Below are 55,917 nucleotides of genomic sequence, written 5' to 3'. Positions count from 1 at the left end.
GCGCACGCGACTGGGTCGCGCCACGCGCGCGGTGTCGGACAACCCGTCGCTGGCCGCTGCGAGCGGCATCGACGTCGACAACGTCGTGCGCATGGTCTGGATCCTGTCATCGGCGCTGGCCGGTCTCGCGGGCGTCCTGTGGGCCTACTTCCGCCCCGGCATCCGCTGGGACATGGGTTCCGGCATCCTGCTTCTCATGTTCGCCGCCGTCGTGCTCGGCGGACTCGGTACCGCGTTCGGAGCCCTCATCGGCTCGATCGTGGTCGGCCTCCTCGTCGAGGTGTCCACCCTGTGGATCCCCTCCGACATGAAGTATGTGGGCGCCCTCGTCGTGCTCATTGTCATCCTCCTCTTCCGGCCGCAGGGCATCCTCGGCCGCCGAGAGCGAATCGGGTAGGTAAACCATGGACTTCCTGCAGATCCTCTCCAACACGGCCTCGCAGATCCTCGCGCCGGCCACGTTCGGTTACGCCCTCGCCGCCATCGGCCTGTCGATGCACTTCGGCTTCGCCGGCCTCCTCAACATGGGCGTCGCCGGCTTCATGGCCATCGGCGCGTACGGCTTCGCGATCTCGATCCTGACGTTCGGTCTCGCGTGGCCGATCGCGGCCCTGATCGGTTTCGCCGCCGCCGTCGTGTTCGCGCTCATCATGGGCATCCCGACGCTGCGACTGCGAGGCGACTACCTCGCCATCGTCACGATCGCGGCCGCCGAGATCCTCCGTCTGGTGTTCCTGACCTCGACCTTCCGTGGCGTCACGGGCTCGGCCGACGGTCTGTTCAACTTCCAGTCCGGCTGGCGCGGCGAGAACAACCCGCTCCCCGCGGGCGACTACGGCTTCGGCCCGTGGACCTACAACGCCAACCGGTGGTACGTCATCATCCTCGGCCTGCTCGCCGTCGTGGTCGCCGTGCTCCTGGTCTGGATGCTCATGCGCAGCCCCTGGGGTCGTGTCATCCGCGGCATCCGAGAAGACGAGGACGCCGTGCGCGCGCTCGGCAAGAACGTCTTCGCCTTCAAGATGCAGGCGCTCGTCATCGGCGGCGTGATCATCGCGGCGGGCGGCATCATCACCGCGATGGACACGAACGTGAACCCGAACGTGTACGTCACGTCGCAGACGTTCTTCGTCTACACGGCGTTGCTCCTCGGTGGGGCCGCGACGATCTTCGGCCCGGTGCTCGGCGCGGTGCTGTTCTGGGTCGTGCGCGCGTTCCTGTCGAACCTGCTGCCGGCGCTGTCCTCGATCGGACTGCTGCCGTTCCTCACCGCCGACCAGTCCCAGATGCTCGTCTTCGTCATCGTCGGCGTCGCGCTCATGCTGCTCGTGATCTTCCGCCCCCAGGGAATCCTGGGCAGCAAGAAGGAGATGACCTTTGTCCGATGAGTCCACGCCGGTCGTGCCCAGCGCTCCCGCGCAACGGGTGAAGGCGACCGGACTGCACAAGGGCGAGATCGCCCCCGGCGTCGCCAAAGTCGATCCGATCATCGTCGCCGACAACGTCCGTCGCGACTTCGGCGGCAACACCGCCGTCGACGTGAAGCACCTCGAGATCCCGCGCAACGCCATCACGGCGCTGATCGGGCCCAACGGTGCGGGCAAGACGACGCTGTTCAACCTGCTCACCGGTTTCGACAAGCCCAACAGCGGCCAGTGGTCGTTCGACGGTCGCAACCTCGCCGGTATCCCCGCGTTCAAGGCGGCCCGGATGGGCCAGGTCCGTACGTTCCAGCTCACCAAGGCGCTGGGCCTTCTCACCGTGCTCGAGAACATGAAGCTGGGCGCCACGAAGCAGAAGGGCGAGAGCCTGCTCTCGAGCATCCTCCCCTTCGTCTGGCGCAAGCAGGAGACCGCCAACGACGAGAAGGCGCGCGATCTGCTGAAGCGGTTCAAGCTCGACTCCAAGGAGACGGACTTCGCCGCGTCGCTCTCGGGCGGTCAGCGCAAGCTCCTCGAGATGGCGCGAGCGCTCATGAGCGACCCGACGCTGGTCATGCTCGACGAGCCGATGGCCGGTGTCAACCCGGCGCTGACGCAGTCGCTGCTCGACCACATCCTCGACCTGAAGGATCTCGGGATGACCGTGCTCTTCGTCGAGCACGACATGCACATGGTCCGCCACATCGCCGACTGGGTCGTGGTGATGGCCGAGGGCAAGATCGTCGCCGAGGGACCGCCCGACACCGTCATGAAGGACCAGGCCGTGATCGACGCCTACCTCGGAGCCCATCAGGACGTCGACCTCGGCGTCGTCACGGGTCGCCACGAGGGGACGGTCGATTCGGCCGCCGCCGCCGAGCTGCTCGAGACCGCTCAGCAGGTCGACGCCGCGATCGACAACGAGTCGTCGCACGAGAAGGAGGACGGTCGATGACCGCCAACGTTGTCGAGCTCCGCGACGTTCACGCCGGCTACCTGCCGGGCGTGAACATCCTCAACGGCGCCAACCTCACCGCCGCTCCCGGCGAGCTGATCGGCATCATCGGCCCCAACGGCGCCGGCAAGTCCACGATGCTCAAGGCGATCTTCGGTCAGGTGAAGGTGCGCTCGGGCTCGGTCCTGCTGCAGGGCGAGGAGATCACGGGGCTGCGGGCGAACAAGCTCGTCGCGAAGGGCGTCGGGTTCGTCCCCCAGACGAACAACGTCTTCCCGAGCCTCACGATCGCCGAGAACCTGCAGATGGGTCTCTACCAGCGGCCGAAGGGGTTCAACGAGCGCGTCGACTTCGTCACGAGCATCTTCCCCGACCTCGCCAAGCGCCTGAAGCAGCGGGCGGGATCGCTGTCGGGCGGTGAGCGCCAGATGGTCGCCATGGGCCGCGCGCTCATGATGGACCCGAAGGTGCTGCTGCTCGACGAGCCGTCGGCCGGTCTCTCTCCCGTCCGTCAGGACGAGGCGTTCATCCGCGTCTCCGAGATCAACAAGGCCGGCGTGACCTGCATCATGGTGGAGCAGAACGCCCGCCGCTGCCTGCAGATCTGCGACCGCGGCTACGTGCTCGACCAGGGCCGTGACGCCTACACGGGCACGGGTCGCGAGCTCATGGACGACCCGGCCGTGATCGGTCTGTACCTGGGCACGCTCGGCACCTGAGCCGCGCTCCCGCCGGAAGGCCCGAGTCCCCCTGGGGCTCGGGCCTTCTTCGTTCGGTGAGGCTGCGCTCCCCCGCCCCTGCCGACGAGCAGCGCACCCGTGCACCCGATGCGGCCGCGGGCTCCGCCATCCGCTTCCGTCGACGAGCCGACTCGCGCATCCGCCCGTCGCGCGGTGAACCCGGCCACCCGCCCCGCCGAAGAGCGGCGCGCTCGTCCGTCCGTCGCGGCCTCGGGCTCCGGCATCCCTCCCCCGCCCGTCCGACTCGACACCGGCGTCGAGCCCGCGGAACCCGGATCGCGCCGTCCGCGTCCTACGACCCCCGTCGGTGACCGATCCGGGAAGCCCCGACGCCCTACCGATGGGCGCGTCCCTCGTCCGCGGGTCCTTTCCGGATGCCGCGACGTCCCGCCCCCGTTCCGCCCCTCGCCCGCGGGTCCGCTGCAGACCCCACCCACGCCCGGGAACGGCCCTCGGCGCCGCTGCGCGCACGACAAGAGGCCCCGGGACCGAAGTCCCGGGGCCTCTCAGAGGGAACCGATCAACCGGCGCGGAGCCAGCTGTAGTTGTTGTCGTCGCCGTACTCGAAGACACCGATGGTGGCCTGCGTCGGGTCGCCCACGTCGTTGAACGTGATCGGGCCCGAGACGCCGTCGTAGTCGGCTTCGCCGCCGCCGACGATGATGTCGGCGCACTGGGCGTAGCTGGTGCACTTCGTGCCGTTGCCCGAACCGCCCGAGACCGCCTGCATGTTCGCGGCCACGTCGGGACCGGCCGCCGAGCCCGCCTTCAGCGCCGCGAGGGCGAGGAGGACGACCGAGTCGTACGACTCGGGGGCGTAGGTGTAGTCCTCGAGCTTGGCGTTGCCCTTACCCGTCCAGAACGAATCCAGCGTGCTGCGGAAGGTCGCCGTCGAGTCGGGGTCGACGCTGGGGTACGTGCCCTTGGCACCGGTGAGGGTGCCGTTGGGGAACTGCGTGCCGAAGTTCTTCAGGTTGCCGTCGACGAAGAACAGCTTGTCCTTCGCGAAGCTGGCCGTCAGGTCGGGGATGATCGTCGAGACCTCGTCGAACGTGATCAGGGCGATCGCGTCGGGCTTCTGGGCCAGGACGTCCTCGATCTGCGCCGAGAAGTTCGTGTCACCGGTGTTGTAGAGGCTGGTGGCCACGACGGATCCGCCCGCGCCCTCGAACGCCTTCTTGGTGAAGCACGCGAGGCCGGTGCCGTACGAGTCGTTCAGCACGATCATGCCGAGGGTCTCGTTGCCCTCGGAGGCGATCAGGTTGCCGAGAACCTCGCCCTGGAGCACGTCCGAGGGAGCAGTCCGCCAGTACAGGCCCTTGTCGTTGTAGCCCGTGAAGGCCGCCGAGGTGTTGGCCGGCGAGATCTGAACGGCGTTGGCCGCGATGACCTGGTCGATGAACTGCAGCGAGGTGCCCGACGACGCCGCACCCACGATGGCCGTGGCACCGGCGCCGAGCAGGCGCGGGATCTCGGTCTCGTAGGCCTTGTTGTCGGTGTCACCCGAGTCGCCCTGGATGAGGTTGATGTTGACGCCCTTATTGGCGGCGTTGATGTCGGATGCCGCGAGCTCGGTGCCCGCGATCTCGGGCGGGCCGAGGAAGGCGAGGTTACCCGTGACGGGCAGGGCCGTACCGATGTTGTACGTGAGGTCCTTGGCGGGGCCGGTCGAGGTCGACGAGTACTCGGGCGTGTACGAGGCGGGTTCGGCGGCGTTGCAGTCGATCGGGAAGTCGCCCCCACCGGCGGCGTTGCCGGAGTCGGACGGAGTGCTGGTGCCGGTACAACCGGCGAGGACGAGCGCGGTGACGCCGACCACGGCGAAGCCGCCGATGATCTTCGCCGCACGCGAACGGGAGAGGACACTCATATGGGTGCTCCTTGGTGAGGTGGAACCGCGCGGATAACCCGCTCGGATTGTGACAAACCTAATGGCGCACTTGTAGCCGTGATGTTGCAATGTGTTAACGGTCGATTACGCGACCTAATCGTTACTTTCGCGCGGCAATTGCGGGCCGAGAAACGAAGGAAAAGGCGTCACACGGGCTCGACGACATCGACCGGAGCCCGCCGATGACGACGCGAAGCGACGACGGAGTCGACGCTGAGGATCGCGAGAGCCGCCCAGACGAGGGCGAAACCGACCCAGCGCTCCACCGTCATGGGCTCGTGCAGCACCCACACCCCGATCGCGAACTGGATGATCGGCGCGACGAACTGCAGCAGGCCGATGACGGTGAGAGGCACGCGTCGCGCACCCGAGGCGAACAGCAGCAGGGGGACGGCCGTGACGGCCCCCGCCGAGAGGAGGAGAACCGTGTGCAGCGTTCCCGCCGTGCCCAGGGTGATCCCCGTGAGGTTCGCGACGAACACCAATTGGATGGCGGCGACCGGCAGGAGCCAGAGCGATTCGAGGGTGAGCCCGCTGACGGCATCCACCGCCGGCCCGATCTGCTTCTTCACGAGACCGTAGAAGCCGAACGAGAAGGCGAGGGTCAGCGCGATCCAGGGGAACGCGCCGTAGCCGATGACGATCACCGCGACCGCGACGACGGCGAGGCCGATGGCGATCCACGGCACGAGGCGAAGCCGCTCGCGCAGCACGATGACTCCGAGCAGCACGGTCACGATCGGGTTGATGAAGTAGCCCAGGCTCGTCTCGATGACCCGATCGGTCAGCGCGCCGAACAGATAGGTCTGCCAGTTCACGTAGATGAGCACGCCAGCCACCGCGGTGAGCCCCATCAGACGCGGCTGGCGCACGATCGCGAGGAACGGCCGCCACATGCGCAGCACCGTCAACAGCAGCAGGCAGAAGACGAACGCGAGGATGATCCGCCAGGCCACGACCTCGAACGGGCCGGTGGGCTTGAGCTGCAGGAAGTAGATCGGCAGGACGCCCCACAATAGGTAGGCGCCGAGGGCGTACAGCGCACCGCGGGTGCTCCCACCGGTCGGAGCGGAGGGAGCGGAGGTCACCGATCCAGCCTAGGGCTCCGCTCGCGCGTCGGGCCGCCGACCATCGCGCCTTTCCTGCCAGAGGGAGCCGATGAGCGCCGGGGACGACGAAGGCCCCGGATGCCGTGGCATCCGGGGCCTTCGAACGATCTCACTCGATCAGCGGACGACGACCGCCAGGACGTCGCGAGCCGAGAGCACGAGGTACTCCTCGGCGCCGAACTTGACCTCGGTGCCGCCGTACTTGCTGTAGAGCACGCGGTCGCCGACGGCGACGTCGAGGGGGACACGGTTGCCGTTGTCGTCGATGCGGCCGGGGCCGACGGCGACGACTTCGCCCTCCTGCGGCTTCTCCTTGGCGGTGTCGGGGATGACGAGACCACTCGCAGTGGTCTGCTCAGCCTCGACCTGCTTGATGACGATGCGGTCCTCGAGCGGCTTGATGGAAACCGACACGGTCTACCTCTTCTTTCTCGTTACAGAAGACTTGTCAGCACTCACGCGGGGAGAGTGCTAATTCGAGTGTAGAGAAGCGCTGGCACTCACGCAACGCGAGTGCCAGCAACGACCCGCGCCTAGGCTGAATCGGTGGACACCACCGAGCTGACCGCCCTGCTCACACCCGAGGGCCTGCGCCTCCTCGACGAGGTGGGCGCCCTCGACTCGACCGACGAGGTCGCCCGAGCCGTGTCGCGCCTGCGAGCCGCCGGGCACTCCCCCGATCTCGTCTCGGCCGTCGTCGGGCAAGCGCGCCTCCGCGTCCGTGCGGCCGCGAAGTTCGGCCCCTTCGCCGAGCGGATGCTCTTCACGAAGGCCGGCCTCGAACAGGCCACGCGCCTGTCCATCGCCGCCCGACACGCGGGTCGCTTTCGCGCCGCGGGGATCGACCGCGTGACCGACCTCGGCTGCGGGATCGGCGGGGACGCCCTCGGGATGGCGGGTCTCGGCGTCCGGGTGCACGCCGTCGACGCCGACGAGGTGACCGCCGCGATCGCCGCCTACAACCTCGCCCCCTTCGGCGACGCGGCCACGGTGCAGCACGCGCGGGCCGAGGACGTCGACCTGAGCGGGACGGATGCCGTCTGGCTCGATCCCGCGCGCCGCACCGCGGGGCACGCCGAGACGCGACAGGTGTCGTCCGCCGAGTGGTCGCCGTCTCTCGAATGGGTCTTCGAGCTGCTGAAGACGAAGCCGGGTGGGGTGAAGCTCGGGCCGGGATTCGACCGCACGCAGATCCCCGACGACGTCGAGGCGCAGTGGATCAGCGCCGACGGCTCGACCATCGAACTCGTCCTCTGGGCCGGATCCCTCGCCCGCGCGGGCGTGCGACGCGCCGCACTCGTGGTGCGGGGCGCAGACGCCTGGGAGCTCACCGCCCCGGCCGACAGCGCCGACGTCGCGGACCGCGAACTCGGCGCGTTCGTCCACGAGCCCGACGGCGCCGTCATCCGCGCACGGCTCATCGGCGAGGTCGGACGAGCCCTGGATGCCGGCATGCTCGCGCCCGGCATCGCGTACCTGACCTCCGACGCGGCGTTGACGAGCCCGTTCGTGTCGTCGTTCCGCGTGCGCGAGCAGCTGCCGGCCGACCCGAAGAAACTCGCTCAGGCCCTCCGCACCCGGGGCATCGGCACGCTGGAGATCAAGAAGCGCGGTGTCGATGTGGATCCGGCGGTGCTCCGCAAGAAGCTCGCGCTTCGCGGGGACGCGTCCGCCACGCTCATCCTCACGCGCGTGGGGTCGAAGCGGCTCGCCCTCCTGGCCGACCGCGTCTGACGACCCGGGTCACCCGACCAAGAGCTGCGAGAAACCCCAGATCAACCATCCGACGCTGAACGCGATCGACACCACCGCGAGAGCGAGAGCCCAGACGGCGACCCGTCGGCTGTCGTGCGCCCGGCGGAGGGAGACGGTCGCGAGGATCGCCCCGACGACACCGATCGGCACCAGCCACCCGGTGAACAGCGCCGCCGCGAGGGCGATGATCGCCACCCCCAGGCCCCAGGGCGCGACGGACGGCGGCTTCGGCGGAACGGGCGGCGCGTACGGGATCAGATGATCGCCGAACGCGGCCATCTCGAGTTGAGCGGTCGGCAGGCGACCGTCGTCATCGTCACCCGCGTCGGGGGTCGTCATCTCGGAACCCGCCGCCCGGACGTCGGCGGGCAGAGGTGGCACGGGAGGCAGCTCGACCGCGGGGGCGACGTCCTCCTTGCGGGCCCGACGCGTGGGCGGTGGCACCTCGGTCACGGGGTGGCTCCCGCGCGCGGCGCCGGGGTCTCGGCATCCGGATCCTCCGCCACCTGGATCTCGGTGACGGGGAGCGTCGAATCGGCCCCGAAGGCGAGGGTCGAGGGGCGACGGCCCGACGAGATGAGCTCCGCCGCGAGCGCAGCGATCATCGCGCCGTTGTCGGTGCACAGCCGCAGCGGCGGGATGCGCACGGCGACCCCGGCGGCCGCCGCACGCTCGAGAGCGACATCGCGCAGGCGCTTGTTGGCGATCACGCCACCGCCGAGCAGCAGACGCGGCACGCCGTGCCGCGCGCACGCGTCGAGGGCCTTCGTCACGAGCACATCGACGACGGCCTCGCGGAACGACGCGGCGACATCGGCGACCGGAACGGGCTCCCCCGCGGCCTCGTGCTGCTCGACCCAGCGCGCCACGGCTGTCTTCAGCCCCGAGAACGAGAAGTCGTAGCGGTGGGATGCCATGTCGGAGGCGCGGGAGAGGCCGCGCGGGAAGCGGATCGCCGTCGGGTCGCCCTCGGCCGCGGCACGATCGATCTCGGGGCCACCGGGGTACGGGAGCTTGAGCAGGCGGGCGACTTTGTCGAACGCCTCGCCGGCCGCGTCGTCCATCGTCTCGCCGAGGAGCTCGACGTCGCTCGTCAGGTCGCGCACCAGCAGGAGCGAGGTGTGCCCGCCGCTGACGAGCAGGGCGACGGTCGGGTACTCCAGCTCCCCCGCGTCGGCGTCGAGGATGTCGGCGGCGATGTGCCCGACGAGGTGGTTGACGGCGTACAGCGGCTTGTCGAGGGCGACCGCGAGCCCCTTGGCGGCCCCCACGCCGACCATCAGGGCACCCGCCAGGCCCGGCCCGCTCGTCACCGCCACGGCGTCGAGATCCGCGAGGGTCACACCGGCCTCGGCGAGGGCCGCGTCGATCGAGGGCTGCAGAGCCTCGAGGTGGGCGCGCGCGGCGACCTCGGGCACGACCCCGCCGTAGCGGGCGTGCTCGTCCATGCTCGAGGCGATCGTGTTGCTGAGCAGCTGTCGACCGCGCACGATCCCGATACCGGTCTCGTCGCAACTGGTCTCGATGCCGAGCACGAGAGGCGCGTTCATCAGCACCAGCCCTTTCCGGTGGTGGTCGGGGAGGACGGCGCCTCCGCGCCGTCGACGGGCGGAGAGCTCTCGGTCGAGGCGGATGCGGGGGCCGTCGGCTCCGCCCGCCGGGCGACCCAGCCGCGCAGGTTCAGCTGCATGACGATCGCGTCGACGTCGTCGGGTTGGTAGTAGCGGGGGCGACGCCCCACCTCGGCGAACCCCTCCGAGAGGTACAGCTTCTGTGCGACGGAATTGTCGGCGCGCACCTCGAGGAACACGTCGTGGACCCCGCGGCGCGCGGCCTCGTCGAGCAGAGCGGTCAGCAGGGCTCGGCCCCGCCCCCGACCCCGCGCGGCCTCGGAGATCGTGATGGTCTGGATGTCGGCATCCCGAGCCCCGTGCACAGCGCGCAGACCCGCGTAGCCGAGGACCCGCCCTGCCTCTTCGGCGACGACGTACCAGCCGTGCGGCGACGCGAGCTCCTCGCGCATCATCGCCGGGCTCCACGCGTCGGTCGGGAACGAGGCGTGCTCGAGCGCCATGATCCCGTCGAGGTCGGCGACGGTGGCGGTCCGCGTCGCCATCAGCTCACCCGCTTCGGCGCGTGGGCGGCGACGACGTCGGGGCTGCGCAGGTACAGGGGCTCCGAGTCCGCGAGCGTGCGGCCGGCGTCGAGGGCTCGCGCCGCGGCGAGCGCGATCATCGCGGCCGACACGATCGTGGCATCGTACCGACGCGCACCGGCCGCATCGAGCCGGGCGTCGAGGTCGTCACGGGGGCTCAGCTGCGCACCGGAGACCCGAACGGGAAGACCGTCGTCGTCGATGCCCTCGTAGACGCTGTAGGCGAACTCCTTGCGGCGTGCATCGGTGACGACGGCGAACCGACCGGTATCGCCGCCCGTCAACGCGTCGGAGAGGAGGACACCGAGGGCGATACCGTCGTGGCTCGGCACGGGCACGACCGGCACCCCGCGCCCGAGGGCGTAGACGCGGGCCGTGGCGATGCCCACCCGCAGCCCGGTGAAGGGTCCGGGGCCCATGCCGATAGCGACGTGCGTGGGGGCGGGCGCTCCGGCGGTCGCGCGGACCAGCAGATCGCCGATCACCTCCGCGTGGCCGAGGGGATTTCCGCTCTGCTCGTCGGCGAGCACTTCCCCGTCGCGGGCGATCGCGGCGACGGCGGTGCCGAGCGAGGTGTCGATGCCGAGAATCACGGTTCCAGGGTATCCGCCCCCTCTCCACGGCATCCGACCGCGCCCTCCGCTCCGAAGAAAGGGCATGGATGCCGACGACCTCGCGCTGCGGCGCGTCGTGGTCCCCACCGGGGTGGGGCCGCTGGTGGTGCACGCCGGCCGCCGGTCGGGCAGCCCCGTGGCGACGATCCTGGTGCACGGCGCCGCGGGGTCGTGGCGCACCTGGGGTGCCCTGATGGCGGCATCCGACGGGCTCCGGCTCCCCCTGTCGGACATCGTCGCGATCGACCTGCCCGGCTGGGGCGAGACGCCCGGGCCCGTGCCGGAGCCGGCCGAGATCGCCGTGGCGGTCGCCGCGGCCGCTCGCGCGCTCGGCTACCCGCGTTGGCGCGTGGTCGGGCATTCCCTCGGCGGAGTGATCGCTCTCGACGTCGCCGCCCGCTTCCCGCGCGAGACCGTCGCGGTCGGGGTCGTGTCACCGAGCGGAGCGGGAGCGCGGGCCATCGCGCGGCACCCCGTCCGCAGCGCCGCCCGGCTGCCCTGGCTCGCGGGGATGGTGCTCGCGATGCGGGTGCTGCGCGGACTCGGCCCCCTCGCCCGCCCGTTGCTGCGCCTGCTGCGTCGTACCGGCGCGTTGCGTCGTCTTGCGCGACCGCTGTTCCGGCACCCCGAGCGTGTGAGTCGGTCGGTGACCGACGACCTCGCCGAAGAGATCCGCCCGTCGGCCTTCCTCGCCGCGGCGCACCTCTCGACCGGCCACGACGACGGCGTCTGGCGTCGGATCACCTGTCCGGTGCGATCGGTGCGGGGCGCGCACGACGTGTTCGTCGCCGAGCGCGACGCTCGGGAATGGGGGCGCCTCATGAACGATTACGACGATCGCGTCCTCGACGACAGCGGGCACTTCGCCCACGTCGAGCAGCCGGTCGAGACGCTCCGGGCCCTGCGCGAGGTGTGGGCGGCGGACCGCGCTCCGGCTCCCCGCGGAGGATCCGGGCGCCCCCGCTCATCCATCGCGCGGCGCTCGAACCTCAGGGGCGACGCGAGATCGTGACCCGGCGCGGGGCATCGGCGTCGAGTTCGACGGTGTGCACCGCGATCTCGCCGCACGCGTTGTCGACGCCTCGGCCCCCGACCTGACGATCGATCTCGATCTCCCACCACGAGTCGGCGAGGTATTCGGCGACACCGCGACCCCACTCGACGATCACCGCCGACCCCGCGACGTCGATGTCGAGGTCGTCGAGCTCAACGGCGGCTCCGAGCCGGTACGCGTCCACGTGCACCAGCGGCGTCCCGCCGACCAGGGACGGGTGAGTGCGGGCGATCACGAAGGTGGGGCTCTGAACGGGACCCCGGATGCCGAGACCCTCGCCGATACCTCGGGTCAGGGTCGTCTTTCCGGCGCCGAGGGGGCCGGTCATCACGATCACGTCACCCGGCTCGAGAGCGCGGCCGATGCTCCGTCCGAGCTCCTCCATGTCGCCCGGGCCCTCGACGATCCTCTCGCCCAGCACACTGTCGGGAACGCTCACGCGCGGACCTCCCGTCGGGGCACGCGCGCTCCCACGCGCGTGACGATCTCGTAATCGATGGTGCCGGCGGCATCCGCCCAGTCCCGTGCGGCGGGGACGCCCAGCGTCGGATCGCCGAAGAGCACCACCTCGTCGCCCACCGCGACCGGGTGATCACCCACGTCGACGACGAACTGGTCCATCGCGATCCGACCCGCCACCGTGAAACGGCGACCGTTGATCGACACCGGCCCGCGCCCCGAGGCCTGCCGGGGCACGCCGTCGGCGTAGCCGAGCGGCACCAGGGCGAGCGTCGTCTCGCGCTCCGTGCGGTGGTCGTAGCCGTACGAGACGCCCGTGCCCGCGGGCACGCGCCGCACCGCCGCGACCGCGCCGCGCAGCGTCATCGCGGGGCGCAGCCCCAGGTCGGCGGACGAGCGGTCGTCGAAGGGCGAGATGCCGTACAGGCCGATGCCGATGCGGACGCACCCCAGGCGGGTCTCGGGGAGGGCGATGGCGGCGTTCGTGGCCGCGAGGTGGCGCAGCGGGGGGTTCAGCCCCACCGAGGCGGCCAGCACGACGCCCTCTTCGAACCGCGCGAGGGCGGCACGATCGTCGTCGACACTCGTGTTCGACAGGTGCGAGAACAGACCGACGACCCGGAGCCGCCCGATGCGTTCGAGTCGCGCGGCCTCCGAGAACACCGTGCGCCAGTCCGCCGGGGCGATGCCGTTGCGCGACAGCCCCGTCTCGATCTTCAGGTGCACGGCGGCGGGGCGCTCACCGTGGGCCGCGTCGGCCGCGCGCAGAAGCTGGTCGATGTCGGAGATCCCCAGTTCGACCTCCTCGCGCACGGCCTCGACGAAAGAGGCCCCCGGCGCGTGCAGCCAGGCGAACAGGGGCGCCGTGATGCCCGCGCGACGCAGCGCCAACGCCTCGTCGATGTCGGACACGCCGATGCGCGTCGCTCCCCCGCGCAGAGCAGCGGCCGCGGCGCGGTATGCCCCGTGCCCGTAGCCGGCGGCCTTGACCACCGCGATGATCTCGGACCCCGTCAGCGCGCGCAGGTGACGCACGTTCTCGGTGATCGCGTCGACGTCGATGACGGCTTCGCGCAGCACTCCCGGTTGCATCGTCATGCGCGGTCCTCTCGGAGGGGCGGGATTCGGGATGCCGACGACTCGGCGCCGACACGCGCCTCGGCGATGACGTACGCCGTCGCCAGGCCCGCGTCGTGCGACATCGACAGGTGCAGGGCGGTGATGCCCCGCGCGGCGACCGTCGCGGCGGTCTGTCCGCTGAGCGAGAAGACGGGGCGTCCGGACGCCTCCGAGGTGACCTCGATGTCGGTCCAGTGCACGCCGTCCGACCCGCCGAGCGCCTTGATCAAGGCCTCTTTCGCGGCGTACCGGGCAGCCAGGGAACGGGGCTTCAGCACGCGCTCCGATGCCGAGAACAGACGAGGGAGCAGCCGGGGCGTCCGCTCCAGGTGCTCCTCGAACCGCGGCACGTCGACGAGGTCGACGCCGATACCGACGATCATGCGCCCTCCCCTCCTGGCATCCCTCTATTCTGCCGGTGCCCACCGACACCGAGACGACGAAGGGGCCGGATGCCACGGCATCCGGCCCCTTCGACGCGAGGTCTACTCGACCGTCACCGACTTGGCGAGGTTGCGCGGCTGGTCGACGTCGAGACCCTTCGCCTCGGCGAGGCCCATCGCGAAGATGTGCAGCGGAACGACGGCCAGGAGCGGCTCGAAGAGGGGGGCCGCGAGCGGGATCCGCAGCACCTCGTCGGCGGCGGGCAGCACGGCGACATCGCCCTCTTCGGCGATCGCGATGACGCGGGCGCCGCGGGCGCGGATCTCCTCGATGTTCGAGACGACCTTCTTGTGCATCTCGCCCGAGCCGCGGGGGCTCGGAACGACGACGAACACGGGCTGGCCGGGCTCGATCAGCGCGATGGGGCCGTGCTTGAGCTCTCCGGCGGCGAAGCCCTCGGCGTGGATGTAGGCCAGCTCCTTGAGCTTGAGCGCCCCCTCGAGGGCGATCGGGTAGCCGACGTTGCGGCCGAGGAACAGCACCGAGCGGGTGTCGGCCATCCAGTGCGCGAGCTGCTCGATGCGGGCCTGCTCGGTCTCGAGCACGCGAGCGATCTTGCCCGGGACGGCCTCGAGCTCGGTCACGGCTTCGACGGCGACCATCGGGTCGATCGCGCCGCGCACGCGACCCACGTGCAGGGCCAGCAGGTACAGGGCGGTGATCTGCGCGACGAAGGCCTTGGTCGAGGCGACGGCCACCTCGGGACCCGCGTGGGTGTAGACGATCGCGTCGGACTCGCGCGGAATCGTCGCCCCCTGCGTGTTGCAGATCGACAGCGTCTTCGCACCGCGCGAGCTCGCGTACTTGACGGCCATGAGCGTGTCCATGGTCTCGCCCGACTGGCTGATCGACACGACCAGCGTGCGGGGGGTGAGCACGGGGTTGCGGTAGCGGAACTCGTGCGCCAGCTCGACGTCGACGGGAACACGGGTCCAGGTCTCGAGGGCGTACTTGCCGACCATGCCCGCGTAAGCGGCGGTGCCGCACGCGATGACGAGGATGCGATCGATGTCGGCGAGGAAGTCGTCCATCCCCTCGAGTTCGGGGATCTCGACGCGGCCCTCGTGGATACGGCCTCGGATGGTGTTGGCGACGGCCTCGGGCTCCTCCGAGACCTCCTTGGCCATGAACGACGACCAGCCGCCCTTCTCGGCGGCCGACGCGTCCCACGTGACCTCGAAGGCTTCGACCTCGACAGGAGCGCCCGAGAAATCGGTCACCTCGACACCTTCGGGGGTGATCGCGACGATCTCGTCCTGGCCGATCGCGAGCGCGTTGCGCGTGTGCTCGACGAAGGCGGCGACGTCGGAGCCGAGGAAGTTCTCGCCCTCGCCGAGACCGATCACGAGCGGCGAGTTGCGACGCGCACCGACGACGAGACCGGGGTGGTCCTCGTGCATCGCGAGGAGCGTGTAGGCCCCCTCGAGGCGCGAGACGACCGAACGGAAGGCCTGCACGAGGTCCTTCGTCCGTGCGTACTCGCGGCCGATCATAACCGCCGCGACCTCGGTGTCGGTCTCGCTGCGGAAGGCGAAGCCGTCACCCACGAGCTCGCTCTTGAGCTCGGCGAAGTTCTCGATGATCCCGTTGTGGATGACGGCGAGCTTGTCGTCGTCGGCCAGGTGGGGGTGGGCGTTGGCGTCGGTGGGGCCACCGTGCGTGGCCCAGCGGGTGTGGCCGATGCCCGTGGTGCCGTTGGGCATGGGCGTGGACTCGAGGTCGTCACGCAGGACGGCGAGCTTGCCCGCGCGCTTGCGCATGTCGAGCTGGCCGTCGCCGTCGATCACGGCGATGCCGGCGGAGTCGTACCCCCGGTACTCCAGACGCGACAGACCCGCCAGAAGGATGTCCTGGCTCTGCCGAGGACCCACGTAACCGATGATTCCGCACATGGGGTCGAGTCTACGTGGCGGGGCTGAGCAAACCCCTCCGCACCGAACCGACGCGCGAACCCAGCCTGTTCCACGACCCGTCGCGGACCAGGAGCAGGTCGAGGGCGATCATCGCGAGCGAGAACGGCCACAGCCCCAGCAGGATCGCGATGCTCAGGTGCATTCCGGTGATGACGAACACCGCCGCGCAGCGCGTCGGCTTCCACAGGATGAGCACCGGAAACAGCATCTGCACCCAGAGCGCGGTCCAGGTCGCGAGTGCCACGACGGGCGCCGACTGCCAGGCGAGCTGGCTCAGGGCGGGCAGGACGTGGAACTGCTCGATGCTCAGCGCGTAGTAGATCGCCGTCCCGTCCAGCCATTCCTCCCCCTGGAACTTCAGCACGCTCGAGACGAGGTAGACGAGCAGGATCTGGAACACACAGAGGATGAGCGCCGTGTTGTGGGCCCAGATCGCCAGCCACGGCGGCACCCAGGTCGGCATCCGTCCGGAAAGACGGGAGGGCCGGATGCCGCGGCGCCGGCGCATCCACGCATCCACCGAGAAGTGCCGACTCAGGTCGGCGAAGACGACGAAGAAGAGCACGATCCGCATGAGCGTGTCTCCGCCGTTGCCGAGCAGCATGCTGTTGGTCGAGAGCCCCACCCAGAACACGAGCAGGACCGGGGTCACCCACCGCGTCTGGAATCCCACGACGAACAGGATCGCGAGAGCCAGCAGCACGTGGAACGAGAGGTCGAAGACCACCGCGTTGTCTTTCGGGAAGAGCATCCTCAGCGGTTCCCACCACCCACGCCGGTTGGCTTCGGGGTCGACCCACCAGGCTCCCGCACCCCAGAGGTAGTGGCGGTCGGCGTAGCTCGGCACCAGGACGATCAGCATCGCGACGCCGAAGAGCACTCGAAGGACCGAGAAGCCGATCGTCGAATGCTTGCGCCCGGTCAGCCAGATCTGCAGGCGCGGCCACAGCGTCGAAGGCGTGACGCGGTCCCGCCAGCCGGTCGTCGCGATGGTCTTCTCGTCGTCGACGGATGCCGATCGGCTCATCGTCCCGTGTACCTCTCGATGACTTCGTCGTAGATGGCCTGCACCTCATCCGACGGCGCGACCGCAGGTTGCCGCCACCCGAACGTCGTGTACGAGGGTTCCGTCTGGCGCTCCGTGTCGAAGCGGTGGAGGAAGTCGTTCGGCCGATCGTGCTCGATGCGCCACCGGACGCGCTCGACATCGTGGTCGACGTACGCACTGCCGAAGGCGGACGAGAAGCGCACGAGCATGTAGTCGTACCGCAGGTAGCTCACCAGAGCGGCGCGGCTGCCCCCGAGATCGTCGAGCTCCTCCAGCAACGCCGACGGGTCCATCGGCGCGAAGGCGCCGTCGTTGACGCGGCGGATGAAGGTGTCGCGCACGCGATCCCTCTGGTCGGCGCTGAGCGCCTGGTACCGCGTCAGGTAGGTCTGAGCGGCGTTGAAGCTGTTCTTCGAGATGCGAGAGGGAGTCGGGATGCCGCGCGCCGCGGAGAACTCCGCGGCGGTGACGTCGACCCATTCGCTGCGCTGGAGCTCCCCGTTCTCCCGCCACTGCACCTGGATCTGGAGCGAGCGGTTCACCTTCATGATGTTCGGGGCAAACACGTTCCACCGTTGCTGGAAGTACGGGGCGAAGGCGGCCGACACGGCGGGACGCGTCGGGCTCGAGGGGATCGTGAACGACACCGCCACGAAGGCGTAGCCGAGGACGATGGCGAGGGTCATGGCGGCGGCGACCGCCGCCATGACCCCACCCGACCGCCGGGCGGAGGAAGGCCCCTCCGACACCCCCGCTTCGGGGGCCTCCTCCGCCGTGGTGGTCACCGTCAGCGCTGCTCTCCGCTGGCGCTCCGTCGACGGAGGGTCCACAGAGTCGCACCCGCGAGGATCAGTGCCGCAGCCAGGCCGCCGGCCAGAGGACCGTTGAGGTCCAGACCGGTGGCCGGGAGCGAGGAGCCCCCGCCGTTGCCCGCGGCGGCGGGCTGCGCCGTCACGGTGAAGGCGGTGTTCTCGCGCTCGGTCGGGAGTTCACCCGTGACCGAACCGCGCACGTCGACCCGGTGTGCGCCGAGCTCGAAGTCGGCGCCGACCGCGAAGGTCATGCGCGCCGTACCCGAGCCGTCCGCGGTCACCGGAGTGAGCTCGAAGGGAGTCGAGTTCACCGTCGCCGAGACCGTCTCGCCGGGCTGGAAGCCCTGGACGACCACGGTCTGGCTGACGCCGGTACCGCGCACGATCTGCGGGAGCAGCACGTCGGCACGCGCTTGCGTGGTGACGTCGCCGTCGGTCGCGTCGGCGTCCACGGCGTCAGCGTCCGCGGCGTCAGCATCCACAGCGTCGGCGTCCGCGGCGTCAGCGTCCGCGGCGTCAGCATCCACAGCGTCGGCGTCCGCGGCGTCAGCGTCCACGGCGTCTGCATCGGCTGCGTCGGTGTCCGTCGCGTCAGCATCCATCGCGTCGGTGTCCGTTGCGTCAGAGTCGGTCGCATCGGCGTCCACGGCGTCTGCGTCCACAGCGTCGGCGTCAGCGTCCGCGGCGTCAGCGTCGGTCGCATCGGCGTCCACGGCGTCTGCGTCCACAGCGTCAGCGTCAGCGTCCGTGGCGTCAGCATCCATCGCGTCAGCATCCGCCGCGTCAGCATCCATCGCGTCAGCGTCAGCCGCGTCAGCATCCATCGCATCAGCGTCCACGGCGTCAGCATCCATCGCGTCAGCATCCATCGCGTCCGCGTCCGCGTCGGCGTCAGCCGCGACCGCGGTCACCGAGAACGAGGTCGTGTCGACCGAGCCGTCGATGTCCTGGATCGCGGTCACCGTGAAGCCGCCCACCGGAACCTCCGCGAAGGAGACCGACCAGAGGCCGAGTCCCGAGACGGTCGTCGTCTGCGCGCCCAGGGTCGGGATCGAGACGGCGATCTCGGCGCCGGCCTGGCCGGAACCGGTCACAGTCACCGAGCGCGTGGCATCCGGCTCTCCGACCTCGTACTCCGTGCCGGCGATGGGTGCCGTGATGTCGACGGCCTCGGCGAGCACGACGCTGAACGCGACGGTGTCGACCGAGTCGTCGGCATCCTGAGTCGCCGTCGCCGTGTAGTCGGCGATCGACAGACCGTCGAACACCACGTTCCAGGTACCGTCCGGGGCCGCGGTCGTCGTCTCGACGGCGCCGTTGTCGAGCTCGACCGTGACGGTCGCCCCCGGCGAAGCCGTTCCCGAGACGGTCACCGTGGTGACACCCTCAGCAGAGCCGACCGCGATCTCTGTTCCGTCAGCGGGCTCCTCGATCACGACATCGGGCGTCTCGGCGATCGAGAAGTCGACCGTGTCGATAGACCCGTCGAACTCCTGCGTCGCGGTCACCGAGTAATCGCCGATGGGCAGGCCCGGGAACGTCGCCGTCCAGGTTCCCTCCGCGGTCACGGTGACCGTCTGGGGGGAGCCGCCGACCTCGACGTCGACATCCGAACCCGCGTAGCCGGTTCCGGTGACGATCACGTCCGAGGTGTCGTCGGCCCCGGGGACGACGACGATCTGGTCGGGGGTCGGAGCGGTGATGACCACGTCCGGGGCCTCGATGACCGAGAAGTCGACGGCCGCGGTGGTGCCGTCCGCATCCTGAGTCGCGGTGGCCGTGTAGTCGCCGACCGGGAGGTCGGGGAACGTGACCGTCCAGGTGCCCTCGGGGGTGACCGTGGCGTCCTGATCCTCCTGACCGGGGATCGAGACCGTGATCACGGCCTCGGGCTCGCCGGTACCGGAGACGGTCACGTCCGAGACGTCGTCGGCTCCGGGAACGACGAACTCGTCGCCGCTCTCGGGAGCGGTGATCGTCACGTCGGCGTTCTCATCGAGCGCGTTCGGTCCGACGGTGGCGTTCGCCAGTTCGATCGTCGTGGCCGCCGAACCCGGCAGGACCGTCACGATGGCCCCGGTGATCGAAAAGACACCGTCGGCAGTCGTCGACTGGTTGTTGACGGTCACGCTCGCGACGGCGGGAAGCACGGCGCCCAGCGCGGGCGAGAGCAGCGTCGCCACCGGGGTGACGGTCGTGTCGACCGCAGCGCCGACGTTCCCGATCACGGTTTGCACCGGAGCGAGGATCGCGCCCGCCACGACACCGAGGCCGACCGGAAGGGTGATTCCGCCCAGCACCTGGATCCCGGAGGTGTTCCCGTCGAGCAGCTGCCCGATGGTGGTGTTCACGCTGAGGACCGGGATCTGCGGGGTGATCAGGGTCGGCGGGATGACGACCCCGCCGAGGACCGAGAGACCGCGCACGGCGTTCAGGACGGCCGTGTCGATCCGGTCGGTGAGGCCGCTGACGGCGTCGACGACGGCGGCCTGGATGTCGGGCAGTGTCTGCGATCCGAGCAGTTCCGTCCCCGCGGGGAGGCCGTTGAGACCGGCGATCTCGTCGAGGTCGACCGTGATCTCGCCCGTCCCCAGGTCGATCACCACGCCGGGGTAGTCCTCCGAGGTGATCTGGCCGGTCAGGAGACCGCTGATCGCGTCGGTCAGGCTGGTCGTGCCCACCTGCAGGTTCGCCTGCACGCCGAGGAGTCCGAGGGCGCTGCCCACAGCGGTGTCGACCAGACCGTCCACCCCGTCGAGCGAGTTCTGGAGGCCTGCCACCGCGGTGTTCAGCTCCGCGGTCAACGTCGACAGCGTCGCGCTTTCGACGACGAGCTGACCGCCCGCGATCGTGTAGCTGCTCGTCGCGTCGTCGGGAGCGTCCTGCGACGCCCTCGCCGACACGGCGCCCAGGGTCAGGTCCACGGCGGCGATCTCGTCGACGAGCTCAGCGGCCAGGGATCCCGCGAGGGAATCGACCGCGCCGCCCAGACTGATGCTCAGCGGGCCGGTCGCCGGGCCGCCGGTGCCGATGACCCCGCCGTCGCCCACGGCGCCCGAGGCCCCGACCGACGAGCCATCGGGATCCGCGCTCGCGTACTGGCCGACGACGCCGAGCGATCCGAAGTCGATGGGAACCTGGATGCCGCCGGGCACGGTGACGTTGATCACGCCGAGGGCCGTGAGGTCGAGCGTGTTCTGGTCGGTTACCGTCAGGACGGACCCGGCGTTGGTGGCGACCGCGCCCTGGATCTGCGCCAGGTCGTTGAGATCGACGAGGCTGAGAATCGACCCGCCCACGAACGTGCCCGAGGCGTTCGACAGGTCACCGGGGGCGGCGTTCGCGGCGGTGACGCCGCCGAACAGGCTGAGAGAGGCGGCCCCCACCGCCGCGGCCGTCTTGACCGATGCCCGTCCGATCCGGGAGCGCGTCCACAGCGCACTCCGACTCCGTGTGGCGGTCCGTCCGGGCGATGCGCCGGACGCCCCCTGATTCGCGCGATCCATAGAAACACTCCTGTACGTGGTGCTCGGGACGCGCGTGTGCAGCGCCCTCTGCGGCCTTCCGACAGCCGTACGGGACATTCAAGGGGGCTCGGAGAACCCTGAGAACACGCTGAGCTACGGGGATCGGTACGGGTCCGCGCTCCCGGTAGTACCGAGGTCGACGGGCATGCGACGGCGCACGCGAATCGCCCGGATCGACAAGCGGCCGGGCCGAAGCAACCCGCGATCGACGCCGATACCGGTGGCCCTCGGTATACCGACTCACTACCGTGCCCGCACCACGGCGGGCACCTCAGAGCTTGCGGAGCAGGACCGTTTCGACGGTGTGATCCGCACCCTTCTGCAGCACGAGCTTCGCGCGGTGTCGCGTCGGAAGCACGTTCTCTTCGAGGTTCGGGAGGTTGATTTCGCGCCAGTATCCGAGCGCTCGCTCGACGGCCTCTTCATCGCTGATGTCGGCGAAGACGCGGAAGAACGACGTCGGGTTGGTGAAGGCGTTGTCTCGGAGCGCGAGGAACCGGTCCACGTACCACCGCTCGATGTGCGCGGCGTCCGCGTCGACGTAGATCGAGAAGTCGAACAGGTCGCTCACCGCGACCTCGTTCGGAGACGGCGGCGGCTGGAGCACGTTCAGGCCCTCGACGATGACCACGTCCGGCCGATGCACGGTCACGTGCGCGTCCGGCATGATGTCGTATCGCACGTGCGAGTAGAAGGGCGCGCGCGCCTCCTCGGCACCGGACTTCACCTCGCTGAGGAACTCGACGAGCGCCCGCCGGTCATACGACTCGGGGAATCCCTTGCGGTCCATGAGGCCGCGGCGTTCGAGCTCCGCGTTCGGGTAGAGGAAGCCATCGGTGGTGACCAGCTCGACGCGAGGGGTGTCGGGCCAGCGGCTCATCAGCTCGCGCAGCAGTCGCGCGATCGTCGACTTCCCGACGGCCACGGATCCCGCGACCCCGATGACGAAGGGGGTCGTGGCGTCCGGTTCGCCGAGGAAGCTGCTCGTATCGGCGCCGAGGCGGCGCGTGGCGCGGGCGTAGAGGCTCAACAGCCGGCTGAGGGGGAGGTAGACCTCGGCGACTTCGCGCGGATCCAGCCGGTCGCCGATCCCGCGCAACTGGACGATCTCGTTCTCGGTCAGCGGCTGTGTCAGCCCGCCGGCCATGCGAGCCCAGTCGTCGCGGTCGATCTGGCGGTAGGGGCTCAGCGACGGTGCGGGAGCGGTGGTCTCGGCTGCGGACACCCGCTCATGCTACCCGGGGCGCCGCCCTCCCCCGCGGTCGGAGCCGTGCGCACCGCGCCCACTACGCTCGGACCGTGCGCTTGGGAGTCCTCGACATCGGTTCGAACACCGTCCACCTGCTCGTCGCGAACGCCCGAGCGGGAGGGCGCCCCACTGCCACCACCTCGCACCGTTCCGTGCTCCGCCTCATGCGTTATCTGCTGCCGGACGGATCGATTTCGGCAGAGGGTGTGCAGGGACTGGTGGATGCCGTGACCGCCGCGCGCGATCGCGCTCGCGCCGAGGGGGTCGACGAGTTGCTCGCCACCGCGACCTCCGCGGTCCGCGAGGCGACGAACGGCGACGAGGTGATCGCCCTCATCGAGGAGGCGCTCGGACAACCGCTCCAGGTCCTCGGCGGCGAGACCGAGGCACGATTCACCTATCTCGCGGTCCGGCGCTGGTTCGGGTGGTCCGCGGGGCAGATCCTTCTGTTCGACATCGGTGGGGGATCCCTCGAGATCGCCGGTGGCGCGGACGAACTTCCCGACCTCGCCGAATCGGTCCCGCTGGGAGCGGGGCGGTCCACCGTGCAGTTCCTGCCCCACGATCCTCCGAGCGACGACGAGATCGATGCGCTCCGCCAGCATGCGGCATCCGTCCTCGCTCCTGTCGCCGAGCGATTCGCGGCGCTCCCCCGCCCCGATCACGTGGTGGGGTCGTCGAAGGCGATCCGATCCCTCGCGAAGTTGGCGGGCTACCCCGTGCCGGGGTGGTCGGGGATCGATCGCATGGTGCTCCCGCGCAGAGAGCTGAAGGACTGGATCCCGCGCCTGGCCCGCATCCCCGCCGATGCGCGCGAAGCCCTGCCGGGCATCACCGCCGACCGCACCTTCCAGATCGTGGCCGCGGCGATCGTCGTCGAGCGCGCGATGAAAGCCCTCGACGTCGAGGAGCTCGAGGTGTCGCCCTGGGCCCTGCGCGAGGGCGTCCTGTTGCGCTACATCGAATCGCTCGAGTACTGAGACGACGAAGGCCCAGGGCTCCGATGAACGGAGGACCCTGAGCCTGTCGAAGGGAACGGGACCTACAGCGCCAGACGTTCCCGGACGACGTCGGCGAGCCGGTCGGCGTGCGCGCGTGCGGTGTGTTCGTCGGCCGCTTCGACCATCACGCGAACGAGCGGCTCGGTGCCGGACGCGCGCAACAGCACGCGGCCCGAATCGCCGAGTTCGGCGGTCGAGACGGCCACCGCCTCCTGGACGCCCTCGTCGCTCACCCCGTCGCGGTCGACGCCGCGCACGTTGACGAGCACCTGCGGGTAGACGGTCATGATCGAGGCGAGTTCCGCGAGGGTCTTGCCCTGGCGGGCCATCTCGGCCACCAGGTGGAGGCCGGTCAACAGCCCGTCGCCGGTGGTCGCGAACTCGCTCATGATGACGTGCCCCGACTGCTCGCCGCCGAGGGAGTAGCCACCCTCGTTCATGGCCTCGAGCACGTAGCGGTCGCCGACCCCGGTCTGCAGGACCCGGATGCCATGGTCTTCCATGGCGCGGTGCAGGCCGAGGTTGCTCATCACCGTCGCGACGAGCGTGTCGTCGACGAGCGCACCGCGCTGCTTCATCGCGACCGCGAGGATCGCCATGATCTGGTCGCCGTCGACGATGTTGCCGTGCGCGTCCACGGCGAGGCAGCGGTCGGCGTCGCCGTCGTGGGCGATGCCGACGTCGGCTCCCAGACGGACGACGGCTTCAGCGAGCACGTCGAGGTGCGTGGAGCCCACGCCGTCGTTGATGTTCAGACCGTCGGGCTCGGCCCCGATCACGGTGACCTGGGCACCCGCGTCCTTGAAGGTCTCGGGCGAGACCCCGGCCGCGGCGCCGTGCGCGCAGTCGAGGACGACGTGGAGGCCGTCGAGACGGTGCGGAAGCGACCCGAGGAGGTGCAGCACGTAGCGGTCCTCGGCGTCGGCGAAGCGGCGGATGCGTCCGACGCCCGCGCCGGTCGGCTGCAGGCGCTCCCACTCGAGGGCGCGCTCGATGCGCTGCTCGACGATGTCGGGGAGCTTCGTTCCGCCACGGGCGAAGATCTTGATGCCGTTGTCGGGCGCCGGGTTGTGCGAGGCCGAGACCATCACACCGAAGTCGGCGTCGTGATCGGCGATCAAGAAGGCCGTCGCCGGGGTGGGGATGACGCCGGCGTCGAGGACGTCGACGCCCGAGGAGGCCAGTCCTGCGGCGACCGCGGCCGAGAGGAACTCTCCCGAGACGCGCGGGTCGCGCGCGACGACGGCCGTGAGTCGACGACCCTCGGCCTTTCGCGCCTCCGCAGAACGGCCCTGGCCCAGGACGACAGCAGTCGCCTGGGCCAGGTGCAGCGCAAGTTCGGCGGTGAGGAGGCCGTTGGCCAGCCCCCGCACCCCGTCCGTGCCAAAGAGAGGCATACGGAGGTTCGAACTCAGCGCTTGGAGTACTGAGGCGCCTTGCGGGCCTTCTTGAGACCGGCCTTCTTGCGCTCCTTGACGCGAGCGTCGCGCGAGAGGAAGCCGGCCTTCTTGAGGGTCGGGCGGTTGTTCTCGGCGTCGATCTCGTTGAGCGCGCGGGCGATGCCCAGGCGCAGCGCGCCGGCCTGACCCGAGGGGCCGCCACCGGAGATGCGCGCGATCACGTCGTACGAGCCCGCGAGCTCGAGCACCGTGAACGGGTCGTTGATCAGCTGCTGGTGCAGCTTGTTCGGGAAGTAGTCCTCGATCGTGCGGCCGTTGACCGTGATCGTGCCCGAACCGGGGACGAGACGCACGCGGGCGATGGCCTGCTTGCGACGGCCCACGGCTGCGCCGGGAACCGAGAGCACGGGGCGCTCGGTGGCGACGGCCGACTGCTCGGCCGGCGTCTCGGTGCTGTAGTTGCTGGAGTCGATGTTCGACACTGTTTCGTCCTTATCCGGCGGCGCTTACTGGGCGACCTGGTCGAAGGTGTATGCCGTGGGCTGCTGGGCACCGTGGGGGTGCTCGGCGCCGCGGTACACCTTGAGCTTCTTGAGCTGCGCCGCGCCGAGGCTGTTCTTGGGCAGCATGCCGCGGATGGCCTTCTCGACCGCGCGGACGGGGTTCTTCTCGAGGAGTTCCTCGTAGTTGACCGACTTGAGGCCGCCCGGGTAACCCGAGTGACGGTAGGCCATCTTCTTCTGGAGCTTCTGACCCGTGAGCGCCACCTTTTCGGCGTTGATCACGATGACGAAGTCGCCGGAGTCGATGTGGTTGGCGAAGGTCGCCTTGTGCTTGCCGCGGAGGAGGACCGCCGCGTGCGAGGCCAGACGGCCGAGAACGACGTCGGTGGCGTCGATAACGACCCACTCGCGCGTGACCTCAGCGGCCTTGGGGGTGAAAGTGCGCGTCACAGTAGTGCTGCTTTCTTGATCGAACGGAGGAGTTCGTGAATCCCGCTCCGGTGGTCCGTTCACCGCTTGAGGGCGATGGAACAGGGCCGGTGGAGGGCTCACGTTCGGGTGACCCGCTCGCAGAGAGGCAGGCACCAAAGATCAAGACTACGTCATCCGGATGCCATGACCAAACAGAACCGATCGCGCCCAGTCCACCCCCGGGAGGGCCCCGGAGTGTCACCCAGCGCCTCACCCGCTTGCTCGGACTTCTGCCCCGAACGCCGTGATGCCCCGTCACCGATGAGGCGACGAGGCATCATGGCATTCGCTCATGCCCTCCGCGAGTGCGGGCGAGAGGTGAGGGCGTGAGCGGAGGCGGGTTCAGCGCTTCAGGAAGTCGAGAAGCACGCGATTGAACTCGTCGACGTGGCTGACGTTGACTCCGTGCGGAGCACCCGCGACGACGTGGAGCTCGCTTCCGGCGATCGCCTCGTGGGTCCGTTTGCCCGAGCCCTCGAAAGGGACCGTCGCGTCGCTGTCGCCGTGGATGACCAGGGTGGGCACCGTCACGTTCGGCAGGTCGTCGCGGAAGTCGGTGGTCGCGAACGCCTCCATCGCCTTCAGCGCGGCGTGGTGGTCGGCCTGGTTCGCCAGGCGCTCGGCCTCTGCACGGTCGGCCTCCGAAACCATGAGCTCCCCGTCGACCGAGAAAAAGTCGGTCGTGAACTGGTGGGAGAACGCCTCCTGGTCGTCCTTCAGACCCTGCTTCATCCCGTCAGCGGTCGCGTCGTCGAGCGGCCCCTCCGGGTTGTCGTCGGTCTGGGCCAGGTAGGGCGGAACGGCCGCGGCGAAGACGACGCTGTGCACGCGGTCGGAGCCGTGACGCGTCAGGTAACGAGCGACCTCGCCGCCTCCCATCGAGAACCCGACCAGGGTCGCATCGCGCAGGTCGAGAGCCTCCAGCACCGCCTCGAGGTCGTCGCTGAACGTGTCGTAGTCGTACCCGGTGCGCGGCTTGTCGCTGCGACCGAATCCGCGCCGATCGTAGGTCACGACCCGATATCCGGCACCCTCGAGGGCGGGGACCTGGTGCGCCCACGACTCGCCGGAGAGGGGCCAGCCGTGGATCAGGACGACGGGGCGTCCGGTGCCGCCGGTGTCGTCGACGTGGAGGTCGATGTCGGTCAGAAGTCCGTGGTGTGCAGTGATCTCGCTCATGGACGTCATGATTCGAGTCCCGCCTGAATGTTCGGCACCTGTTGACGGCTTGCGGCTCGCTTGATATGCCCGCGCTACGCACACGTCACGGTCGACGCGCAACACCTCGGGAGGGCGCCCGGCCGCTGACTAGCCTTCCCCCATGGCCCCGAGTCGCATTCCTGCCGCCGCCCTGTTGCTCGCTGCGGTCGCCCTGGTGGCGAGCGCCTGCGGTTCCGACACCTCCGGGAGTGCCGCCGCGAACGATCGCGAAGCCGTTCGCGCGATCACGACCGCCGAGTCGACCGCGGGCGGACGAGCCTTCCAGCTCGAGGCGGATGACGGGGCGTGGGAGGTGCACGTGGCATCCGGCGATCGCGAGGTCGAGGTGCGCGTAAGCGCCGACGGAGGTTCGGTGCGTTCCTCCTCGGACGGTCGGGCCCTCGACGCCGAGGATCGCGCGGCGCTCGATGCGGCGAGCACCACCCTCGCCGATGCCGTCCGCATCGCCGCCGCCCAGGGCACGGGCGGCGCCGTCGAGGATGCCGAACTCGAGCGGGACGACGCCACCGCTCGCTGGAGCGTCGACCTCGCGGGCGACGTCACGGTGCGCGTCTCGGCGGCCGACGGCAGTGTGGGCTGAGCAGAATCCGCGCATCCACGCAAGCCCGCCGGCCTCTGCCGGTGGCGAGCGCGGCGCTCATTACACTCGGCGCATGAAGCACGCCCCCGACGCCGACGGCCACAGTCCACGCGCCCGGGTGACCCCGGGCGACACTCTCTCACCCGCCGGGGCGGTGCGCCGATGAACGACCTCGTCCTCAACATCGTGCTGGTCGTCGTCTTCGTCCTGATCGGCGGGGTGTTCGCGGCCACCGAGATGGCGCTCGTCACCTTGCGCGAGAGCCAGGTGAACGCCCTCGCGGCCCGCGGTCGCCGCGGCCAGAAGGTCGCCGATCTGGCGCGCACCCCCAACACCTTCCTCTCCGCCGTGCAGATCGGCGTGACGGTCGCCGGATTCGCCTCAGCGGCGTACGGGGCCTCCTCCATCGCCCCCTCGGTCACGCCGTTGTTCACCGGTCTCGGTCTCGAGCAGGGGGTCGCCGCCACGGTCGCGACCATCGCCCTCACCCTGGTCATCGCGTACCTGTCTCTGGTTCTCGGCGAACTGGTCCCCAAGCGGCTCGCCATCCAACGCAACGCGGCGTTCGCGTACGCGGTCGCGCCGGTCCTCAACGGCTTCGCCACGCTCATGCGCCCCGTCATCTGGCTGCTGTCGATCTCGACGAACGTGCTCGTACGCCTCCTCGGGGGCGACCCGAACAAGACCGGCGAGGAGCTCACCGAAGAAGAGCTCCGCGACATCGTGTCCAGTCACGAAGGACTCCCCGCCGACGAGCGGCGCATCCTCGACGACGTCCTCTCGCTCCGTGATCGCCACGTGAGCGAGGTCATGCGGCCCCGCCTCGAAGTGGTGACCCTCGACGCCGGCGGCACGGTCGCCGAGGCCTACGAGCGGGTCCGCGACCTCCCCTTCTCGCGCTACCCGGTCGCGGAGCAGACGATCGACGACGTCGTGGGTTTCGTGCACGTCCGGGACCTGACCGACGATCCCGAACGCGCGCTCAGCGCCGTCATGCGCGAGATCCGGTACATCCCCTCCACCGCCCGCGTCCTCCCGACGCTCACGTCCATGCGCGCGGACGGGAGCCACATCGCTGTCGTCGTCGACGAGTACGGGGGGACGGACGGCATCGTCACCCTCGAAGACCTCGTCGAAGAGGTCGTGGGAGAGATCTTCGACGAGTACGACACGGATGCCGAACAGCCGCTGTCCGAGGGAGAGCACGGCACCGTCGAGGGGCGTTTGAACCTGCAGGACTTCGAGGAGGCGACGGGGGTCCCGCTTCCGCGCGGGGCGTCCGACACCGTGGCCGGCTTCGTGGTCGAGCGGCTCGGCCGCCTGGCCCACATCGGCGATGTCGTCGAGGTCGAGGGCGCGACACTGAAGGTGAGCGCGGTGGATCGTCGCCGGGTGGCCGAGCTGCTCGTGACCCGGCATCCCGTCGACGAGCCCGCGGAGGAACGCGACGGCTCGACCGCCGACTGATCGCCCGGGGCGGGCCGAGGACGCGAGCTCGTCAGCCCGCACGGGTGGTGGTCAGGCGAGGTCGCCGGCGAGCGGGGCGATCGGCCCGCCCAGGTCGAAGTGGTGCCCGTTGATGGCGAACAGATCCCGGTCCCCGTCGGGGAGGAACCCCGGGGGCGCGGCTGCGCTCGCGTCACTGCGGCTGATCATGGGACCCATGCTCCGTCGTGACGGGGCTCGATGTCAGGGCTTGACATCGTCGGCGTGGGGCTGATCCTCACGATTCAGTTGTGCGCAATTGAGTTGTGTGCAATAGTTTTCGCATGCCCGCCGTCGACCAGCTCGTGTGCTTCGCGCTCTACGCCGCCAACCGCACGACCACGCAGGCGTATCGGGCGCTGCTCGAACCGTGGAACCTCACGTACCCGCAGTACATCGCCCTCGTGACGCTCTGGAACGACGGCGATCAGACGGTCGGCAGTCTCGGCGAGGCCCTGCAGCTCGATTCCGGGACCCTCTCCCCCATGCTCGCCCGCATGGAAAGCGCCGGCTATCTGACCCGATCACGTCGCGCCGATGACGAGCGCGTGGTGTCCGTCACGCTCACCGCCCGCGGCACCGAGCTGCGCACCGAACTGGCCCACATCCCCCGGTGCATCGCCGCGGGGTCGGGGATCACCGACGCCGACAGCGCCCGAGAGCTCATCGACGCACTGCACCAGCTCACCGAGGCCATGAAAGGCCTGCGAGACCACCCCGACGAGGTGCGCGACGCCGACGCGGCGCGACACCCGGCCTGACGGCCGCACCCCCATCCGTCCCCAGAAAGGAACACCATGGACGTTCTCTACACCGCCGAAGCCGTCTCCACCGGCCAGGGCCGCCTCGGCCACGTGACCGCCGGCACCTACCTCGACCTCGATGTCGCTCCCCCCAAGGAGCTCGGCGGCTCCGGCGCCGGCACCAACCCCGAGCAGCTCTTCGCCGCGGGATACGCCGCCTGCTTCCACAGCGCGCTGCACTCCGTGGCCCGCGCCCGCAAGGTCGCCATCGCGGACTCGTCCGTGGGTGGCCGCGTCCACATCGGTCCCAATGGCCAGGGCGGCTACCAGCTCGCCGTCCTGCTCGAGGTCGTCCTGCCCGGCATCGAGTCCGAGCTCGCTCAGCAGCTCGCCGACGAGGCGCACCAGGTCTGCCCGTACTCGAACGCGACGCGCGGCAACATCGAGGTCACCGTCACCGTCTCGGAGGACTGACCTCTCCCCGACCCCGGGGCGAGGCGCTGAGCCCCACGTATCGTGCCTCGTCCCGGCCTGCCGCCCCGTATCCCGCGGGGCGGCTTCGTCGTATCGGCGTACAGTGACTGGCGTGATCCGGGTTGTTGTCGTCGACGATGAGGCCCTCGTCCGCTCCGGCTTCGCCTTCATCCTCAACGCCGCCGACGACATCGAGGTCGTCGCGGCCGTCGACGGCCCCGACGCGCTCGACGCGATCCGCGCGCTCCGCCCCGACGTCGTGCTCCTCGACATCCGGATGCCGGGGCTTACCGGCCTCGAGATCCTCGCCGAGGTGCGAGGCGATGACGATCCGCCCGTGGTCGGCATCCTCACGACGTTCGCGGCGGACGAGTCGATCGCGAGAGCCCTGAGAGAGGGCGCGACGGGTTTCCTCGTCAAGGACACCGACCCGGAACACCTCGCCGCGATGGTCCGCTCTCTCGCGGCCGGCGGCGTCGTGCTCTCTCCGGAGGTCTCTCGAACCCTCGTCGACGGGTTCTCGGGCGGCCCCGACCTCGACGCCGCGCGCCGCGTCGCTCTCCTGACGGAACGCGAGCGCGACGTGCTCGAGTGCCTCCCCACCGGAGACTCCAATGCCGAGATCGGGCGCCGGCTGCACTTGAGCTCCGCCACGGTCAAAGACCACGTCAGCTCGATCCTGAGCAAGTTGTCGGTCTCGTCCCGGGTCGAGGCCGCTCTCATCGCGGAGCGCGCGGGCTCTCCCGCTTCGCGACGCTGACCCGCCTCGAACCGCGAGGCGTCAGGTGAGGCGCAGCTCGGCCTCGGTCTTTCCGTACGAACGACGCAGCCACTGCCCGAACCCCGGCTGCGCGAGGCAGGCGGCGGCGCCGTCGCACGTGACCACCGGGTCCTGGGCGGCGTAGGTGGCGTACACGTCGACCTTTGCATCGAGAGCGTCACCCTCGACGTTGACCGGCTCGTGCTGCGAGGGATACCCGATGTAGTACGTGACCGCTTCCGGGGCGATCCCCGACACGGGGGCGACGGCGCGGACGAGCGAGCCGACGCACGAGTGGTCGGGGTGGTCGCCGCGCGCGAAGGCGCTCTCGTGCGGGATGTTGGTCGTGATGTGGTCGGGGCGACCCGCGTGGATGAGCTCGGCGACCGTCTCGGCCAGTCTGCTCGCGTCGAGCGTCGGCCCGTCGTCGATCGGGGCGAGCGCGGGGACCGTGCCGTTGATGAGCTGGGTGAGTCCCGCTTCGCCCGTGGTCGCGAACCCCTTTCCGCTGAGGTTGCCGTCGGGGAGGCGCAGCACCGTGATCGACAGGCGCGGGTCATCGGACGGCACGAATCGGGTGACGCGTGCACCGCTCCGGAGGGTCAGTTGGGCGGTGTTCCACGGCTGCGTGCTGCCGCGCATCTCGTCGTACGCGGCCCGGATGCCGGCCTCGCGCTGCTTCGCGTAATCGAGGCCGCGGCCGGCGTCACCGGCGGTGACGAAGATCGTGCGCAGGGTCGCACCGGAGCCGATGATTCCGGCGAGGTGCGGGTTGGCGAAGATGATGTCATCGTCGGCGTGCGCCCAGACCGCCACCGTGGTGTCGCTTCCCGGCTCCTCGGAGGCCGGTGACACGGGCCGCGGTGAGGCTTCGGGCACCGGGACGATGGGGCTAAGTTTCACCCAGGTCCCCTCCGGCGGCGCTGAGCGACGGATCTCGCGGTAGACGAGCGCGCCGCCGCCGAGCGCGGCGAGGCCGCCCACGGCGATGCCGCCGAACACGAGGGCTCTGCGGGAGATCCCGGAGCGACGCGGTGCCGCGGAGTCGACGGGTGCCTGATCGGCGCCCGAAGGCTCGTCGATGTCACTCACGGCGACTCCGTCCTGTACTTCGCCCCCCGGCGACGGATTGCGGGTTCCCCCTCGCCCTCGGGCGCCTTCCGACGCTATCGCGACGGTGCCGGTTTCCGGATCCGAAACCCCGCAGCCCCGCCACCCGGCGGGGTGGGGTGAAACCGATCGGCGGATCACGCTCCCACACGGGCGGCGCGATGAGGACGCCGCGCACCGTACGCATCGGCGATCCTCAGCGCGCACCTAGAGAGGGTGACGACACTCGCCCTATGCAGACGTCCACACCGCCGCGGTCATTGTCGCCCGTAGCCCTGCGCATCCGCGCCGTCCTCAACGAGTGGGATCCCATCGGGGTCCACCACATCGGTCAGGGCTGGCCCGATGACGAGTACGACGACCTGATCCTGCCGATCCTCGAGGCACTCGACACAAGGCCCTCGGTCGATGAACTGGCCGCGGAGCTGCGGACGGTCGTCGAGAACGACTACGGCCTTCCTGCTCCCGAGGGGTGCCGCGAGACCGCGCACTCTCTTCTCCGCCTGCACGGCTGAGCGCTATCCGGCGTCGGGCCGGGATGCAAGCCCTGCTCCCCGGCCACCGGGCGGTTCTAGCGTGCCTGCATGGCTGATCTCTCCCGACCGCAGACCCCCGATCCGTACCCGCTCCTTCCGTCCGTGCCGTCCTTCGCGGTGACCAGCGACGACATCGCCGACGGTCAGCCCCTGAAGGACGCCCAGGTCGCCGACAAGGGCAACACCTCCCCGCACCTGGCGTGGTCGGAGGTCCCGGAGGGCACCAAGTCCTTCGTGATCACGGGCTTCGACCCCGACGCGCCGACCCCGAGCGGCTTCTGGCACTGGGTCCTGGTCGACGTTCCGGCGGATGTCCGCGAAGTGGCCTCGGGCGCCGCTTCCGGAGAGCTCCCGGGCGCGGCCTTCCACGTTCGCAACGACGGCGGCGAGAAGGGGTTCCTCGGGGCGGCTCCCCCGCAGGGCGACCAGCCCCACCGCTACTTCTTCGTCGTGCACGCCGTGGGCGAGGAGACGCTCGGCGTCGACTCGGATGCCTCCCCGGCCGTCGTCTCGTTCAATCTGGCGTTCAAGACACTGGGGCGGGCGATCCTGCACGGCACCTACCAGCACTGAGGATCCGGACCATGACGAAGCGCAACGAGGGTTTCGACAAGGACGAGACGGTCGCCGGAGTCGAGGAGCGCGTCCAGGCGCGCTTCCCCGACGCCCAGCCGGAGGTGGTTCACGAAGAGGCCGTCGTCGCGGTGGACAAGTACGCCGAAGCTCCCGTCAAGGACTTCGTCGACATCATCGCCGAGCGTGAGGCCCGCGCGGCCGTCGAGGAATCCCTCGCCGCCGACTCCTGAGTTCGGGCATCGGGACCGATTTCACCCCATCTGCAGGTCGGCGTCGGCCTTCGGATAGGACCGTTGCAGCCACTGGCCGAACTTCCGGGTCTTCAGGCAGGCGCTGCGATCGGCGCACCGGACCACCTGATCCTGCTGCGTGTAGATGCGGTAGGTGTCGACCTTGGTGTCGAGCACCGCGCCCTCGAGATTCGCCGGCAGGTTCTCGGAGGGGTACCCCACGAAGTACCGGATGCCGGGCCCCACCGCCGCGTCGGAGGTCAGTGAGTCGCGGATCAGGGTTCCCACCGCCGAGTGATCCGGGTGGTCCCCGGGGGCGAAGGCGCTGCCACGCGGGATATGGGTGAGCGTCCCTTCCGGGTGGAATGCCGACACCAGCTCCCGGACGGACGCGATGAGCTGATCGCGGGTCACGGCCGGTCCCCCGTCGACGGGTGCGAGGGTCCCCGCGGCTCCGTCGTAGAGCTTGCTCAGGGTCGCGTGCGCCGTCGCGTCGAATCCCTCGCCGGTGAGGTTCCCGTCCGGGAGGCGGAGATACAGAACCGACAGGCGCGGATCGTCCTTCGGAACGAGCCGCCGGACCTGCATTCCCGTGCCGAGCGTGATCTCGGCGGCATCCCACTCGCCGTCCTTGCCGCGCATGGCGTTGTACGCGCGCAGGATGCCGAGCTCCCGCGCCGCCACGTAGTCCAGGCCCTTACCGGCGTCGCCCGCGGTCACGAACACCGTCCGCACGCACCGACCGGCGGCGATGGCGTCCGAGATGGTCGGGTTGGCGAAGATGATGTCGTCGTCGGGGTGCGCCCAGATGGTCATCAGGGTCGACGCCCCCTCGCATCCCTGCGCGGCGGGCGACGACGGGACGGGCGGGGGCGGCGGCGGGATCGTCGCGGTCGGCGAGGCCGACGCGGACGGCGTGGCCGTCGTTGCCGCCGCGGACGGGGTCGGCGTCGACGCGGGCTCCGGACGGAACAGTGCGAAGGCGAAGACGCCGCCGACCGCCAAGACCACCACGGCGGCGATCGCGATCGCGACGACGAGGCCGGCCTGCACCCGACGGGGGCGAGAAATCGACGACGAGGCGCGTGGCATCGGAACCTTTCGGACGGGGTGTGACGACCCCACCGTGCGGCACGATCTCGAGACAGCCGAGTTCGGCTGATCCGCGCCCGAGTGTAGAGGAACGTCGATACCGGACCAACACGTCATCCGCCAGGTGAATTGCAAATGCCTATCGTTCAGGTTTCCTACGTATGACAAGAGATGAAGGGTGACTTGACGGGTGAATTTCGCCTGTTACTGTTCGCGGGAGGGCTCCCACGCACGCGTGGGATTGGGGGGGGAGGAAGAGACATGGCGATGTCTGACCTGCGCCCCGGCGCGTCCTCCGCAGATGCGGATCCGGTCGGTGCCACCGCCCCGGCATCCCGGACCGTATCGACCGAGGTCTCCGCCGGAGTGACACCGGTGACGGCACCTCCCCCGTCGCACGTGAAAGACCGCTGGCGCGGTCGGTACCGGCGTAATCTGGTCCTCACCGACTTCGCCGCGCTCGTCTGGGTCGTCTACGGCACCCAGCTGCTCTGGTTCGGCCTCGGGAATGCGCAACTCGCCGCGGGCAGCGATAGCCGCATCAGCGATCTCTCTTATTGGGCCTTCTCCGCCATCCTCATCGTGACCTGGATGTGGGCGCTCGCCTTCGTCGAGTCCCGCAGCGACCGGGTCATCGGCACCGGCTCCGCCGAGTACGTGCGCATCGCCGACGCCAGCTTCCGCCTGTTCGGCGCCGTGGCGATCATCGCCTTCCTCACCCAGATCGACGTGGCCCGCGGTTACCTGCTGGTCAGCCTGCCGTCCGGCATCCTGGTCCTCTGCTTCACGCGATGGATGTGGAGGCAGTGGCTCGTCGTGCAGCGCTCCCGCGGTCGGTACTCCGCGCACGTCCTCCTCGTCGGTTCACTCCCCTCGGTGACGCAGCTCGCGCGAGAGTTCGCCCGCACGCCCAGCGCCGGCTACCGCGTCGTCGGCGCGTGCGTGCCTCACGCCAAGACGGCCGACACCATCCCCGGCACGGAGATTCCGATCATGGGACACGTCGGCGACGTGTCGCGGGCCCTGGCCGCGACCGGGGCCGACACGGTCGCCATCACCAGTGCCGACGAGCTGCCCGCCGAGAAGGTCAAAGAGATCTCGTGGAGCCTGGAGGCGGGTCGCCAGCACCTCGTGCTCGCCCCGAGCATCGTCGACATCGCCGGGCCGCGCTTGCACACCAGGCCCGTCGCCGGTCTCCCCCTCATTCACGTCGAGACGCCGAAATTCTCGAGGGGACAGAGTTTTCTCAAGAGATCCGTCGACCTCGCCGCGGCGAGCCTCGGGGTGGTGCTGCTCAGCCCCCTGCTGCTCTTCCTCGCCATCGCCGTGCGATTGTCGAGCGAGGGGCCGGTCCTGTTCCGCCAGACCCGCGTCGGCTTCCGCGGCCGCGAGTTCACCATGTTCAAGTTCCGTTCGATGGTCGTCAACGCCGAGGAGCTGCGCGCACAGTTGACCGCGCAGCAGCGGGATTCCGGCAACGAAGTGCTGTTCAAGATGAAGAACGATCCACGGGTCACCCCCATCGGCAGGGTGATGCGCAAGTTCAGCCTCGACGAGCTTCCTCAGCTCTTCAACGTGGTGGGTGGCTCGATGTCGCTGGTCGGACCGCGCCCCCCGCTTCCCTCGGAGGTGGCGGTCTACGCCGACCACGTGCACCGGCGGTTCCTCGCCAAGCCCGGCATCACCGGCCTCTGGCAGGTCAGCGGGCGGTCCTCCCTGTCCTGGGAGGAGTCCGTACGACTGGACCTGTCGTACGTGGAAAACTGGACCCTCCTGGGCGATTTCGTCATCCTCGGCAAGACCGCCCGCGCGGCACTCGCTCCCGGCGAGACCGCGGCGTGACCGTCGCCACCACCCCGTTCCGGTTTCCGGACCGTCGCCGTCGGTTCTCGCCGCGGATATCTGAAAGGCTTTGATCGTGCGTCTGTCTGTCGTGGGTTGCGGATATTTGGGAGCTGTTCACGCGGCGGCGATGGCCTCCATCGGCCACGACGTGGTGGGCATCGACGTCGACGAGCGCAAGATCGCGACGCTCTCGCGGGGAGAAGCACCGTTCTTCGAGCCCGGCCTGCAGCAGATCCTCACCGAGGGGATCGCCTCGGGACGGCTCTCGTTCACGACGGACATGTCGGCGGCTCGAGGTGCCGCGGTGCATTTCATCGGCGTCGGTACACCCCAACAGGCGGGCGGCCACGCTGCGGATCTGACTTACGTGGATGCGGCCGTCGACGCGCTGCTCCCCTTCCTCGCCCCCGGCGACGTCGTCGCGGGCAAGTCGACCGTTCCGGTCGGCACCGCCGCCCGTCTGGCACCCCGGGTGTCCGAGCGCGGCGCGGTGCTCGTCTGGAACCCGGAGTTCCTGCGCGAGGGCTGGGCGGTGCAGGACACCATCGACCCCGATCGGCTCGTCGCCGGCGTTCCTTCGATCGACGGCTCTCCGACGGCGGAGGGTGAGCGCACCGCACAGATTCTGCGCGAGGTCTACCACCCCTCGATCACGAAGGGAACGCCCTTCATCGTGACCGACTACGCCACGGCCGAGCTGGTCAAGGTCGCGGCGAACGCCTTCCTCGCCACCAAGATCAGCTTCATCAACGCGATGGCCGAGATCGCCGAGGTGACGGGGGCCGATGTGACCACGCTCGCCGATGCCATCGGCCACGACGCCCGCATCGGGCGCCGCTTCCTCGGAGCCGGCATCGGGTTCGGCGGAGGGTGCCTCCCCAAGGACATCCGGGCCTTCTCCGCCCGGGCCGAAGAACTGGGCCGCGGCGAGTCCGTCGCCTTCCTCCGCGAGATCGACGCCATCAACCTCCGCCGCCGGGACCGCGCCGTCGAGCTCGCGACGACCGCTCTCGGCGGAAGCGTCTTTGGAGCGAAGATCGCCGTACTGGGAGCGGCCTTCAAGCCGCACAGCGACGACATCCGCGACTCTCCCGCGCTCGATGTGGCCGTTCGGCTGCACGGGCTGGGGGCCCAGGTCACCCTGACCGATCCCGCGGCGATCGAGAACGCGCGACGGGTGCACCCGCAGCTCACCTACGACACCGACCTGGACGCCACCCTCCGCGACGCGGACGCGGTCATCGTCGTGACGGAGTGGGACGAGTACCGACGCGAGCTGAGCCCGGAGCACGCCGCCTCGCTCGCGCGAGGTCGCGTCGTGATCGACGGACGCAACTGCCTCGACCCGGCGGCGTGGCGCGATGCCGGCTGGACCTATCACGGCATGGGGCGCCCCTGACCCGGACACGGTCCGCCTGAACGTGAACGCGTCTGCTCCGAAGGGCGTCGCGCCCCGCGCGCGCGATGACAGACGTCGGCGCCGTCGACCTTTCCTCCACGGCGCGTGACGAATCAGCCGCTCGCCACGTCTCCTTGGTGACGGATCTCGCGCCGAGGGCCCCCTCCCGGCGGAGTGCATCGAGATCCTCGACGACAAGGAGGATGCCATGCGCAACAAGCTCATCGTGATCGGCGCCGTCGCCCTGATCGCCTACGCGGTCGGCACCCGGACCCCGCGCGTCCAGGTGAAGAACCGGGAGTCCGTCGGCCACCAGATCGTCCGACTGTGGAACGACCCGCGCGCCCGCAAGCGTCGCCACAAGGCGGCGAAGAAGGCTGCCGCGGCTGCGGAGAAGCGCGCGAAGAAGACGTTTCACGACCTCCGGAAGTGATCCGCCCGTCCCTCGAACGGAGGCTCCCCATGTTTCGTTCCTCCTCGAGCGGGACCCTGCTGCAATCGCGGCGCAGCGTCATCGCGGGAGCAGTCGGGGCCGGCGCCGTCGCGATCATCGCGCTGGCGCTGTACCTGCCACTCGTCGGCTTTCTCGGCGGGGCGACGGCGAGCACAGCCGGTATCGTGCCCTTCCCCGCCCTCAGCGTCCTCGCGGTCACCGTCGTCGGTGCCGTCGTGATCGCGGGGCTTCTCGCCCTCGCGATCACGCGGCACCGGGCACCCGCCGCATGGACGCTGGCGGTCATAAGCGTTCTCGTGGCGCTGGCCGTGACGGCCTTCCCGCTCGTCGCCGTCGTGCTCGGATCGGCCCAGCGCGTCGGCGAGATCGGACCCGTCGTCGCGATCCTGTGGGAGCAGGTGTCGGGGATCTTCTGAGCAGCGGCCTGTGGATAACACAGGTGCCCGCACATGCGCATGTCAAAATACCTCATGTCCATCTTGGCCTCCGGCGACCGACCCGTGTTTCAGGATGACGGCGACGACGAGATCGCGGGCTTCGCCCCCGCCTGCGCGTCCTGCGGGGGCGTGACCGAACCCGTCCAGCGAGGCTCTGCAGCCTGGTGGGCCTGCCACCGCTGCGGGCTCGCCCGGATCGCCTGAGCCTCGCCCGGCTACGCTGACCACGTGATGGCCAGCCTCCTCATCTCGATCACCGCCGTCGTCTCGGCGCTCCTCGTCGGTTTCGTCGCGCGTCGCGTCCTCGGCACGGCGGTGGGCTGGCCGCGCAGTATCGTCGTGGGTCTGCTGGTCTTCCTCCTGGGAGTGCCCTCGGCCGGATGGACGCTGCGACAGACCGGGTTCCCCGATTCCTCGGCATCCATTCCCGCGGAGGACGGCTGGATCTGGGCGGGCCTGATCGCGCTCTCGCTGGCATGGGTCTTCGCCCTCGGCGTCGCCGCCCTCGTGGCGAGCGAGGCGATCTTCCCGACGCGCCCCCTCCCGAATCCGATCGACGTCGTGCGGGCAGCGCTCCGCCAGCGCAAACGGACCCGGCGATACCTGGAGATCCTCGCGATCGCCTCTCGGCACGGGGTCGGGTGGCTCTTCCACGGCGGCCGCGCGCGCGTCGAGGAGCAACTGAGCACCTCGGAGGAACGGGCGCGAGCCATCGTGGCGACGATCAACGATGCCGGGGTGAGTTTCGTCAAGCTCGGCCAGGTGCTCTCGACCCGTCGTGACCTCGTTCCCGAGCCGTATCTGAGCGCCCTCGCCTCCCTGCAGACGAGCGCGACGACGCTTCCCTGGGAAACGGTGCGCGCGGTCATCGAGAGCGACCTCGGCCAGTCGATCGATGCGGTCTACGCCGAGGTCGACCCGGTCCCCCTCGCCGCCGCCTCCGTCGCACAGGTACACCGCGCGCGGCTGCTCGACGGCACCCACGTCGTCATCAAGGTCCAGCGGCCCGCCGCGCGGGCGCAGGTGGAGGCGGATGCCGACATCATCGGCCGCCTCGCGCACCGGGCCGAGGCGCGCACACGCGTCGGACGCGATCTCCGCATCGAATCGGTCGCCCGCGGCTTCACCACCACCCTCCTCGAAGAACTCGACTACCGCATCGAGGCCCGCAACACGCAGATGATCGGTTCGACCCTCGAACTGATCGATCGCGCCGAACCCGGACGCCGCGGGCTCGTGAGCGTTCCGCGCATCTTCTCCGACGCGTCCGGCCAACGCGTGCTCACGATGGGTCTCGTCGACGGAACGGCCTTGAGCGACGCGGCGCCGCTGATCGCCGACCTCGATCCGTCGCAGCGCGATCGCCTCGCCGAGACGCTCATGGCGACCGTCCTCGAGCAGATCCTCGTGTACGGGGTCTTCCACGCGGACCTCCATCCCGGCAACGTGCTGCTGAAGAGGGACGGGACCCTGGGGCTCATCGACTTCGGCGCCGTCGGCGTCATCGAGCGCAGTCGACGTCAGCACATGACGGCTTTCCTCCTCGCCGCCCTCAGCGAGAACGACGTCGCGGCGACGGACGCCCTGCTCCTCATCGTCGATGTCCCCGACGACGCCGACCTCGACGCCTTCCGACACGACGTGGGAGTGGTCCTCACCACCGAGCACCTGCGCACCAGCGGGCACGGATCGATCTTCACGCGGATGGTCGACGTGATCCGCCAGCACCACATCGCTCTGCCCGGCGAACTCGCCTCGGCCTTCCGGAGCTTCGCCACGCTCGAGGGGTGCCTGCGCGTCATCGTCGACGACTTCGACATGGTCGGTCGAGCGCTCCCACTCATGCCGAGCCTCCTTCGTCGGACGGTGTCGGTCAAGCGCATGGCCACCGACCTCCAGGCGCAAACGGTCATCGCCCTCGCTCGCCTCGAGCAGATCCCCCGTCGCCTCGACGCCCTGCTCACCGGTGTCGAGAAGGGATCCATCGGGATCACGTTGCGCAGCGCCGACGGCGAGGACGTCAGCGGCATCCTCGGCCGGGCGACGGGTGAGATCGCCACCACGCTCGTCTCGATCGCCGCCGTGGTCCTCGCCGTCGTCCTGGTGATCGCGGGGGGCGGGCCGGTCCTCGGCGGGTCCATCACCCTGTTCGCCGTCCTGGGCGCCGTCGTCGGCCTGTTCGGCTTCCTCGGCCTCTTGCGCATCGTGCGCAGGACGTTCGGCCGCCGCGGCTGACTCGTCGCGGACCGACGAACGGTCCCGTCGACGCCTCCGCCGTCGGCGCGCTGTCCTTCCTGCGCAGGAGATCAGTGGGACTCGGGTTCGGGAGCGAGGAGGGCGACGAGTTCCCCCTCCTCCTGAAGACCGATCGCGAGTTCGCGGACCGCGCTGACCGGGAGGGAAACGGACGCCCCGATCCCGGTCTCCACGATCACCCACGTCTCGGCATCGGTGGTCCGTCGCAGCAGACCGATCTCCACCTCCGCGAGGAGGCCGGGGCCGAACCCCATCGCGTCTCGCACCCTCGCGCTGACTCCGACGCCTGCGCTGCGGTGATCTTCGTCGTCGGGATGAGCGGTCGAGCCGTGCTCTGTGACGCACCAGCGGAAGGCACACCTTCGGGCACCGGAGGTCCGTTTGGCGCGAGACTGCCGAGTCATGCATGACACCTTTCCGTCGGGGTCGCCGCGGGCGGCGAACCGAACACTGGTGGGCACGAACGCATTACATCGCGAACCTCCGACACCGCCGTCACCGTCCGGGCGGGAGCCCCTTCGGCGGGGTGGGGATCAGGTCGGGCAAAGCGATCCCGAGGACATCCGACAGGGCCACCAAGGTGCGCAGACGCGGGTTCGCGGCGGTCCCGGGATTGGACTCCCCCTTCTCGAGCTTCCGATAGGTGAAGGTCGCGAGCCCCGCTTCGTGGGCGACCTGCTCCTGAGACATCTGCTTCTCGGCGCGGGCGCGGAGCATGCGCACGCCCAACTCGCGGGCGAACTCTGTCCAGGGGTCGGGCGCGTCGTTCATGAGACCAGCTTGATCGGAAGTCAACGCTCACATGAACATGCATACATGCCCGGCCGGTGGGCGCGACCCCCATGGTGGGGGTCGAGGCGGGCGGAGGACGGGCGGCCGGAGGTGGAACGCGCCAGGCAGTCTTCGTGTCGTCACCCGACCGCCCGTGCCCCGCGCAGAGAGCGAAGCCCCCGGAATGGAGCCCGAGCCGGTCATTCCCGCGTACCCGCCCCCGCGCGGCGCACCAGCCCAGGGGCGCCGGCGCCGGGGCGGCACCACGCCCCCGCGCCCGCCCACTCCCCTGATCAGAGCGCCGGGAGGCCACCGTGCATCGGACGCGGATCGCGAGAGACGGCGAATATTTCACCCGCGGCATCACCCGGACGACCGACGACGGCTCACCCAACGCCCCCTCTTCCGAGCACGGCGAGGCGACGCCGCTCTTGACGCGAGAACGGCGAGCGACCAGGCGAAGGACGTACCGGCCCGAGAGGGTGATGCGGAGGGGGTGAATCGGGGATGACGCGGGGGATGAAACCTGCGAGATTCGTCCGACCATCGTGCGCAAAACCCGCAGGATCTTCTCGACGGGGTGGGAGTTCACCGCGTCGACCGCAGCCCCACCTCAGAAGGGCGGCAGTCCTTTCGCTCCTGGAGGTCCCGATGTTGATCGGTGTAGATGACATGGTGATCGGCGTTCGAGCCGCCCGCCGCACGAGCCGGTTCTGGGCACCGCGTCCACAGGCGCTGGGCCGTCTCGAAGCGGCATTGCGCACCGATGTCGTCCTGCTCCGTGGACCGACCGGCGTGGGGAAGACCGCGCTGCTGCGCCAATTCGCCGACGCTCTTGCCTCGGACACCGAGCATGGCGTACAGCTCATCGACGGCGCCCTCACCTCGCCGGAATCCCTTCCGCATATCGCGGAGGCATTCGCAGACGGGCCCGCCTCCCATGTTCTCCTCGTGGACGATCACGTCGAAGGACGCGGGGTTTCGACCCACCATCTGCTCGATCTGCTGCGCGCCGACCGCAACCTTCGAATCGTCGTCGCCACCCGTCAGCCGACGGGTTTCGAGAATCCCCTCGTCGCACTGGAATTCGATGTGCAGGCGCTCCCCTCAGGAGACCTGCTGATGACCCGGGAAGAGGTCGCATCGGTCCTCGCCGTGAACGGGGTCGAGTCGACCGATACCGCCACCGACGAGCTCGCCGCACTCACGCACGGGTGGCCCGCCCTCGTCCAGCTGGCCAGCACTCGGCTCCGCCTGGAGGGCCTCCCCCTCCACACGCGCGGCGAAGCCGCCACGGCGGCCGCCTACGCGAGCGCCGCGCTCACCCGCGACATGGAGGCGCGATTGGGCGCACCGGTCACGGACGATCTCCGCCTCCTCGCTCTCGCCCCCTACGTCACCGAGCCCCTCGCCCGCGCCCTCGGCGTCGAGTCGCAGAATGGGGCCACCCCCGATCTTCTCGATCGGCTCCAGAGCGCGGGTGTGGTCTGGCCCGGCACGACGCGCGCGCTGTTGGCCGAGCCGATTCGCGAGCGGTGGTTCCAGGAGATCGCCGCGAAGCAGCCTTCCCGGGTGTCCGCAGCCCGGCTCCGGCTGCTCGAGCATCTCGTGTCGAACGGCGAGTCCCTGCTGGCGACCCGGCTCGCCGCGGACGCGCGACAGTGGACGACCCTGGCCGGGATCCTGCGCAGGTCGGGGTCCGAGGTCTGGGCGCGCAGCGCCGACGGCTTTTCGAGCGCCCTCGCGCGGCTCCGATCGAGCGCGTCCTCAGCTCCGGTGGTCGTCGAGGCACTGCTCTCCCTCGACCCCGAGACCGCTGTGTCAGCAGAGACACCCTCGCTCGTGGCCTCCGCTCTCAACCGCCTGTCCGACGTCTCGAGCGTCACAGCGGGCCGCCCCGACGCCCTGATCATCCGTGTGAGTCTTCTTCGCGCCGCGGGGCGATTCGCACTCGCCTCCGAAGCGTCGGACATGCTTGCCGACGCCCTCGGCCGCGCGCGAGATCTCAAGCTCGAGACGAAGGCCGAGGGGTGGTATCAGGTCGCGATGACCTTCCTCGCCATGGGGCAGCTGCGCGCGGCGAGCGAGTGCATGTCACGGGCCGAGCAGACGGCGCTACCTGCGCAGCGGCTGCGGGCGCGCGGCGCCCTCGCCGTCATTGCTCTGCTCGAAGGTGACGTGCGCACCGCGCGAGCACTCGTCGAGGCGGAGTGCTCGGACACCTGGGTGGCGTCTCCCTGGGGTGAAGGCCTCCGACTGGCGTCCGCGTGGGTCCTCCTCGAGACCGGCGAAGCGGAAGAGGCGCGCCCGCTCTTCGACGCCCTGTCTTCCACCGCCGCGGCTCGCGAACTGTGGCCCTACGCGGCGTCGGCCCACGTGCTGACGCTCCTCGTGTCGGGCGCCGCATCCGACGCGCTCGAAGTGCTGCGCACGTGGACGACAGCAATACGCAGCACACCCCCCTCGCACTTCCAGTCGACGCTTCTCCTGACGACGCGAGCGAAAGTGCTCATCGCGCTCCGGCAAGCACGGGACGCTCTCGCCCTGTTCGAGGGCCCGTTCATGCTCTCCCCCCTCACCGCTCCCGCCATCGCGCTGTCTCAGCTGTACGCCGGGCGAGCGCACGACGCCTTCGTCCTGAGCATCAAGTGGGGCCGCCAGCACGAGCCCTCCCCACGCACGACTCTCGAGAGCCTCGTCGTCAGTATCGTGGCCGAGGTGCGCTTGCGTGGGGCCGCCTCCCGCCGCCCCACCCTGGAGCGCGCCGAAGCGCTGAGTATCCGACACGATCTGTGGAGCCCCTGGAGCGCGTTGGCGCCAGAAGATCGCGCGGTGGTCGCGAAGACGCTGTCGTCCACGTCGCGCGCTCACATCGAAGCGCGCGCGTCTTACTTCGTGTCATCGGCGAGCGTGCCTCAACTCACCACCCGCGAAAAGGTGGTGTTGGACCACCTCACACCGTCGGCGACGATCGCCGTCATCGCCCGCGAGCTCTCCGTTTCCCCGAATACGGTCAAGACGCAGCTGCGGAGTCTTTACCGGAAGCTCGAGGCGTCGGATCGGTCGAGTGCGATCCGAGCGGCCCACGCGTGGGGACTCATCGAGAGCCCCGAGGACGTGTGACGGAGCGGTCGCGCCGATGACGGCGAGCTCGTCCGATCAACAGGCGCGCGACACCGAGAAGGATGATCGCGAGCACGATGCCGGGGAGTGTCAGCGGTACGCCCGCTGACCGGACAACCGCGAGGATGACGGCGAATGCGGCCAGGGGTGCAAGCCACCCCGCGATGCGCCGCAGTCGCCGGAACGCATCTCCTGGGGTACTCACGCGCGCACGCCGAACACATCCGGGTGGCTTCGCCGAATGTCAGAGGCGACCTGCAGGCCCCAGACCCCGAACCACGCGATGGCGAGCGTCGCGGCGGCGAACTCCAGGTTGCCGCCGAGCACCGTGTCACCACGGGAAAGAGCGATCATCGCGCCGGTCAGCGATGTGGCACCGACCGCGACGAGCGTGAAGACGGAGGCCGCGCGCATCCAGGGACGCCGAGGCCTCGCGGCAACCTGTCCCATGGCGACGATCGCCGACAGGAACCCGAGGACGGCGAAGGAGATGTGGATCAGGTCTTGGGGAAGGGCGCCCTCGGTGAAAGGAATGGGGCATCCGGGCGAGCAGGTGACGACGGATGCCACGGCGAAGCACAACCCGCACACGAGCAGCGTCGTGGCGACGGGCCACCCGGCACCGTAACCTTCGCCCCGCCCGGCGAGCGATCTATCGAGCAGGACCGTGGCGATCGCGAGCAGAAGCAGCGCCGTGTTGAACAGGGGCGCGGTGGGCATCGCCGTCGCACCGAGCTGACTCACGTACTGCACACCGGGCTCCCAGAGGCGGCATATCCAGATGAGCGCAGCGCTGACGAAAGCGGCCGAACCGCCGATCGTCGCCGCGAGGGCGGGTGGTGCGCTTCGGAGCCCCTGCGCCCGAGCGAGGGGCCGCTCGGCGGTTTCGGTCATCGGCTCCTCCTGCAACGGGCTCGGCCACCCTATCGCTTCGATCGCGCGCACCCGTCATCGATGGCCGCATCAGCCTCGGCGAAGAGGTGTCCCTCCGTGAACGCCGGCCGATGAGCTCGTTCCGGCGGGGAGAGCCTCGGCCTCACGGAAGAGGTCAGCGTTGCGCGCGGGCCAGCCCCCGTGACGTCGGGAATGGCCCCGACTCGCGTCTGTTCACGCCGCTCCTCCCGGCACTCGTCTAGGCTGGCGTCACGTCCGCATCCGGAGGGGTCCGATGAATTCGCGATCACCACGTCCGATGGGTTTCGCGCTCTGCGTCGTCGCAATGGCCGTTCTGGCCGCCCCGACCCTGGTCTTCCCCGCCGATTCGCCCACCGGGCCCCGACTGATCTTCGGAGCCCTGGGAGGGGTCTGCTTCGCGGTCGCCGTTCTGCTCGTTCGAAAAGAGCCCGCGGCGCGGGGGCCCGTCGACCGGTCAGGCGAGGACGTCACCGAGAACCGGGAACCGGAGGATCCCCCGGGTCGGTGATGCGGACCGTCCCGTGGGTGCGTCCCACGTTGGGGTTTCGGTCATGACTGCGCCCTGAAAAGTCTGGCGATCGTCGCACTGCGGCTGACCTCGCGGAGGAACTGCATCCCGCGGACGGCCGGGTTCTCGCGACGATCCCGGGCGTGGCCGCCCAATGCCGACCGCGCCGCATCGGCGTGGGCGAAGGTGCCGATGTGCCGCCCGTGCGGGTCGAAGGCGAGGAACGTCCCGAGGGAGCGGCGATCGACGTACCCGGCGAAGTCGCCGTCGCGCGTGGCGACAGAGAGGTCGGCGTCCACCCGTGACCAGACGACCGCCCCGTTGGACGCGTGCGGCGCAGAAGGGGTCACGCCGCGCGGACGAGGGAACGCGTCGACTTCGACGCAGAGGCCGACACCCGCGGCGGGACGACTTTCTCCGCGGGCTCCTCGAGGGCGATGTCGAGGCTGAGGCCGCGCGAGGAGTTGGCATCGTTGGCCATGCGCCTGAGAAGGTTCTGGTCGAGCGCCTCCGGCTGCTCCGAGTCGAAGACGAACCGCAGAGGAATGGACGGCTGCAGCCAGATCGTCGATCGTCCCACCGGCTCGTCGGCGCCGTGCACCCACGAGAGCGTGAAGCTCTCACCGCGGCGGAGCTTGGTGGCGACGACCACCTTGACGTGCGCCAACATGCGGTCGTCGATGCGGATCGGCTCGGTCGTCGTGCCGTAGTAGAGCTTCGCCATGATGTACCCCTCTGCTCGTTGCTCACTGATGAACTTACTAGGTAGACTAGCGAATAGGCAAGCGAGATATTAGGAGATCGATGTCCAGCGAGCACGCGGCACCTCCGTCGTACTGGTACAGCGACAGCGTCGAAGACGAGCGCGGGGCGCGCGTCATGGAGGCGATGCGCGCGTACCGTTCAGCGGAGATGGCGATGCGTCGCCGCACTCAGGACTCCATGTCGATGGGCGAGAACGAACTCCTCGTCCTGCGCTTCCTCGCGAGGGCCAGCGGCGCGGGCCGGGACGTCACCCCCATCGACCTCGCCCGCCATCTCGGAGTGTCGACGGCGTCCGTGACGGCCCTGCTCGATCGGCTCGAGCGGTCGGGGCACCTCCGGCGCACGCCGCACCCCTCCGACCGCCGCAAGGTGGTCATCACCGCCACCCCGCACGCCGACGAGGAGATGCGCGAGACCCTCCGGTCGATGCACGCGCGCATGATGCAGGCGACCCGCGGGATGTCCGAGAGCGAGACGGTGGCCGTGACGGCGTTCCTCCAGCGCATGCGATGCGCCGTCGCCGATGCCTGCGAGGTCTCGGGCCGCTCCTGCTGTGCGCTGTTCGCTCCCCCTGTTGCCGCGCCCTCGATCCTTCGGACGGTCGCGGCGGCCACCCCCAGCGCCGCGGCCTGAGCGCTGCGTTCCCTCGACCGCGCACCAGACTCCGCCGCAGGGGGGATCCGCTCGCAACGGGCGGCCGGATAGCGTCTGAGCATGCCGAGCCTCGCCTCTTCGCCTTTCCGGGTCCGCCGCTCGTGGGCGGCCTTCGCCATCGTCGCGTTGGCGTTGCTCATCGCGCTCGCATCGCCTCGTCCCGCTTCGGCCGATACGAGCGACTTCACCTTCGACTCCTTCGACGCGCAGATGACGCTCACTCGGGCGGCCGACGGTCACGCCGAGCTCGCGGTGACCGAAACGCTCGTCGCGCGGTTCCCCGACGAAGACCAGAACCGCGGCATCATCCGGTCGATACCCGATGACTACGACGGGGTGCCCCTGCAGACCCGTGTCGTCTCGGTCGTGGACGCCGCGGGCGCGGCAGTTCCTTTCGAGGTCGAGTCCGACCGCCGCGAGGTGAGGGTGCTCACCGGCGACGACTCCTACGTCCGTGGCGTGCAGACGTACGTGATCTCCTACACGCAGCGCGACACCATCCGCTCCTTCGCGGATACGGACGCCGATGAGTTCTACCGCGACGTGAACGGCACGCAGTGGGAGCAGCCCTTCGGCGCGGTCTCGGTGCGCTTGTCGGTCGACGCGGCGCTCGTCCCCTTCCTGCGAGAGGGGGCGGCCGCCTGCTACGTCGGCTCGGAGGGATCGGACCGTCGGTGCGACATCGCGAGCGGATCCGGCGCCGCCGGCGTCGTGTTCTCGTCGCAGGAGCAGTCGCTCGGCCCCGGCGAGAACCTCACCGTCGCCATCGGGTTCGCCCGCGGGACGTTCATTCCCGGGGAGGTGGTGCGAACACCCCTCGAGCAATTCTCGGTCGACGCGGCCCCCGCGCTGGCCGGCAGCTCGATCGCGGCGGTGGGGATCGGCCTCGCGGGGGTCGGCGTCGCCGCCGCCGCTCGTCGGCGCGGTCGCGATGCGGACGGACGCGGCATCATCGTTCCCGAGTACGGGCCGCCCTCCGGAGTCGACGTGATCGAGGGCGCCGAACTGGTGCACCGGTCGGGTGCCGGCATCCCGGCCGCCCTTCTCGACACTGCCATCGCGGGTCATCTGCGCATCATCGAGACACCGGGGGAACCCGGCTCGCTCGAGCTCGAGTTCGTCGACGACGCGGGGGCGACACCGCTTCGGGCCGCCGTCGTCCACGCCGTCTTCGGCGACGCCCCGGCCGCCGGGCAACGAGTGAAGCCCGGGCCCGCCCGTCAGGATGTCGCCCTCGCTCTGCGGCGGCTGCCGGCCGCGGCCTCGGCGGAGCTCCGCTCGCGCGGCTGGACCGAGAAGCAGAGACCGGGCACCGCGATCCTCGCCGCGGGCAGCGTCGTCCTGGCCTTCGCGATCTCGGTGGCCGCCCTGGTCCTCGCCGCAGCGGGCAGCGCACCGGCCTGGTGGCAGATCGTCGCGATCCCCGCGACGGTGGTTCTCGGCATCCTGACCTTCGTCGTCCTGCGCTATCGGGATCGGATCACGGATGCCGGAGCCCCGGCACGCGATCACCTTCGGGGCCTGCGCGACTACCTGAGCCTCGCCGAAGCGGATCGCCTCCGCGTCCTGCAGAGCCCGGAAGGCGCCGAGAGGACCTCGCTCGACCCGGGTGACCCGACGCAGGTGCTGCACCTGTACGAACGGCTCCTCCCCTGGGCGGTCGTGTGGGGCGTGGAGAAGGAGTGGGCCGAGGCCCTCGACACCCGCGTTCGCGAAGCGGGCGCGGATCTGGGGTGGTACAGCGGCGGCAGCGGGTTCTCGCCCGTAGCCTTCACGGGCATGATGGGGTCGCTGCACACGGCGAGCGCCCCGGCCGTGGCGACGACGAGCGGGTCGGGGAGCTTCTCCGGCGGCTCGTTCGGCGGCGGCTTCTCGGGCGGGGGAATGGGCGGCGGAGGCGGCGGAGGGCGCTGAATCGACCGGTCACTCCGCGGCGCGCAGGACCTCGGCGATCACCCGCGGATCCCCCAGGACGCGGAAGTGCCCGCCGCGCGCCAGGACGATGTTCCTCGCCCCCGCGAGCTCGCTCCCCTCGGGGATGTGGGGGTCGAACGGGCCGAAGATCGAGACGATGCGGGTGTTCACGTCCGCCGAGGCGGCGAGCGCGCGCATCGTCGCGTCACCCGAGGCGAAGGCACGCAGCGAGGGGGTCGGCATGAGCCTGCTGTATCGCGACCCGCCGAACGGGGTGGCGACGGCGACCATCCCCCGCACGCGAGTGCCCGCGGGGCTGAACGCCATGACGTGCTTGCCGATGAGCCCGCCCTTGCTGTGTGCGACGAGCAGCACGTCGTCGAGGCCGCGAGCGATCAACAGCTCTGCCACGCGTCCGGCGGATTCGGCGATCGGCCGACGGTTGCCGCCGAGCTCCGTCACGACGTGCACGGGATGGCCGCGGTCGTGAAGGGCACGCGCGAGCGGCTCCATGAACCGCCACGTCTCGTAGATGCCCGGAAGCAGGACGATCGGGGTCCCCTCCCCCGCGGCGAGCGAATCGGGGGCACCGCGATCCCGTAGAGCGCGCGCCTGCGCCCGCACCGCGTAGACGTAGTCCTGCGCCCACCACCCGGCATCGCGCGCGGCGACGCGCACTCGTTGCGGCAGGGTCGTCACGGCATCCCTCGTCATATCCCCATCGTGTCGCGCTCGGGACGACGTTACGGGCGGGTTGCCGCGCACATCGGCTCGTGCGACACAAGCCCGGGATCGCGGGAAGGGCGCCGACCGTACCGTGTGGCCATGGACATCTCAGACATCCGCTGGAACGAACCCGCCCGCCAGAAGATCCTCGACGACGCCGACGCCGTCCTGCGCGAGGCCGTCGTCGCGATCGCCCGGGACAGCGAGGGCATCTCGTCGGACGAGGCCTTCGCGCAGATCAACGCGCGCATCAAGGATCGCTTCATCGATTACGAGCCCGGCCCCGACATCCGCACCTACGCCGACGCGATCGCCGCGGGCGAGATCCCCACGACATCCTGAACCCCCGAGCGACGAAGGCGGTCCCGCGAGAATCCGTGGGACCGCCTTCGTATCGCCTGAGAGAACGCGACCGGAGTGAGGCACCGGCGTAGCCTGCCGGTACCCGGCCCCGGCATCGCCGGCGCGGATGACGCCACTTTCGGCGTCCCCGACGACTCCCGCCCGTCGAGCCCGTCCCCCACTCGGCTCCGGACGGGAGCCGTCGTCCGCCTAGCGGTCCTCGCCGTATCCGCGAATGCTGCGGAGGTCGTCCTTCAGGTCCTGCTGCGCGGGCTCGTCGTCGTGAACGGCGGCGTCCGCCGCGCGCTGCTGCTGCGCTCCGGCCTTCTTCTCCTCCACGCCGGCGTCGGTGGCGCCGTCCATGACGGGGGCGTCCTGCGTCTCTTCACGATCGGTCATCGTCGTCCTCCTCGGAATTGGTCCTTCCCGGCATCCTGTTGCTTCCGCTCCCACGAGAGCCGGGGCTTGCGCCGCCCGGCCGCGGGTGCTCAGGACCCGTGATGCCCGGGGTGGCGCCGCTCGAGAGCGGCCCCTTCGACGTCGACGTCGGGAACGATCCGGTCCAGCCACTTCGGAAGCCACCAGGCGGACCCGCCGAGGACGTGCATGATCGCCGGCATGAGCAGCATCCGCACGATGAACGCGTCGAAGAGCACGCCGAGCGCGAGACCGAGGCCCATCGACTTGATGATCACGGAGTCCGAGGCGATGAAGCCCGAGAACACCGCCACCATGATGATGGCGGCCGCCGTCACGACCGTGCGCCCGGCTCGGAAGCCCTGGGCGACGGCCACGCGCGGCGCCGCTCCGTGCGCCCACGCCTCGCGCATTCCCGTGGCCAAGAACAGCTGGTAGTCCATCGCGAGCCCGAACAGGATGCCGACCAGGATCACCGGCAGGAAGCTCAGGATCGGGCCGGGGTTGTGCACGCCCAGCACGCCACCGAGCCACCCCCACTGGAACACCGCCGTCACGGCGCCGTAGGTCGCGAACAGCGACAGGACGAACCCGAGGGTCGCGATCAGCGGCACGAGGAGCGAGCGGAAGACCATCACCATGATGAGGAACGACAGCCCCACCACCACGACGAGGTAGATCGGCAGGACGCTCGCCAAACCCTCGGAGATGTCGATGTTGATCGCCGCGGCGCCCGCCACCCCCAGGTCGATGTCACCGTCCACGGGCGGGATCGCCCGCAGGTCGCGCACGAGCTGTTCGGTGGAGACGGCGTTCGGCCCCTCCTTCGGGATGACCTGGAACGCCGCGAGCGTGCGGTCGTCGGAGACCGCGACCGGGGCGACGGCGGCGACATCGTTCTGCGAGAACAGCTCGCGGGCGACGTCGAGCTGGATACCTCGCACCTCGTCCTCGGCGGTTCCCCCGGGAAGGGCGGCGGTCACGAGCAGCGGGGCGTTCGCACCGGCACCGAACGCCTGCTCCGTCCAGGTGAAGGCCTTGTACGCCGTCGAGTCCTCGGCCTCCGATCCGCCGTCGGGAAGACCGAGGCGCATCGACAGCGCGGGGATCGCGACGACCAGCAGGACGATCGTGGCCACGACCATCGTGACGACGGCACGGAACGTCGACATTGGCTTCACCCCGGCCGCGGCGACCGGGACGGCACCCGTGCGAGCGGCGCGTCGAGGGTGCTCCTGGACGTCCGAGGGCGCGATGCCCTCGCGGGCCGCCCGACGAGGGTGCGCTTCGGCCGCTGCGGCGACGAGTCGCCCGCGCGCGCGTCGGCTCAGGATGCGCGTTCCCGCGAGGCCGAGCAGGGCCGGTGTCAACGACACGGCGATGAGCACGGCGACGAGGACGCTCACCGCACCCGCCGTCCCCATCAGCCCGAGGAACGGGATGCCGGTGATGTTCAGCGCCAGGAGGGCGACGATGACCGTGGTGCCGGCGAACACCACCGCATTGCCGGCGGTGCCGTTGGCGAGGCCGATCGAGTCGACGACGTCCGCGCCCTGCAGGAGCTGGCGCCGGTGCCGATACAGGATGAAGAGCGAGTAGTCGATGCCGACGGCCAGCCCCAGCATCACGCCCAGGATCGGCGTGACGGATGCCATCTGCACCAGACCCGAGAACGACAACGTGGCCATCGCGCCGATCGCGACCCCGACCAGTGCGGTGATGATCGGGAACGAAGCCGCCAGGAGGGATCCGAGGACGACGATCAGAACGATCGCGGCGATCGCGACGCCGATCGCCTCGCCCACGCCGAGGATCTCCGGGACCCCCTGCGAGATCTCGGTGTTGAAGGCGACCTCTACCCCATCGACGGGCGCGGCGGTGAAGTGCTCGACCACGGCGTCCTTGGACGCCTGCGAGAGCTCGAGACGGGGTTCGCTGAACGAGACGTTCACGATGGCCGTTGATCCGTCCGCCGCGACCAGGCGGATGGCATCCGCGAAGCCGAGCAGCTCCGACCCGTCATCGAGTTGCGTCTGTTGGGCGTCGATCTGCGCGAGGCCGTCGCTGAGCTGAGTCTGCTGCTGCTCGAGGCCGGACCGCTGCTGGTCGATCTGCTGCTGCTGCGCCTCGAGGGCCGTCAGCTGGGCCTGCTTCTGCGCGGCCGGGAGCGGCGCGGATTCGATCTGCGCCTTCGCCTCATTGAGCTTCTGCTGTCCCGCCTCGAGCTGAGCCCTTCCGGCGTCGAGCTGTTGCTGACCGGACTCCGCCTGCGCTCGGGCCTGGTCGATCTGCTGCCTGCCGTCGACGACCTGTTGCCGCTGCGCGTCGAGCTGCTGCTGGGCGGTGAAGGGGTCGGTGACACGGGCTACGTCGGGGAGGTCACCCGCCGAGGTCACCAGCGCCGAGATCGCGGTCTTCTGCGCGTCGGTGAGGGGCGAGCCGTCATCGGTACGGAAGACCACGGCGCCCGAGGCGCCCGCGAAATCAGGAAGCTCCCCCTGCAGTTCGGAGATCACCTCTCCGGATGCCGTTCCCGGGATGTCGAAGCTTGAGCTGAGGCCTTTGAATCCGACGAGGAACCCGCCCACGACGATCCCCAGGATGACCAGCCACGCGACGATCACCGTCCACGCGCGACGAGCCGCGAATGTTCCGAGGCGGTGCAGCAGTTCAGCCATGCGGGGTGTTCCTCTCGTGCGGTGCGCGCGAGGGAGCACCGTCGGCTCCGACAAGTCCGGGCAAAGATAACACGCACCGTCTCGTCTCGCTTTGCCCCGCGATCGTCCAGAATGTGTGACATGACTCTTCCGCGCAGTGGACCCGTGCGCAGCGAGGCGGCGCGTCTGGCGATCCTCGACGCCGCGGTGGCGCTCTTCGTCGAACGCGGATACGACCACCTCACGGTCGAGGGCATCGCCCGACGCGCGGGCGTCGGCAAGCAGACGATCTACCGCTGGTGGGCGAGCAAGGGCGACGTCATCGCGGAGGCGATTCTCGAGGGCCGCCTGCTCGGCGGCCGACGCGAGCTCCCCGACACCGGCGACCCGCGCACCGATCTCGCTGCGTGGCTCATAGATCTGTTCACTCTGCGGGCGAGCGCGGACGGCGAGGGGATGCTGCGCTCTCTCGTCGCTGCGGCCGCCGGCAGCGCCGAAACCGGCCGGCGGCTCCGCGCGGAGATCCTCGCTGCCCCTCTCGTCGAGAGCCTCTCGCAGGCCATGGGCGGCGTCTCGGGCCCGCGGCTCGACGCCGCCGCCGACGCCCTGGTGGGGGCGGTCATCCTGCGCGCCCTCAGCCGCGAGCAGTTCGACGCCGCCGACATGCTGGCCCTCGTCGACGCCGTCGTGGACGGCGCTCCCCCGCGTTGAGGCGCATCGCCGTCGAACGCCGGGGTCCGGCATCCACCCCCGGGTAGCACAGCGGGCGGATCGTCGTCCAGTCCCGGAACGCAGAGCCGGATGCCGTAGAATCGAGCCCAGCAAGGGGAGTACTCCCACCGCGACGTTCTCGTCAATACGGATCACGCCATCGTGAGCCCGGGACGTCGGCCCATCTCGCCGGGTGGAGGAGACCTTGGTGTCTTGCCGTACACCTATTTCCCTTGGAGGCCGCCATGGGCGTCACCCCTCTGATCTGGATCATCACGATCGCGATCACCATCGCCTTTTTCGTGTTCGAGTTCTTCGCGCACGTCCGAAAGCCTCACGAGCCCTCGATCGCCGAATCCGCCCGCTGGTCGGCGTTCTACATCGGCCTCGCGCTCCTGTTCGGCGTCGGCATCGGCGTGTTCTCCGGTTGGACGTTCGGTGGGGAGTACTTCGCCGGTTATCTGACCGAGAAGGCGCTGTCGATCGACAACCTCTTCGTGTTCCTGATCATCATGACCGGGTTCGCCGTGCCGAAGATCTACCAGCAGAAGGTGCTGATGATCGGCATCGTGATCGCTCTGATCATGCGCGGTGCCTTCATCGCCGTGGGCGCCGCCCTCATCGAGAACTTCTCCTGGATCTTCTACATCTTCGGCGCGCTGCTGCTGTTCCTCGCCTATCGTCAGGCGTTCGCGCACGGTGAGAGCGACCCCGCGAACGGCAGATTCATGAAGTTCGTCCGCCGCGTCCTGCCGGTGAGCGAGGAGTACAACGACGACAAGCTGACCGTGCGCAAGAACGGCAAGCGATTCGTCACCCCGATGCTGCTCGTGATCATCGCCATCGGCTTCATCGACCTCGTCTTCGCCGTCGACTCGATCCCCGCGATCTACGGCCTGACGAACGAGGCGTACATCGTCTTCACCGCCAACGCGTTCGCGCTGATGGGTCTGCGCCAGCTCTACTTCCTCATCGGCGGCCTGCTCGAGCGCCTGGTCTACCTCGCGCAGGGCCTCGCGGTCATTCTGGCGTTCATCGGCGTCAAGCTCGTCTTCCACGCTCTGCACGTGAACGAGCTGCCGTTCATCAACGGCGGCGAACCGCTGCTGTGGGTGCCCGAAATCCCCATCTGGTTCTCGTTGCTGTTCATCGCGGCGACGGTGGCAGTGGCGACCTTCCTCAGCCTGCGCAAGACCCGCAACGACGACAAGAAGAAGGAGCGGGAGACCTTCGAGGGCGAGAAGGTCATCCACGCTCCCGAAGACTGACCTCGTCACGGAGGGCCCGCGGCGCGCACCGCGGGCCCTCCGTCGTGTCTGCCGCATCTGCGTGGCGAACGCAACCCCGGCGAGCGCGCGATTCCCCCGCCCTACCGTGGCCGACATGACGCGATTCGGCTACACCCTCATGACCGAGCAGAGCGGCCCCAAGGCCCTCGTCGACTACGCCGTCGGTGCCGAGCGCGCCGGCTACGACTTCCTCGTCTCGAGCGACCACTACTCCCCGTGGCTCACCAGCCAGGGCCACGCGCCCTACGCCTGGACGGTGCTCGGAGCGGTCGCACAGGCCACCACCG

At 69.9% G+C, this 55,917-nt stretch carries 57 protein-coding genes (2 of these 57 running past the window's edge); 27 read left to right on the top strand and 30 right to left on the bottom strand.

From position 1 onward, the window contains the following. The 4 genes in view from ASE56_RS06465 to ASE56_RS06450 are tightly spaced (at most 37 nt apart) and all read left to right on the top strand, a layout consistent with a single transcriptional unit that may run on beyond the window. Positions 1–397, top strand: the final stretch of a protein-coding gene (locus ASE56_RS06465) for a branched-chain amino acid ABC transporter permease (protein WP_081349859.1). The gene continues 893 nt to the left of window position 1, outside the view; the window shows 397 of its 1,290 coding nt (coding positions 894–1,290); the start codon falls outside the window, past its left edge; its stop codon occupies positions 395–397. A 7-nt stretch (positions 398–404) separates the two neighbouring features. Beyond that, on the top strand, positions 405–1,388 hold the full coding sequence (locus ASE56_RS06460; RefSeq protein WP_056226471.1) for a branched-chain amino acid ABC transporter permease: 984 nt from the start codon (positions 405–407) through the stop codon (positions 1,386–1,388). A gap of 37 nt (positions 1,389–1,425) precedes the next feature. Next, positions 1,426–2,376, top strand: a complete 951-nt coding sequence (locus ASE56_RS06455; RefSeq protein WP_235556969.1) for an ABC transporter ATP-binding protein — start codon at positions 1,426–1,428, stop codon at positions 2,374–2,376. Continuing rightward, positions 2,373–3,095, top strand: a complete 723-nt coding sequence (locus ASE56_RS06450) for an ABC transporter ATP-binding protein (protein ID WP_056226465.1) — start codon at positions 2,373–2,375, stop codon at positions 3,093–3,095. The genes ASE56_RS06455 and ASE56_RS06450 overlap by 4 nt, the downstream gene beginning before the upstream one ends. A 541-nt stretch (positions 3,096–3,636) precedes the next feature. Here the strand turns inward: ASE56_RS06450 and ASE56_RS06445 are convergent. The 3 genes from ASE56_RS06445 to groES all read right to left on the bottom strand — a co-directional run bounded on the left by ASE56_RS06445 (position 3,637) and on the right by groES (position 6,530). Then, on the bottom strand, positions 3,637–4,986 hold the full coding sequence (locus ASE56_RS06445) for an ABC transporter substrate-binding protein (protein ID WP_056226462.1): 1,350 nt from the start codon (positions 4,984–4,986) through the stop codon (positions 3,637–3,639). Between the two features lie 167 nt (positions 4,987–5,153). Next, complete coding sequence (gene rarD, locus ASE56_RS06440; RefSeq protein WP_056226459.1) at positions 5,154–6,095, bottom strand: EamA family transporter RarD; 942 nt, start codon at positions 6,093–6,095, stop codon at positions 5,154–5,156. Between the two features lie 138 nt (positions 6,096–6,233). After that, positions 6,234–6,530, bottom strand: a complete 297-nt coding sequence (gene groES, locus ASE56_RS06435) for a co-chaperone GroES (RefSeq protein ID WP_013583903.1) — start codon at positions 6,528–6,530, stop codon at positions 6,234–6,236. A 132-nt stretch (positions 6,531–6,662) separates the two neighbouring features. Between groES and ASE56_RS06430 the strand changes: the two genes are divergently transcribed. Beyond that, positions 6,663–7,850, top strand: a complete 1,188-nt coding sequence (locus ASE56_RS06430) for a class I SAM-dependent methyltransferase (RefSeq protein WP_056226456.1) — start codon at positions 6,663–6,665, stop codon at positions 7,848–7,850. Positions 7,851–7,859: 9 nt separating this feature from the next. Here ASE56_RS06430 and ASE56_RS06425 read toward each other — a convergent pair whose 3' ends face one another. From ASE56_RS06425 to tsaB, 4 genes are read right to left on the bottom strand one after another with little or no spacing between them, the layout of a single operon-like run. Then, positions 7,860–8,324: a hypothetical protein gene (locus tag ASE56_RS06425; RefSeq protein ID WP_056226453.1), complete on the bottom strand. Its 465-nt coding sequence runs from the start codon at positions 8,322–8,324 to the stop codon at positions 7,860–7,862. Continuing rightward, complete coding sequence (gene tsaD, locus ASE56_RS06420) at positions 8,321–9,421, bottom strand: tRNA (adenosine(37)-N6)-threonylcarbamoyltransferase complex transferase subunit TsaD (protein WP_056228327.1); 1,101 nt, start codon at positions 9,419–9,421, stop codon at positions 8,321–8,323. Before tsaD ends, ASE56_RS06425 begins: the two co-directional genes overlap by 4 nt. Continuing rightward, the gene (gene rimI / locus ASE56_RS17695; protein WP_082450332.1) at positions 9,421–9,987 is read right to left on the bottom strand and encodes a ribosomal protein S18-alanine N-acetyltransferase; all 567 of its coding nucleotides are present in this window, start codon (positions 9,985–9,987) and stop codon (positions 9,421–9,423) included. The genes tsaD and rimI overlap by 1 nt, the downstream gene beginning before the upstream one ends. Further along, positions 9,987–10,619 carry a tRNA (adenosine(37)-N6)-threonylcarbamoyltransferase complex dimerization subunit type 1 TsaB gene (tsaB, locus tag ASE56_RS06410; protein ID WP_056226451.1) on the bottom strand — a complete coding sequence of 211 codons (633 nt, stop codon included), beginning with the start codon at positions 10,617–10,619 and terminating at the stop codon, positions 9,987–9,989. The genes rimI and tsaB overlap by 1 nt, the downstream gene beginning before the upstream one ends. 64 nt (positions 10,620–10,683) lie before the next feature. Between tsaB and ASE56_RS06405 the strand changes: the two genes are divergently transcribed. Next, entirely contained in the window at positions 10,684–11,652 is a 969-nt protein-coding gene (locus tag ASE56_RS06405; RefSeq protein WP_082450331.1) for an alpha/beta fold hydrolase, read from the top strand. On the opposite strand, the gene tsaE is transcribed toward ASE56_RS06405, so the two are convergent. From tsaE to coaA, 8 genes are all read right to left on the bottom strand, one after another. Continuing rightward, complete coding sequence (gene tsaE / locus ASE56_RS06400; RefSeq protein ID WP_056228324.1) at positions 11,630–12,079, bottom strand: tRNA (adenosine(37)-N6)-threonylcarbamoyltransferase complex ATPase subunit type 1 TsaE; 450 nt, start codon at positions 12,077–12,079, stop codon at positions 11,630–11,632. The genes ASE56_RS06405 and tsaE overlap by 23 nt on opposite strands. Before the next feature lie 50 nt (positions 12,080–12,129). Beyond that, positions 12,130–13,251 carry an alanine racemase gene (alr, locus tag ASE56_RS06395; RefSeq protein WP_056226448.1) on the bottom strand — a complete coding sequence of 374 codons (1,122 nt, stop codon included), beginning with the start codon at positions 13,249–13,251 and terminating at the stop codon, positions 12,130–12,132. Then, entirely contained in the window at positions 13,248–13,655 is a 408-nt protein-coding gene (locus ASE56_RS06390; protein ID WP_056226446.1) for a holo-ACP synthase, read from the bottom strand. Before ASE56_RS06390 ends, alr begins: the two co-directional genes overlap by 4 nt. 102 nt (positions 13,656–13,757) lie before the next feature. Next, positions 13,758–15,608: a glutamine--fructose-6-phosphate transaminase (isomerizing) gene (gene glmS, locus ASE56_RS06385; protein ID WP_056226444.1), complete on the bottom strand. Its 1,851-nt coding sequence runs from the start codon at positions 15,606–15,608 to the stop codon at positions 13,758–13,760. A 10-nt stretch (positions 15,609–15,618) separates the two neighbouring features. Continuing rightward, positions 15,619–16,656 (bottom strand): HTTM domain-containing protein, encoded by a 1,038-nt coding sequence (locus ASE56_RS06380; protein ID WP_056226441.1) that lies wholly within the window; start codon positions 16,654–16,656, stop codon positions 15,619–15,621. Then, the gene (locus tag ASE56_RS06375) at positions 16,653–17,462 is read right to left on the bottom strand and encodes a DUF5819 family protein (protein WP_162234494.1); all 810 of its coding nucleotides are present in this window, start codon (positions 17,460–17,462) and stop codon (positions 16,653–16,655) included. The genes ASE56_RS06380 and ASE56_RS06375 overlap by 4 nt, the downstream gene beginning before the upstream one ends. Positions 17,463–17,464: 2 nt before the next feature. Beyond that, complete coding sequence (locus ASE56_RS06370; protein WP_056226435.1) at positions 17,465–20,875, bottom strand: choice-of-anchor G family protein; 3,411 nt, start codon at positions 20,873–20,875, stop codon at positions 17,465–17,467. A 412-nt stretch (positions 20,876–21,287) separates the two neighbouring features. Then, positions 21,288–22,241: a type I pantothenate kinase gene (gene coaA / locus ASE56_RS06365; RefSeq protein WP_056226432.1), complete on the bottom strand. Its 954-nt coding sequence runs from the start codon at positions 22,239–22,241 to the stop codon at positions 21,288–21,290. Positions 22,242–22,315: 74 nt separating this feature from the next. Here coaA and ASE56_RS06360 point away from each other — a divergent pair, with 74 nt between their 5' ends. After that, positions 22,316–23,245, top strand: a complete 930-nt coding sequence (locus ASE56_RS06360; protein WP_056226429.1) for a Ppx/GppA phosphatase family protein — start codon at positions 22,316–22,318, stop codon at positions 23,243–23,245. 62 nt (positions 23,246–23,307) lie between these two features. Here the strand turns inward: ASE56_RS06360 and glmM are convergent, their stop codons facing one another. The 4 genes from glmM to ASE56_RS06340 form a co-directional block, all read right to left on the bottom strand. Then, entirely contained in the window at positions 23,308–24,663 is a 1,356-nt protein-coding gene (glmM, locus tag ASE56_RS06355) for a phosphoglucosamine mutase (RefSeq protein ID WP_056226426.1), read from the bottom strand. A gap of 14 nt (positions 24,664–24,677) precedes the next feature. Beyond that, positions 24,678–25,139, bottom strand: a complete 462-nt coding sequence (rpsI, locus tag ASE56_RS06350; RefSeq protein ID WP_270352606.1) for a 30S ribosomal protein S9 — start codon at positions 25,137–25,139, stop codon at positions 24,678–24,680. 33 nt (positions 25,140–25,172) lie between these two features. Next, positions 25,173–25,619, bottom strand: a complete 447-nt coding sequence (gene rplM / locus ASE56_RS06345; protein WP_056226423.1) for a 50S ribosomal protein L13 — start codon at positions 25,617–25,619, stop codon at positions 25,173–25,175. A gap of 363 nt (positions 25,620–25,982) precedes the next feature. Beyond that, positions 25,983–26,819 carry an alpha/beta fold hydrolase gene (locus ASE56_RS06340; RefSeq protein ID WP_056228316.1) on the bottom strand — a complete coding sequence of 279 codons (837 nt, stop codon included), beginning with the start codon at positions 26,817–26,819 and terminating at the stop codon, positions 25,983–25,985. 142 nt (positions 26,820–26,961) lie between these two features. On the opposite strand from ASE56_RS06340, the gene ASE56_RS06335 reads away from it, so the two are divergent. Together ASE56_RS06335 and ASE56_RS06330 are read left to right on the top strand one after the other, a co-directional pair. Further along, on the top strand, positions 26,962–27,441 hold the full coding sequence (locus tag ASE56_RS06335) for a PepSY domain-containing protein (protein ID WP_056226420.1): 480 nt from the start codon (positions 26,962–26,964) through the stop codon (positions 27,439–27,441). 162 nt (positions 27,442–27,603) lie between these two features. Further along, positions 27,604–28,908, top strand: coding sequence for a hemolysin family protein (locus ASE56_RS06330; protein ID WP_056226417.1), 1,305 nt, complete (start codon positions 27,604–27,606; stop codon positions 28,906–28,908). 51 nt (positions 28,909–28,959) lie between these two features. On the opposite strand, the gene ASE56_RS16875 is transcribed toward ASE56_RS06330, so the two are convergent. Further along, a complete protein-coding gene (locus tag ASE56_RS16875; protein ID WP_156371623.1) occupies positions 28,960–29,097 on the bottom strand; it encodes a hypothetical protein in 138 nt (45 codons plus the stop codon). 113 nt (positions 29,098–29,210) lie between these two features. Here ASE56_RS16875 and ASE56_RS06325 point away from each other — a divergent pair, with 113 nt between their 5' ends. The 3 genes from ASE56_RS06325 (at position 29,211) to ASE56_RS06315 (ending at position 30,903) form a co-directional block, all read left to right on the top strand. Beyond that, entirely contained in the window at positions 29,211–29,687 is a 477-nt protein-coding gene (locus ASE56_RS06325; protein WP_056226414.1) for a MarR family winged helix-turn-helix transcriptional regulator, read from the top strand. 36 nt (positions 29,688–29,723) lie between these two features. After that, positions 29,724–30,143, top strand: a complete 420-nt coding sequence (locus ASE56_RS06320) for an organic hydroperoxide resistance protein (protein WP_056226410.1) — start codon at positions 29,724–29,726, stop codon at positions 30,141–30,143. Between the two features lie 112 nt (positions 30,144–30,255). Beyond that, positions 30,256–30,903, top strand: coding sequence for a response regulator transcription factor (locus ASE56_RS06315; protein WP_056226408.1), 648 nt, complete (start codon positions 30,256–30,258; stop codon positions 30,901–30,903). A 21-nt stretch (positions 30,904–30,924) separates the two neighbouring features. Here the strand turns inward: ASE56_RS06315 and ASE56_RS06310 are convergent, their stop codons facing one another. After that, the gene (locus ASE56_RS06310; protein ID WP_056226403.1) at positions 30,925–31,995 is read right to left on the bottom strand and encodes a PIG-L family deacetylase; all 1,071 of its coding nucleotides are present in this window, start codon (positions 31,993–31,995) and stop codon (positions 30,925–30,927) included. A gap of 251 nt (positions 31,996–32,246) precedes the next feature. Here ASE56_RS06310 and ASE56_RS06305 point away from each other — a divergent pair, with 251 nt between their 5' ends. The 3 genes from ASE56_RS06305 to ASE56_RS06295 all read left to right on the top strand — a co-directional run bounded on the left by ASE56_RS06305 (position 32,247) and on the right by ASE56_RS06295 (position 33,355). Beyond that, positions 32,247–32,528 carry a hypothetical protein gene (locus ASE56_RS06305; RefSeq protein ID WP_056226400.1) on the top strand — a complete coding sequence of 94 codons (282 nt, stop codon included), beginning with the start codon at positions 32,247–32,249 and terminating at the stop codon, positions 32,526–32,528. A 69-nt stretch (positions 32,529–32,597) separates the two neighbouring features. Continuing rightward, a complete protein-coding gene (locus ASE56_RS06300) occupies positions 32,598–33,122 on the top strand; it encodes a YbhB/YbcL family Raf kinase inhibitor-like protein (RefSeq protein ID WP_056226397.1) in 525 nt (174 codons plus the stop codon). Positions 33,123–33,133: 11 nt separating this feature from the next. Then, positions 33,134–33,355, top strand: coding sequence for a three-helix bundle dimerization domain-containing protein (locus tag ASE56_RS06295; RefSeq protein WP_056226394.1), 222 nt, complete (start codon positions 33,134–33,136; stop codon positions 33,353–33,355). 21 nt (positions 33,356–33,376) lie between these two features. On the opposite strand, the gene ASE56_RS06290 is transcribed toward ASE56_RS06295, so the two are convergent. Continuing rightward, the gene (locus ASE56_RS06290; RefSeq protein WP_162234493.1) at positions 33,377–34,447 is read right to left on the bottom strand and encodes a PIG-L family deacetylase; all 1,071 of its coding nucleotides are present in this window, start codon (positions 34,445–34,447) and stop codon (positions 33,377–33,379) included. Positions 34,448–34,708: 261 nt separating this feature from the next. On the opposite strand from ASE56_RS06290, the gene ASE56_RS06285 reads away from it, so the two are divergent. The 5 genes from ASE56_RS06285 to ASE56_RS06260 all read left to right on the top strand — a co-directional run bounded on the left by ASE56_RS06285 (position 34,709) and on the right by ASE56_RS06260 (position 40,817). Beyond that, a complete protein-coding gene (locus tag ASE56_RS06285; protein WP_235556938.1) occupies positions 34,709–36,289 on the top strand; it encodes a sugar transferase in 1,581 nt (526 codons plus the stop codon). Positions 36,290–36,365: 76 nt separating this feature from the next. Beyond that, positions 36,366–37,691 (top strand): UDP-glucose/GDP-mannose dehydrogenase family protein, encoded by a 1,326-nt coding sequence (locus ASE56_RS06280; protein ID WP_056228309.1) that lies wholly within the window; start codon positions 36,366–36,368, stop codon positions 37,689–37,691. Between the two features lie 208 nt (positions 37,692–37,899). Next, complete coding sequence (locus ASE56_RS06275) at positions 37,900–38,124, top strand: hypothetical protein (protein ID WP_056226389.1); 225 nt, start codon at positions 37,900–37,902, stop codon at positions 38,122–38,124. 29 nt (positions 38,125–38,153) lie between these two features. Beyond that, positions 38,154–38,561 carry a hypothetical protein gene (locus tag ASE56_RS06270; RefSeq protein WP_056226387.1) on the top strand — a complete coding sequence of 136 codons (408 nt, stop codon included), beginning with the start codon at positions 38,154–38,156 and terminating at the stop codon, positions 38,559–38,561. Between the two features lie 252 nt (positions 38,562–38,813). Then, positions 38,814–40,817: an AarF/ABC1/UbiB kinase family protein gene (locus ASE56_RS06260; protein ID WP_056226380.1), complete on the top strand. Its 2,004-nt coding sequence runs from the start codon at positions 38,814–38,816 to the stop codon at positions 40,815–40,817. 71 nt (positions 40,818–40,888) lie between these two features. Here ASE56_RS06260 and ASE56_RS06255 read toward each other — a convergent pair whose 3' ends face one another. Together ASE56_RS06255 and ASE56_RS06250 are read right to left on the bottom strand one after the other, a co-directional pair. Beyond that, positions 40,889–41,092, bottom strand: a complete 204-nt coding sequence (locus ASE56_RS06255; RefSeq protein ID WP_056226377.1) for a hypothetical protein — start codon at positions 41,090–41,092, stop codon at positions 40,889–40,891. A 241-nt stretch (positions 41,093–41,333) separates the two neighbouring features. After that, positions 41,334–41,609 (bottom strand): helix-turn-helix domain-containing protein, encoded by a 276-nt coding sequence (locus ASE56_RS06250; protein WP_056226374.1) that lies wholly within the window; start codon positions 41,607–41,609, stop codon positions 41,334–41,336. Between the two features lie 672 nt (positions 41,610–42,281). On the opposite strand from ASE56_RS06250, the gene ASE56_RS06245 reads away from it, so the two are divergent. After that, positions 42,282–44,732 (top strand): LuxR C-terminal-related transcriptional regulator, encoded by a 2,451-nt coding sequence (locus tag ASE56_RS06245; protein ID WP_162234492.1) that lies wholly within the window; start codon positions 42,282–42,284, stop codon positions 44,730–44,732. A gap of 201 nt (positions 44,733–44,933) precedes the next feature. On the opposite strand, the gene ASE56_RS06240 is transcribed toward ASE56_RS06245, so the two are convergent. The 3 genes from ASE56_RS06240 to ASE56_RS06225 form a co-directional block, all read right to left on the bottom strand. Beyond that, positions 44,934–45,626 carry a DUF998 domain-containing protein gene (locus ASE56_RS06240; protein WP_056226368.1) on the bottom strand — a complete coding sequence of 231 codons (693 nt, stop codon included), beginning with the start codon at positions 45,624–45,626 and terminating at the stop codon, positions 44,934–44,936. Positions 45,627–46,196: 570 nt separating this feature from the next. Continuing rightward, a complete protein-coding gene (locus ASE56_RS06230) occupies positions 46,197–46,505 on the bottom strand; it encodes a hypothetical protein (protein ID WP_056226363.1) in 309 nt (102 codons plus the stop codon). Next, positions 46,502–46,879, bottom strand: a complete 378-nt coding sequence (locus ASE56_RS06225) for a hypothetical protein (protein ID WP_056226360.1) — start codon at positions 46,877–46,879, stop codon at positions 46,502–46,504. Before ASE56_RS06225 ends, ASE56_RS06230 begins: the two co-directional genes overlap by 4 nt. Positions 46,880–46,959: 80 nt before the next feature. Here ASE56_RS06225 and ASE56_RS06220 point away from each other — a divergent pair, with 80 nt between their 5' ends. Then, positions 46,960–47,553, top strand: a complete 594-nt coding sequence (locus tag ASE56_RS06220) for a MarR family winged helix-turn-helix transcriptional regulator (RefSeq protein WP_081349853.1) — start codon at positions 46,960–46,962, stop codon at positions 47,551–47,553. A gap of 81 nt (positions 47,554–47,634) precedes the next feature. Beyond that, positions 47,635–49,488, top strand: a complete 1,854-nt coding sequence (locus ASE56_RS06215) for a DUF2207 domain-containing protein (protein ID WP_056226357.1) — start codon at positions 47,635–47,637, stop codon at positions 49,486–49,488. 9 nt (positions 49,489–49,497) lie between these two features. Here the strand turns inward: ASE56_RS06215 and ASE56_RS06210 are convergent, their stop codons facing one another. Further along, positions 49,498–50,202, bottom strand: a complete 705-nt coding sequence (locus ASE56_RS06210; RefSeq protein WP_056226354.1) for a triacylglycerol lipase — start codon at positions 50,200–50,202, stop codon at positions 49,498–49,500. A gap of 111 nt (positions 50,203–50,313) precedes the next feature. Between ASE56_RS06210 and ASE56_RS06205 the strand changes: the two genes are divergently transcribed. After that, the gene (locus tag ASE56_RS06205; RefSeq protein ID WP_056226351.1) at positions 50,314–50,556 is read left to right on the top strand and encodes a hypothetical protein; all 243 of its coding nucleotides are present in this window, start codon (positions 50,314–50,316) and stop codon (positions 50,554–50,556) included. A gap of 210 nt (positions 50,557–50,766) precedes the next feature. Here the strand turns inward: ASE56_RS06205 and ASE56_RS06200 are convergent, their stop codons facing one another. Both ASE56_RS06200 and ASE56_RS06195 read right to left on the bottom strand, forming a co-directional pair. After that, complete coding sequence (locus ASE56_RS06200; RefSeq protein WP_056226347.1) at positions 50,767–50,955, bottom strand: hypothetical protein; 189 nt, start codon at positions 50,953–50,955, stop codon at positions 50,767–50,769. A gap of 89 nt (positions 50,956–51,044) precedes the next feature. Continuing rightward, a complete protein-coding gene (locus ASE56_RS06195) occupies positions 51,045–53,651 on the bottom strand; it encodes an MMPL family transporter (RefSeq protein WP_056226344.1) in 2,607 nt (868 codons plus the stop codon). 120 nt (positions 53,652–53,771) lie between these two features. On the opposite strand from ASE56_RS06195, the gene ASE56_RS06190 reads away from it, so the two are divergent. The 3 genes from ASE56_RS06190 to ASE56_RS06180 form a co-directional block, all read left to right on the top strand. Then, entirely contained in the window at positions 53,772–54,341 is a 570-nt protein-coding gene (locus ASE56_RS06190) for a TetR/AcrR family transcriptional regulator (protein WP_056226341.1), read from the top strand. Between the two features lie 245 nt (positions 54,342–54,586). Beyond that, a complete protein-coding gene (locus tag ASE56_RS06185) occupies positions 54,587–55,609 on the top strand; it encodes a TerC family protein (protein ID WP_056226338.1) in 1,023 nt (340 codons plus the stop codon). 115 nt (positions 55,610–55,724) lie between these two features. After that, positions 55,725–55,917, top strand: partial view of an LLM class F420-dependent oxidoreductase gene (locus tag ASE56_RS06180; protein WP_056228305.1) — the 5' portion only. The gene runs 773 nt beyond the window's last position; 193 of the gene's 966 nt are visible here — the first part of the coding sequence; it begins with the start codon at positions 55,725–55,727; its stop codon lies off the right edge, out of view.

Source organism: Microbacterium sp. Leaf203 (assembly GCF_001421275.1).
GTDB lineage: Bacteria > Actinomycetota > Actinomycetes > Actinomycetales > Microbacteriaceae > Microbacterium > Microbacterium testaceum_A.
The sequence above is the reverse complement of the archived record's forward strand: the minus strand, read 5'-3'. Positions and strand labels throughout refer to the sequence as shown.

Coding starts and splice junctions, on each gene's coding strand:
- ASE56_RS06245 (WP_162234492.1), top strand. CDS start 42,282: ATGGTGATCGGCGTTCGAGCCGCCCGCCGCACGAGCCGGTTCTGGGCA.
- ASE56_RS06320 (WP_056226410.1), top strand. CDS start 29,724: ATGGACGTTCTCTACACCGCCGAAGCCGTCTCCACCGGCCAGGGCCGC.
- ASE56_RS06445 (WP_056226462.1), bottom strand. CDS start 4,986: ATGAGTGTCCTCTCCCGTTCGCGTGCGGCGAAGATCATCGGCGGCTTC.
- ASE56_RS06185 (WP_056226338.1), top strand. CDS start 54,587: ATGGGCGTCACCCCTCTGATCTGGATCATCACGATCGCGATCACCATC.
- glmM (WP_056226426.1), bottom strand. CDS start 24,663: ATGCCTCTCTTTGGCACGGACGGGGTGCGGGGGCTGGCCAACGGCCTC.
- ASE56_RS06275 (WP_056226389.1), top strand. CDS start 37,900: ATGCGCAACAAGCTCATCGTGATCGGCGCCGTCGCCCTGATCGCCTAC.
- ASE56_RS06290 (WP_162234493.1), bottom strand. CDS start 34,447: ATGCCACGCGCCTCGTCGTCGATTTCTCGCCCCCGTCGGGTGCAGGCC.
- ASE56_RS06270 (WP_056226387.1), top strand. CDS start 38,154: ATGTTTCGTTCCTCCTCGAGCGGGACCCTGCTGCAATCGCGGCGCAGC.
- ASE56_RS06340 (WP_056228316.1), bottom strand. CDS start 26,819: ATGAGCGAGATCACTGCACACCACGGACTTCTGACCGACATCGACCTC.
- ASE56_RS06390 (WP_056226446.1), bottom strand. CDS start 13,655: ATGATCGTCGGTATCGGCGTCGACCTCGTCGACGTGCCGCGGTTCGAG.
- ASE56_RS06255 (WP_056226377.1), bottom strand. CDS start 41,092: ATGGGGTTCGGCCCCGGCCTCCTCGCGGAGGTGGAGATCGGTCTGCTG.
- ASE56_RS06260 (WP_056226380.1), top strand. CDS start 38,814: ATGGCCAGCCTCCTCATCTCGATCACCGCCGTCGTCTCGGCGCTCCTC.
- tsaE (WP_056228324.1), bottom strand. CDS start 12,079: ATGGAGGAGCTCGGACGGAGCATCGGCCGCGCTCTCGAGCCGGGTGAC.
- ASE56_RS06325 (WP_056226414.1), top strand. CDS start 29,211: ATGCCCGCCGTCGACCAGCTCGTGTGCTTCGCGCTCTACGCCGCCAAC.
- ASE56_RS06450 (WP_056226465.1), top strand. CDS start 2,373: ATGACCGCCAACGTTGTCGAGCTCCGCGACGTTCACGCCGGCTACCTG.
- ASE56_RS06240 (WP_056226368.1), bottom strand. CDS start 45,626: ATGACCGAAACCGCCGAGCGGCCCCTCGCTCGGGCGCAGGGGCTCCGA.
- ASE56_RS06335 (WP_056226420.1), top strand. CDS start 26,962: ATGGCCCCGAGTCGCATTCCTGCCGCCGCCCTGTTGCTCGCTGCGGTC.
- ASE56_RS06225 (WP_056226360.1), bottom strand. CDS start 46,879: ATGGCGAAGCTCTACTACGGCACGACGACCGAGCCGATCCGCATCGAC.
- ASE56_RS06250 (WP_056226374.1), bottom strand. CDS start 41,609: ATGAACGACGCGCCCGACCCCTGGACAGAGTTCGCCCGCGAGTTGGGC.
- ASE56_RS06285 (WP_235556938.1), top strand. CDS start 34,709: ATGGCGATGTCTGACCTGCGCCCCGGCGCGTCCTCCGCAGATGCGGAT.
- ASE56_RS06305 (WP_056226400.1), top strand. CDS start 32,247: ATGCAGACGTCCACACCGCCGCGGTCATTGTCGCCCGTAGCCCTGCGC.
- glmS (WP_056226444.1), bottom strand. CDS start 15,608: ATGTGCGGAATCATCGGTTACGTGGGTCCTCGGCAGAGCCAGGACATC.
- alr (WP_056226448.1), bottom strand. CDS start 13,251: ATGACGATGCAACCGGGAGTGCTGCGCGAAGCCGTCATCGACGTCGAC.
- ASE56_RS06200 (WP_056226347.1), bottom strand. CDS start 50,955: ATGACCGATCGTGAAGAGACGCAGGACGCCCCCGTCATGGACGGCGCC.
- ASE56_RS06215 (WP_056226357.1), top strand. CDS start 47,635: ATGCCGAGCCTCGCCTCTTCGCCTTTCCGGGTCCGCCGCTCGTGGGCG.
- tsaD (WP_056228327.1), bottom strand. CDS start 9,421: ATGAACGCGCCTCTCGTGCTCGGCATCGAGACCAGTTGCGACGAGACC.
- ASE56_RS16875 (WP_156371623.1), bottom strand. CDS start 29,097: ATGATCAGCCGCAGTGACGCGAGCGCAGCCGCGCCCCCGGGGTTCCTC.
- ASE56_RS06330 (WP_056226417.1), top strand. CDS start 27,604: ATGAACGACCTCGTCCTCAACATCGTGCTGGTCGTCGTCTTCGTCCTG.
- rimI (WP_082450332.1), bottom strand. CDS start 9,987: ATGGCGACGCGGACCGCCACCGTCGCCGACCTCGACGGGATCATGGCG.
- ASE56_RS06300 (WP_056226397.1), top strand. CDS start 32,598: ATGGCTGATCTCTCCCGACCGCAGACCCCCGATCCGTACCCGCTCCTT.
- ASE56_RS06380 (WP_056226441.1), bottom strand. CDS start 16,656: ATGAGCCGATCGGCATCCGTCGACGACGAGAAGACCATCGCGACGACC.
- ASE56_RS06190 (WP_056226341.1), top strand. CDS start 53,772: ATGACTCTTCCGCGCAGTGGACCCGTGCGCAGCGAGGCGGCGCGTCTG.
- ASE56_RS06205 (WP_056226351.1), top strand. CDS start 50,314: ATGGACATCTCAGACATCCGCTGGAACGAACCCGCCCGCCAGAAGATC.
- ASE56_RS06220 (WP_081349853.1), top strand. CDS start 46,960: ATGTCCAGCGAGCACGCGGCACCTCCGTCGTACTGGTACAGCGACAGC.
- ASE56_RS06405 (WP_082450331.1), top strand. CDS start 10,684: ATGGATGCCGACGACCTCGCGCTGCGGCGCGTCGTGGTCCCCACCGGG.
- ASE56_RS06295 (WP_056226394.1), top strand. CDS start 33,134: ATGACGAAGCGCAACGAGGGTTTCGACAAGGACGAGACGGTCGCCGGA.
- ASE56_RS06195 (WP_056226344.1), bottom strand. CDS start 53,651: ATGGCTGAACTGCTGCACCGCCTCGGAACATTCGCGGCTCGTCGCGCG.
- ASE56_RS06210 (WP_056226354.1), bottom strand. CDS start 50,202: ATGACGAGGGATGCCGTGACGACCCTGCCGCAACGAGTGCGCGTCGCC.
- ASE56_RS06460 (WP_056226471.1), top strand. CDS start 405: ATGGACTTCCTGCAGATCCTCTCCAACACGGCCTCGCAGATCCTCGCG.